This is a genomic window from Helicobacter bilis ATCC 51630, assembly GCF_000686565.1.
GTDB classification, from domain to species: Bacteria; Campylobacterota; Campylobacteria; order Campylobacterales; family Helicobacteraceae; genus Helicobacter_A; species Helicobacter_A bilis.
Genome location: NZ_KK365988.1, coordinates 1 through 45,753, shown reverse-complemented (window position 1 = coordinate 45,753; position 45,753 = coordinate 1). Strand labels below are relative to the sequence as shown.

Annotated in this window: 40 protein-coding genes and 2 pseudogenes; 16 read left to right on the top strand and 26 right to left on the bottom strand. The window is 35.6% G+C overall.

Annotated elements, in window-relative coordinates; translation table 11 throughout:
- Nucleotides 1-181: pseudogene (locus T368_RS14255) on the bottom strand (hypothetical protein); the annotation flags it as partial.
- A 131-nt stretch (nucleotides 182-312) separates the two neighbouring features.
- Nucleotides 313-1,383 (bottom strand): peptide chain release factor 1, encoded by a 1,071-nt coding sequence (prfA, locus tag T368_RS0111880; protein WP_004086744.1) that lies wholly within the window; start codon nucleotides 1,381-1,383, stop codon nucleotides 313-315.
- A gap of 381 nt (nucleotides 1,384-1,764) precedes the next feature.
- On the opposite strand from prfA, the gene T368_RS0111875 reads away from it, so the two are divergent.
- Genes T368_RS0111875 through T368_RS0111865 form a run of 3 tightly spaced genes read left to right on the top strand, consistent with a single transcriptional unit; the run spans nucleotide 1,765 to nucleotide 3,783 of the window.
- The gene (locus T368_RS0111875) at nucleotides 1,765-2,418 is read left to right on the top strand and encodes a MotA/TolQ/ExbB proton channel family protein (RefSeq protein ID WP_004086741.1); all 654 of its coding nucleotides are present in this window, start codon (nucleotides 1,765-1,767) and stop codon (nucleotides 2,416-2,418) included.
- Complete coding sequence (locus T368_RS0111870; protein ID WP_004086735.1) at nucleotides 2,411-2,803, top strand: biopolymer transporter ExbD; 393 nt, start codon at nucleotides 2,411-2,413, stop codon at nucleotides 2,801-2,803. Before T368_RS0111875 ends, T368_RS0111870 begins: the two co-directional genes overlap by 8 nt.
- Entirely contained in the window at nucleotides 2,800-3,783 is a 984-nt protein-coding gene (locus tag T368_RS0111865; protein WP_004086734.1) for a TonB C-terminal domain-containing protein, read from the top strand. The genes T368_RS0111870 and T368_RS0111865 overlap by 4 nt, the downstream gene beginning before the upstream one ends.
- 453 nt (nucleotides 3,784-4,236) lie before the next feature.
- Here the strand turns inward: T368_RS0111865 and T368_RS0111860 are convergent, their stop codons facing one another.
- Nucleotides 4,237-4,677 carry a GatB/YqeY domain-containing protein gene (locus tag T368_RS0111860; RefSeq protein ID WP_004086733.1) on the bottom strand — a complete coding sequence of 147 codons (441 nt, stop codon included), beginning with the start codon at nucleotides 4,675-4,677 and terminating at the stop codon, nucleotides 4,237-4,239.
- Between the two features lie 62 nt (nucleotides 4,678-4,739).
- Between T368_RS0111860 and flgH the strand changes: the two genes are divergently transcribed.
- Nucleotides 4,740-5,453 carry a flagellar basal body L-ring protein FlgH gene (gene flgH / locus T368_RS0111855; protein WP_004086732.1) on the top strand — a complete coding sequence of 238 codons (714 nt, stop codon included), beginning with the start codon at nucleotides 4,740-4,742 and terminating at the stop codon, nucleotides 5,451-5,453.
- A 79-nt stretch (nucleotides 5,454-5,532) separates the two neighbouring features.
- On the opposite strand, the gene T368_RS0111850 is transcribed toward flgH, so the two are convergent.
- The 6 genes and pseudogenes from T368_RS0111850 to tpx all read right to left on the bottom strand — a co-directional run bounded on the left by T368_RS0111850 (nucleotide 5,533) and on the right by tpx (nucleotide 12,055).
- Nucleotides 5,533-6,129 (bottom strand): hypothetical protein, encoded by a 597-nt coding sequence (locus T368_RS0111850; RefSeq protein WP_004086731.1) that lies wholly within the window; start codon nucleotides 6,127-6,129, stop codon nucleotides 5,533-5,535.
- A 91-nt stretch (nucleotides 6,130-6,220) separates the two neighbouring features.
- A pseudogene (locus tag T368_RS17435) lies at nucleotides 6,221-6,613 on the bottom strand (methyl-accepting chemotaxis protein); the annotation flags it as partial.
- A 544-nt stretch (nucleotides 6,614-7,157) separates the two neighbouring features.
- A complete protein-coding gene (locus T368_RS16235) occupies nucleotides 7,158-8,363 on the bottom strand; it encodes a cache domain-containing protein (protein ID WP_004086729.1) in 1,206 nt (401 codons plus the stop codon).
- A gap of 255 nt (nucleotides 8,364-8,618) precedes the next feature.
- On the bottom strand, nucleotides 8,619-10,064 hold the full coding sequence (gene xseA, locus T368_RS0111840) for an exodeoxyribonuclease VII large subunit (protein WP_004086727.1): 1,446 nt from the start codon (nucleotides 10,062-10,064) through the stop codon (nucleotides 8,619-8,621).
- Between the two features lie 18 nt (nucleotides 10,065-10,082).
- A complete protein-coding gene (locus T368_RS0111835) occupies nucleotides 10,083-11,240 on the bottom strand; it encodes an FtsW/RodA/SpoVE family cell cycle protein (protein WP_004086724.1) in 1,158 nt (385 codons plus the stop codon).
- 314 nt (nucleotides 11,241-11,554) lie between these two features.
- Complete coding sequence (gene tpx, locus T368_RS0111830; RefSeq protein WP_004086722.1) at nucleotides 11,555-12,055, bottom strand: thiol peroxidase; 501 nt, start codon at nucleotides 12,053-12,055, stop codon at nucleotides 11,555-11,557.
- A gap of 366 nt (nucleotides 12,056-12,421) precedes the next feature.
- Between tpx and T368_RS0111825 the strand changes: the two genes are divergently transcribed.
- On the top strand, nucleotides 12,422-13,195 hold the full coding sequence (locus T368_RS0111825; protein WP_004086720.1) for a thiazole synthase: 774 nt from the start codon (nucleotides 12,422-12,424) through the stop codon (nucleotides 13,193-13,195).
- A 48-nt stretch (nucleotides 13,196-13,243) separates the two neighbouring features.
- The gene (locus T368_RS14240) at nucleotides 13,244-14,371 is read left to right on the top strand and encodes a tyrosine-type recombinase/integrase (RefSeq protein WP_034595309.1); all 1,128 of its coding nucleotides are present in this window, start codon (nucleotides 13,244-13,246) and stop codon (nucleotides 14,369-14,371) included.
- Between the two features lie 483 nt (nucleotides 14,372-14,854).
- Here T368_RS14240 and T368_RS0111815 read toward each other — a convergent pair whose 3' ends face one another.
- Nucleotides 14,855-16,357 (bottom strand): outer membrane family protein, encoded by a 1,503-nt coding sequence (locus T368_RS0111815; protein ID WP_004086716.1) that lies wholly within the window; start codon nucleotides 16,355-16,357, stop codon nucleotides 14,855-14,857.
- 253 nt (nucleotides 16,358-16,610) lie between these two features.
- On the opposite strand from T368_RS0111815, the gene T368_RS0111805 reads away from it, so the two are divergent.
- Nucleotides 16,611-16,907, top strand: coding sequence for a hypothetical protein (locus tag T368_RS0111805; protein WP_004086714.1), 297 nt, complete (start codon nucleotides 16,611-16,613; stop codon nucleotides 16,905-16,907).
- 158 nt (nucleotides 16,908-17,065) lie between these two features.
- Entirely contained in the window at nucleotides 17,066-18,178 is a 1,113-nt protein-coding gene (locus T368_RS0111800) for a DUF2972 domain-containing protein (RefSeq protein WP_162164644.1), read from the top strand.
- Between the two features lie 250 nt (nucleotides 18,179-18,428).
- On the opposite strand, the gene T368_RS0111795 is transcribed toward T368_RS0111800, so the two are convergent.
- The 7 genes from T368_RS0111795 to topA all read right to left on the bottom strand — a co-directional run bounded on the left by T368_RS0111795 (nucleotide 18,429) and on the right by topA (nucleotide 27,125).
- The gene (locus T368_RS0111795; RefSeq protein ID WP_027338523.1) at nucleotides 18,429-20,099 is read right to left on the bottom strand and encodes a hypothetical protein; all 1,671 of its coding nucleotides are present in this window, start codon (nucleotides 20,097-20,099) and stop codon (nucleotides 18,429-18,431) included.
- 208 nt (nucleotides 20,100-20,307) lie between these two features.
- Complete coding sequence (locus T368_RS0111790; RefSeq protein WP_004086709.1) at nucleotides 20,308-21,030, bottom strand: carbonic anhydrase; 723 nt, start codon at nucleotides 21,028-21,030, stop codon at nucleotides 20,308-20,310.
- A gap of 156 nt (nucleotides 21,031-21,186) precedes the next feature.
- On the bottom strand, nucleotides 21,187-22,314 hold the full coding sequence (locus T368_RS0111785) for a sensor histidine kinase (protein ID WP_004086707.1): 1,128 nt from the start codon (nucleotides 22,312-22,314) through the stop codon (nucleotides 21,187-21,189).
- A 21-nt stretch (nucleotides 22,315-22,335) separates the two neighbouring features.
- A complete protein-coding gene (locus T368_RS14720; RefSeq protein WP_004086705.1) occupies nucleotides 22,336-24,012 on the bottom strand; it encodes a DUF7488 domain-containing protein in 1,677 nt (558 codons plus the stop codon).
- Nucleotides 24,013-24,022: 10 nt separating this feature from the next.
- On the bottom strand, nucleotides 24,023-24,325 hold the full coding sequence (locus tag T368_RS0111775; RefSeq protein WP_004086704.1) for a YbaB/EbfC family nucleoid-associated protein: 303 nt from the start codon (nucleotides 24,323-24,325) through the stop codon (nucleotides 24,023-24,025).
- Nucleotides 24,325-24,669 carry an aspartate 1-decarboxylase gene (panD, locus tag T368_RS0111770; RefSeq protein WP_034566910.1) on the bottom strand — a complete coding sequence of 115 codons (345 nt, stop codon included), beginning with the start codon at nucleotides 24,667-24,669 and terminating at the stop codon, nucleotides 24,325-24,327. The genes T368_RS0111775 and panD overlap by 1 nt, the downstream gene beginning before the upstream one ends.
- A 158-nt stretch (nucleotides 24,670-24,827) precedes the next feature.
- Nucleotides 24,828-27,125 carry a type I DNA topoisomerase gene (gene topA / locus T368_RS0111765; RefSeq protein ID WP_194146718.1) on the bottom strand — a complete coding sequence of 766 codons (2,298 nt, stop codon included), beginning with the start codon at nucleotides 27,123-27,125 and terminating at the stop codon, nucleotides 24,828-24,830.
- Between the two features lie 106 nt (nucleotides 27,126-27,231).
- Between topA and T368_RS0111760 the strand changes: the two genes are divergently transcribed.
- Nucleotides 27,232-28,377 carry an FtsW/RodA/SpoVE family cell cycle protein gene (locus T368_RS0111760; protein WP_004086698.1) on the top strand — a complete coding sequence of 382 codons (1,146 nt, stop codon included), beginning with the start codon at nucleotides 27,232-27,234 and terminating at the stop codon, nucleotides 28,375-28,377.
- Nucleotides 28,378-28,696: 319 nt separating this feature from the next.
- Here T368_RS0111760 and T368_RS0111755 read toward each other — a convergent pair whose 3' ends face one another.
- Nucleotides 28,697-29,212, bottom strand: a complete 516-nt coding sequence (locus T368_RS0111755) for a DUF2147 domain-containing protein (protein ID WP_004086696.1) — start codon at nucleotides 29,210-29,212, stop codon at nucleotides 28,697-28,699.
- An 8-nt stretch (nucleotides 29,213-29,220) separates the two neighbouring features.
- Nucleotides 29,221-29,736, bottom strand: a complete 516-nt coding sequence (locus tag T368_RS0111750; protein WP_004086694.1) for a NanQ anomerase/TabA/YiaL family protein — start codon at nucleotides 29,734-29,736, stop codon at nucleotides 29,221-29,223.
- A 364-nt stretch (nucleotides 29,737-30,100) separates the two neighbouring features.
- On the opposite strand from T368_RS0111750, the gene T368_RS0111745 reads away from it, so the two are divergent.
- From T368_RS0111745 to T368_RS16965, 7 genes are all read left to right on the top strand, one after another.
- Nucleotides 30,101-31,939 carry a saccharopine dehydrogenase family protein gene (locus T368_RS0111745; RefSeq protein WP_004086693.1) on the top strand — a complete coding sequence of 613 codons (1,839 nt, stop codon included), beginning with the start codon at nucleotides 30,101-30,103 and terminating at the stop codon, nucleotides 31,937-31,939.
- A 63-nt stretch (nucleotides 31,940-32,002) separates the two neighbouring features.
- Nucleotides 32,003-33,751: a DUF262 domain-containing protein gene (locus T368_RS0111740; RefSeq protein WP_004086691.1), complete on the top strand. Its 1,749-nt coding sequence runs from the start codon at nucleotides 32,003-32,005 to the stop codon at nucleotides 33,749-33,751.
- A gap of 38 nt (nucleotides 33,752-33,789) precedes the next feature.
- Nucleotides 33,790-34,272, top strand: a complete 483-nt coding sequence (locus T368_RS0111735) for a restriction endonuclease (RefSeq protein ID WP_004086688.1) — start codon at nucleotides 33,790-33,792, stop codon at nucleotides 34,270-34,272.
- A gap of 239 nt (nucleotides 34,273-34,511) precedes the next feature.
- A complete protein-coding gene (locus tag T368_RS16980) occupies nucleotides 34,512-34,706 on the top strand; it encodes a hypothetical protein (RefSeq protein ID WP_230455628.1) in 195 nt (64 codons plus the stop codon).
- A gap of 2 nt (nucleotides 34,707-34,708) precedes the next feature.
- Nucleotides 34,709-35,149 (top strand): type I restriction enzyme HsdR N-terminal domain-containing protein, encoded by a 441-nt coding sequence (locus tag T368_RS16975; RefSeq protein ID WP_004086684.1) that lies wholly within the window; start codon nucleotides 34,709-34,711, stop codon nucleotides 35,147-35,149.
- A complete protein-coding gene (locus T368_RS16970) occupies nucleotides 35,149-35,427 on the top strand; it encodes a hypothetical protein (RefSeq protein WP_004086682.1) in 279 nt (92 codons plus the stop codon). The genes T368_RS16975 and T368_RS16970 overlap by 1 nt, the downstream gene beginning before the upstream one ends.
- Nucleotides 35,411-35,602 (top strand): N-6 DNA methylase, encoded by a 192-nt coding sequence (locus T368_RS16965; protein WP_027338520.1) that lies wholly within the window; start codon nucleotides 35,411-35,413, stop codon nucleotides 35,600-35,602. Before T368_RS16970 ends, T368_RS16965 begins: the two co-directional genes overlap by 17 nt.
- Nucleotides 35,603-35,791: 189 nt before the next feature.
- On the opposite strand, the gene groL is transcribed toward T368_RS16965, so the two are convergent.
- The 7 genes from groL to T368_RS0111680 form a co-directional block, all read right to left on the bottom strand.
- Nucleotides 35,792-37,435, bottom strand: a complete 1,644-nt coding sequence (gene groL, locus T368_RS0111710) for a chaperonin GroEL (protein ID WP_004086677.1) — start codon at nucleotides 37,433-37,435, stop codon at nucleotides 35,792-35,794.
- Between the two features lie 18 nt (nucleotides 37,436-37,453).
- Nucleotides 37,454-37,723 (bottom strand): co-chaperone GroES, encoded by a 270-nt coding sequence (gene groES / locus T368_RS0111705; protein ID WP_004086675.1) that lies wholly within the window; start codon nucleotides 37,721-37,723, stop codon nucleotides 37,454-37,456.
- 139 nt (nucleotides 37,724-37,862) lie between these two features.
- A complete protein-coding gene (locus T368_RS0111700; protein ID WP_004086673.1) occupies nucleotides 37,863-38,966 on the bottom strand; it encodes an MraY family glycosyltransferase in 1,104 nt (367 codons plus the stop codon).
- Nucleotides 38,967-39,329: 363 nt separating this feature from the next.
- Nucleotides 39,330-41,303 (bottom strand): methyl-accepting chemotaxis protein, encoded by a 1,974-nt coding sequence (locus T368_RS0111695; RefSeq protein ID WP_004086671.1) that lies wholly within the window; start codon nucleotides 41,301-41,303, stop codon nucleotides 39,330-39,332.
- Nucleotides 41,304-41,787: 484 nt separating this feature from the next.
- On the bottom strand, nucleotides 41,788-43,335 hold the full coding sequence (gene purH, locus T368_RS0111690) for a bifunctional phosphoribosylaminoimidazolecarboxamide formyltransferase/IMP cyclohydrolase (protein ID WP_004086669.1): 1,548 nt from the start codon (nucleotides 43,333-43,335) through the stop codon (nucleotides 41,788-41,790).
- 74 nt (nucleotides 43,336-43,409) lie between these two features.
- Nucleotides 43,410-44,519 (bottom strand): tRNA lysidine(34) synthetase TilS, encoded by a 1,110-nt coding sequence (gene tilS, locus T368_RS0111685; protein WP_004086667.1) that lies wholly within the window; start codon nucleotides 44,517-44,519, stop codon nucleotides 43,410-43,412.
- 383 nt (nucleotides 44,520-44,902) lie between these two features.
- On the bottom strand, nucleotides 44,903-45,753 hold an 851-nt coding region (locus tag T368_RS0111680; protein WP_282705559.1), incomplete at its 5' end, for an ATP-grasp fold amidoligase family protein.

The window sequence follows — 45,753 nt, the reverse complement described above, 5'->3', positions numbered from 1 at the left end:
CAAATAAGATTCTATGAATGATTTTTTCATTAAAGGTTTGTGGATTTTTAAAGTCTGGTGTATAGCCAAAGATTTTTTTATGTCTGTATATGAAGTATTCTTCATCACTCATTTTTGATTCTTTCCTTGCTTGATAGTTTTTATACCAAGAAGTTTTTCTTATAAGTTTTCGTAATCCCATGTGTATCCTTTTGTGTTAATTTGTGGTCTTTTGTGAAGTGTGGGGTATTATAGCATAAATTACAAAAAACAATGGCATTAATGCTTAAAGACAACATTTCTTATGCTAAAGCAAGTTTGCTACCAAATCACCTACGCTTCATTTGCGTTCGATAAAGCAAGGCTTTGTGCATGTGCGATAAGTGGGTCTATCACTTTATCTAAATCGCCACTTAACATAATCTCTTCAAGGCTATATAATGTAAGGTTTATGCGATGATCACTCATGCGGTTTTGTGGATAGTTATAGGTGCGTATTCTTTCACTCCTATCGCCACTACCAACTTGACTTTTCCTTGATTCTCTATTTTGCGCATTTTGTGCTTCAAGCTCGGCTTCATACAACCTTGCCTGCAATATCTTTAGAGCTTTATCCTTATTTTTATGTTGGGACTTTTCGTCTTGCATAGACACACTGATACCCGTTGGAATATGCGTGATACGCACAGCAGAATCAGTTGTATTAACACTTTGTCCGCCATGTCCACCGCTGCGGAATACATCGATTTTTAAATCATTTGGATTAATGTTTATCTCTAGTGAATCGACTTCTGGCATGATGGCAACAGTTATTGCGGAAGTGTGGATTCTGCCTTGTGATTCTGTCTTTGGGACGCGCTGCACCCTATGTGTGCCACCCTCATATTTCAGCCTTGAGTATGCACCATCACCTTTCACTAAGGCAATCATCTCTTTATAGCCGCCAACTGAATTTTCACTGCTGCTAATAATCTCTACTTTCCACTGCTTAGAATCTGCGTAACGACAATACGCACTAAACAAATCGCCCACAAAAATCCCCGCTTCATCGCCGCCTGTCCCAGCCCGAATCTCAAGATAGATATTCTTTTTATCATTTGGATCTTTTGGGATTAATAGAATCTTAATTTCATCTTCAAGGTTTTTTTGTGCTATTTCAAGCTCTTTTAGCTCCTCTTTGGCTAATTCTCCTAGCTCTTTGTCCTCTAATAACGCCTTGTTGCTAGTAATGTCATTAAGGACTTTTAGATACTCTTTTGCCTTCGCGACTATCTCATCGCTTTCACTTTTTTCCTTACTTAATGCAGTGAGTTTCGCAATGTCATTTATGACTTCTTTAGTGCTTAACATGGCTGCTAATGCGTCATTTCGCTCAATAATTGGTTTTAATCTATCAACTAACATGAATGCCTTTGCTTGTAAATTATTGTATTATAAAAAATGGATTCTATCTTAAATCTAACAATTATTGCAACTTTAATGATTTTGGGGGTTTTAAATGAAAGATTAAATAAGATTTGTGCTTATATGTTTGAATGATTAAGATACAAAAGATTATTAAAAGTTTCTCGTATAGTGTTTTGCAATAAGACTAGATTCTTAAAAATCACACAAGAAGCCAGACAATGATACTTGGATACTCGCTTTGAATGTAAGATTAACTATAATCATTCGCTTTCAACTTCAATATTTTGTAAAGATTCTATAAATTCGCAATTTATGTATATAATTCCTAGATTATTAGTAAGGGACTTTGATTAATTCTAATTATTTTAAGGATAATGTATGGGTGCGTTGGTTAGCTTTTTTGAGACAAGTGGGGTTATTACTCTGCTTGTTATTTTTTGGCTATCGCTTTACGTGATTGCTACATTATGGATTTTTATCTATAAATGGTTTGTGATACGCGGTATTCAAGATAGGGAGACTTATTCACTTGATTTATTGTTATCAAAGGATATAAGCATTCCGCAAAGTGCGGTATTTGCACGCTCAAAAGGGCATAGGCTTTTATCAAAAGAAATGTTACAAGTTTGGAAAAGTCAGATTCTAAAAAATGCGAGTGGTGGGCTTACATTCTTAAGCATTGTTAGCTCTACTGCACCATTTATCGGCTTGTTTGGCACAGTTACAGAAATCCTTGATGCGTTTGCACATTTAGGTTCGCAAGGACAGGCGACTTTTGAGGTGATTGCCCCTATTATTTCAAAGGCGCTTGTGGCGACTGCATGGGGCATTTTATGTGCTATTCCTGCGTATTCTTTCTATCTTATATTGAAACGCAAGATTGCTGTGCTTGGCGTATGTTTGCAAGCACAAATTGATGTAGCCCTTGCTGCTACCACTGATATGGATAATAATGGCTTTGATAGGACTAAAGAGGCTTTCACACAAGAAAAAACTAACAATATTGTATGGGGCGGAAAAGTCAATGGATGATTTAGAGCTTGAAGAAAAACCAGAGTTAAACATTACCCCGCTTGTTGATATTATGCTTGTTTTACTTGCAATCCTTATGGTAACAACACCAGCGATAGTGTATCGAGAGGATATACAGCTACCAGATGGCTCAAAGAGTAAGCGTGCAGAAATAAATCCTATACTCTCTGTGCGTATCGATAAAGATAGGCAAATCCATGTGGATAAAGATGTGTTTGCCTATGAGAGTTTTAAAGAGAACTTTTCACTGTGTGCAAATAGATATGATAAATCGCAATCAGTCTATATTTATGCAGATAAGAATCTATATTATGGCGAAGTTTTACCTATATTTGCTGTGCTAAAACAAGCAGGATTTACTAAAGTATCGTTAGGAACGCAATGAAAGAAGATGTCGTTATGCATAAAAATAGCCCATCTTTGCATGTAGCAAGTGGGTTTGCAGCCTTTTTGATTTATGCGCTTATGCTGATTTTACTTATTGGCGGCTTTAGATTCTATAAAGAGCAGGTGCGATATGGTGAAGAAGAGGCGGTAATGGCAGAGATTCTAGCAAATGAAAGTATTGAGTTGGCTGATATTGCACCACAAGAAGATTCTGCCCTGCAAGAGTTGCAACAAGCAATGACACAAGAAAATACTCCACAAGAGCAAATAGAAGAAAAAATGACAGAATCCATTGCAAAACAAGAAGCAGAAACACCAAAAGAAATAACGCCACCAAAACAAACATTAGCAGAAAAAACACCAGAAAAATTAGTAGAAAAGCCAAAGGAAGCGCAAGAGAAACCAAAAGAAGTGAATCTTGCTGATGTGTTTGCAAATGTGTCATCAAAGACTTCACAAGATATACGCAAGGAAGAAGAAGCAAAGCGTCAAAAAGAGTTAGATGAGGCAAGGAAGCAAAGAGATGAAGCGCAAAAAGCAAAACAAGCACAACTCACACAAAATGCACTCGCCCTAGAGCAAAGCACAAAAGCCCTGCAGCAAGCCACGCAGAATCTTAAAACAAATATTAAACAAGCGATGACAACAAAAATCATGCTAGAAAAGCCCAAATTTTCTGGTAACGCTGAAGATAAAAAGAAATATGATAAGTGGTATGCCCAAATTGAGCAGATTCTAATGAGTGAATGGCAAAAAAGCGGAAGCTTTCACCAAGCAGCCACAAGTGCGAAAGTCCGCATTAGAATCGATGCAGGTGGAAAGCTTACCTATCTTTACATGGTCTCTCAATCGCCCTATGGCGACTATAATAGCTCTGTAATTGCCTTTTTACGCAAAATGGAGACAAGACTTTTTCCACCTCCACCAGCAGAAGGCGTTGATTTGTCTATGGAGCTAGAGAATACTTTGAGACATTGATTTTAGAGTATTGTAAAAAAGATTTAACGCAGCATTATTTAGCCGCATTAGTCTTAGATTGCATAGTTTCTCAAAATCCATTTTAATTTATATAAAAGATTGTTATTTTATGTGTATAGACTTAGAATAATGCTATATGGCATATAATCCAATAAGATTATTAGGTAAAAGCTGCTTAAAAAATTCGAATGCTTTTAGCTAAAAACAAGGGAACAAAAATGGGTAAGTGGGGGTAAAATAAACTCTATCAATGCAAGCTATCTTACATCAATACTCACAATACCAATATGACTTTACAGAAAAACCCACTGCTTTGCAGAATCTATGCAAGGCGGTATAAACCATATAGAATAGATTCTAAAAAACTATATCGTTAGGGATTGTAGCTTTGGTGTGGGATTTTATAACTATACCTTTAATGTAAATTTCCACTCAAACACAATCTAATCATATTTATTGCAACAGCTTTTTTGCCATATCTGATATTCTTTTACCAGTAGCGACTGCATTAAGGCTCTTTGCTGCACCCATGACTTTGCCTAAATCCTTAGAATCTTTTGCACCAACCTTCTCTATAATCTCTTTTATAGCATTTTCTAGCTCGTTATCATCAAGCTGTTTTGGTAGATATTGCAGAATAAGTGCGATTTCATAACTCTCTTTATCCGCTAAATCCTGTCTATTTGCATTCAAATAACTCTCTTTTGCATCCTCTCTTTGCTTCAGGGCAGTCTTTAGAATCCCTATGCAGTCCTCATCACTTAGCACAATCCTTTTATCGATTTCTACTTGTTTAAGTGCGGAATGCAGAGTTCTCAATGCATCTCGTTTTGCGTTATCACCGCTTTTCATTGCCTCTTTAATGTCTGCCATTATAGAATCTTTAATACTCATGTAAATCCTTTTTGGGAATGTAAATTGCTTTGAATTATACAATATTTTACTAAAGGATGAGTATGAGAAAAGCGAGTATAAGAAAAATAGGCTTAGCATTATTGCTTCCAGCATTGCTTTGTGCGTATGAGCCAGAAATTGATATGAATGCCCCAGATTATGTAAATGATATGCCATCAAAAGACTTTGTGCCGGAGTTTCAAAGACCGGGTTCTTTGTTTGGACAGGGGGAGAGACCGCTATTTGCAGATAGAAGGGCTATGCGTGTCGATGATTTAATCACGATTAAGATTAAGGAAAATATCACAAATGACTTTAAGATTGATAAGAAGTATAGCGGGAGTAGCGGGGGGAATGTTACCCCTGCACAAATGACCTATAATGGACAGGACGCACAGCAGCAGGCAAACACAGCTTATCTTAACGATCAAGTCAATTATACGCTAACAAAGCCAAACAATGCGACTAACTTTCAAGGTGGTGGGACATATTCGCAATCACAGAATCTTGCCCTAACGATTACGGCTAGAATCTTAAAGGTTATGGAAAATGGCAATTACTTTATCTATGGTAAGCAAGAAATGCTTGTAAATGGTGAAAAGCAGATTATCCAAATCAGCGGTGTTGTCCGCCCTTATGATATACAGCAAAATAACACGATTGAAAGTCAATATATCGCTGATAGTAAAATCTCTATTGTAAGTGTTGGCAAAATCTCTGAAACTCTTACTAAAAAGCCAACTACAGATGCAATAGAATCAAACTGGCCTTATTAATCCTTTATAAACCGCTCTTGCTAAAAAGTAGGGGTTTGGTTTTGCAGACAAATGTTATTAGCTATTGTTGTTTGGAATTTTAGAATCCCAAATCTTGAAATAGAACTTTTTTGTGATATGGTATCCCGTAGTTTCTACCGATGAAATCATATCTGTCAAAAACATAGACTTGAAATGCTATACAGCATATAAAAAATACAATACCAAGGCAAAAGCCAAAGATGATTTTACGGCTTGAGACTAATACAATAGACACATTAAGCTTAGGCATATTGCGGAAAAAGGCAACACACACAATGCTGACTACAACAAAGCTTTCCCATATCACAAACCAAGGAATCATAAAAATTTGATTGCTGAGAGTTAAGGTAGCAGGCAACCCCGTGAGAGAAAAGGCAACAACAAGAGCAAGGCATACACCAAAAACAACAAGGTTTTGTCGCAATAGGGGAATAAATGCAAGAAAAAATGCAGGAAGATTCACAACAAAAAGGTAAAAAACAAGGATAATTCCCCTTGATATAAGTTCTAAAAAAGTGTGGTCAAAAAGTGGCGTTTGTGTAATGAAATATCGGTAAGCTAAAATGCCAAGAATGCAAAGTATCACATAAAGCACAAAGAGAAAGGGCAAAGAGAGAAAGAAACTCTTTGTTTTTATATTATTATGAGAATCCATACATTATCCCTTAGAAATATCAGCACATGCAAAGTATAAACCACGCATTATATATGCTTTATTTTTATGCAATTAAAGATGATAAGCCAACTTAAAACTGCTTTTTCTCTGCGTCTTCAAGGATTTGTTCTGCGATTTCATGCACTGCCTGACTAATCTCTTGTGAATGTCTTGCAACATCTGCACTTTGATGTGTGCTATCTTCGAGTTGCGTAACAGCTTCATTGATTTGGGCTACACCTTGTGCTTGTTCGTTTATGGTCTCTGCTACTTCATTTATACCTTGTGATAGAATGTTGGCATTTGCTTCAATTTCACTTAAGCTTTTTTGTGTGCGTTCTGCTAGTTTCCTTACCTCATCAGCAACGACTGCAAAGCCTCTGCCATGCTCTCCAGCCCTTGCCGCTTCAATAGCAGCATTCAAAGCAAGCAAGTTTGTTTGATTTGCAATATCATTAATGATAGCTACGATATTTTTAATATCTTCACCTTGTTGCAACACTTCATTCATACGCCCACGCATACTTTGCATTGAAGCTGTGATTTGCTCCAGTGAAGCGGCAGTTTGCGTTAGGGCTTGGGCTTGTTGCGTTGTGCCTTCTGTGAGTTTATTGACATTGTCTTCAAGCGAATTTGACCTATCGTTAAGGCTTGTTGCAAAAGACTTAGAATCTTTTAGCATTCTTCTTATTTCGGCACCAAGTAGATTTGCAATGCTTTCGATATTGCCTTCTGCTTCAGGGATAGAATTGCGGAAGTCAAGGTTTTTATACTGCTCAAAAAGCTTTTGAATCTCATTCATGTTGCTACCGATTTTTGTTTGTAAAACCTCAAGTAAATTATTTAGAATCTCTTGCAACTTGACTAACTGCGGATTATATGGCTTTTCTGTTAGACGCACTCTTAGGTCGCCATGCTCTACCCTATCTACCACATCAATAGCATCAGTAATGGCAGCCTTATCTTGCAGACTATGATTCTCAATATCTTTTACAACGGCATTAATTTTCTGTGCCATTCGTCCAAATTCATCTTTTTTTATGAATTGCAATGCTATCAACTTTATTTGTTTTATAATCCAAAAATGCAAAGAAATTTTCCAAGCCAACATAGATTTTCTCAATATCGCTTTGCAAATAGAATTTTGCATAGCCAATAGTGATTAAGATAATAAAGATTGTAAGGACTAGCACGGTAACAATGATCGCATATCTTACCAAATATAGTTCTTCTAGCACTTCATCATAGGGTGCAAAACTCACCATAGTCCATACTACATTATCCCATATTTCAAATTTAAAGACACTTGCTAAACCTTTTGCACCACTCTTAGATTCTATCTCAATAACCTTTGTATTCTCTCTCGCTCCAGCATCTGGATCATACTGCAATGCCGTAATCTCTTGGGCTGCTTTAGAATCCATAACTGCTTCAAGGGATTCTCCAAGCTTTTTTGTATCAGGATAGAGCGTCAAGGCATTATAACGATTTATAAGAAAGCGTTCTGCATGTGCATATAAAGCGTGTTTTGGATTAAATACAACTTTTGAGAGACTATCCATGTCAATTAGCGTTCCAAGCACACCAACAACCTCATCATTATTTGAAACGATTGGAAAAATCACGCCCACAACTGATGTCTCCATATTATTGTAGAGAATGCGATAAGGCTTTGTCAGAATCATGTCCTTTTGTGTGTATGCTTCTTTAATGTCTGGCATACCCTCAAAAATACTGCGTCCATCAGGCATTTTTATAACACCTTGCTTTGCTATCTCAATGCCCGTGTCGTATTCATTATTATTCGTGTCTATGAGAGCAAATTCTAAATTGCCGTTTGCATTATATAAGTTTGCGTTTGCCCTTCTACTACGAGAAAAAGAAGGGTGTTTAATCTGTGCGAAAGTGGTTATCATGGCGGGATCGTAATCCACAATGTAGCCTAGAAAGTGCATAAGAGAGTTATCGCTAAGAGAGCTAGTCCCCTCCTCCCAGTCTGCATGGATTGCCTTTGTGATCGCCTCAAGATTCCCACCTGCAACATTGAAGTAGTTCTCTACATCTCTAGCATCTTGAATAGCATTTGCAATAAGTGTTTTTTGTGCTTCATATTGCATACTATTTTCTAGTTTGCTAGATACAACCATATAAAGCACACACATACCTAGCACTAAGGCTGTTGTTAAAAGGAAGCTGATTTTCTTGCCTATACTCATATCACGGATAAACTGCATTTATACTCCTTGTTTTTCCTTTGTTTTTGCAGTGTAAGGTTGTTATTGTAGCCAAAATTACAAAAAAAAAAAACATTTTTCATTATTTTTCATATTAAAGTTTAAAATTTTACATTTTTATATGCATGAATGCTTTGTGAGTGCTTTGATGGGTATCTGATAGGTGTTAGTTAGGCAGCTTTTAGTTTTTACAAACCCATATTAAATCCATTTTAGTATCGCCTAGATAAAAAACTTAGCTTCGAGTTTAACCCTCTAGCCTAAAATGCGTGCGTTTCTTATCCCACTAGAATCTATGATTTCAATAACATCATTTTCTTGCAGTTCGCTTACTTGTATTAGTTTGTCATCTTTTAATATTTGTGCAAATCCATATTGTGCTTTTTTGCTAGGGTCTAGGGCGTGTAGTATATCAATTAGATTATTTAGCATAAGTCTTTTTTGTCGCAGGGCATTCTGCATAGAATCATGAAGGTTAAAGTTTAGCATTGCCCTTTTTCTTGTCATCATTTGAAGCATGGCATTTTTTAGCTCAAGATCTATTTGCTTTGTTTGATTTATTTTTTGCTCGATAATATATGAAAACTCGCTATGAATCTTTTTGCTTAGAGATTGTATCTCTGTTTTCATTATGAGTAGTTTTTGTGTGGGTTTTGCAAGGTCTAGTCGCTCTTGTTGCTGCAATAGGGCATGTTTTTTTTGTGTGTAAAACCATTTTATAGAATCTTGCAGGTTTTGTGTGAGTGTTTGCAGTAGCAGTTTATATTGTGCTATCTTTTGTAGTGGATTTAGAATCTCAAGGCTTTGTGCTAAGTGATTTAATATTGATTTTTTTTGCGTAATATGTGTTTGCATTGTGTGTGTTAGCATAGATTCCATATCGCATAACTGCGTGATGAGATTATCCTTATCACATAGAATCATCTCCATAGCAGCACTTGGTGTCGGGGCTCTCACATCAGCAACATAATCGCTTAAAAGATAGTCTATCTCATGCCCGATTGCTGATACCACTGGGGTTTTACATGCAAAGATTGCCTCTAGCACCTCCATTTCATTAAAGCTCCATAAATCTTCAATACTCCCACCACCCCTTGCAAGCACTAAAATATCCGCACCAAGCCTATCCGCATAGGCAAGATTCTTAGCGATAGAGTGCTTTGCCTCACGCCCTTGTGTCAATGTATCAATAAGGATAAATTCACACAGACAATAACGTTTGCTTGCTACTTTTATCATATCTTGCAGGGCGGCACTTGTTTGACTTGTAAGCAGGATTATTCTTTTAGGAAATCGTGGTAATGATTTGTTTTTACAAAAATAATTTCGCTCTTCTAATCTTTTCTTTAGGGCTTCATATTGTGCTTTTAAATCGCCTATGCCACTATGCACACATTTTACAATATTGAGATTATAAGTCCCACGCGGTGGGAATACGCTAATGTTGCCTTTTGCGATAATCTTATCGCCATTTTGTAGTTTAATGGGATTATTTCGTGCGTTATGGCGGAAAAAGGTGCAAACAATTGTCGCATTTTCATCTTTTAGATTAAAATAGATATGTCCGCTATTATGGTGCGTAAAGCCACTTACCTCACCTTCCACCTCAACATAGCTAAAATCACTCTCAAGCAATGACTTTATTTGCATAGTTAGCTGACTGACTTGTAAAACTAGGGGAATGTGTGGTTGTGCCTGCATGTTATATCCTTATAGAATCTATTTACCCAAATCTACTTTTGTTGATAATGCCAACACTAAGCCAATGCCAATACATAAAGCAAGCAAACTACTCCCCCCATAGCTTAGAAATGGCACTGCCATGCCCTTAATAGGTATAATACCTGTTTCACCAAAGGCGTTAATAAGAAAGCTAATACCAATAAGGGCTGCTATACCAACACAAAAGAGTGAATAAAAGCTTTTTTGCAAACGAAATGCGATTTTAAAGATTCTAAAAACAATCATAAATACAAGCAAAACGCATACTAAAAGCCCAAATAGCCCAAGCTCTTCGCTAATCCCAGCAAGTATCATATCCGTATGCACTTCACCCAAAAAGCCAAGCTTTACAATACTCTCACCAATACCCACGCCAAAATGCCCACCATTATAAAAGGCATAAGTCGCATTCTGCACCTGCCCACCAGCATCAACACCATCGCTAAGTAATGAAAAGTTTGGAGCATACGAGCGGATAAGCGTTTCGATATTTATCCACCATTCACGCACTCTTTTTATCCTATGCGGACTTGTTACAATAAGGATTGTCCCCATGACAGACACAACGCCAAGTGCTAATGTAAAAAGTGAGAATCTCCCACCAGCACAAATCAGCATAACAATAAACACAAGGGATAATAAGATAATTTGCCCCAAATCATTTTGCAATGTAGAAATGAGAGCCGCAACACACATAAACAGGAATAAATGAGGTATCAAGATTCCGAGTTGCTCCAAAAATGGCAACGATCTTGGATTATTAAACTTGCGACTAAAACTCCACGCAACAAATATAATATAGCCGATTTTAAAAAACTCTAAAGGTGCAAGTGAAATATTTGGCAAACGCAACCACCGCTTCGCCCCACCCGCACTTGTCGCATAGCTATCAGGCAAAAATGGTAATACAATAATGACTATAAACGATAAAATGAGTAGCACCAACCCAAAGCCAAGCAAATGTTTTTCTACATTAAAATAAGATAAACCCCACATAAGCATAACGCCAAGACAACTTGCAAAAAGCTCACGATAGAGAAAATGAAACTGCCCATAACCATAATACAGCACCGCATAAGATGAGAGAGAATAGCTCATACATATAGCAATGCCAAGCAATGCGGTAACAAGAAAAAAGAGACGAGTATCTGCCAAACCAAAAACCTTGCAAAAGTGATTCTAAAAAATAAAGCGGTTATTATATCAAAAACTAATAAATTTTTAAGTTTATGAGACAGGTTGCTATAAAATAAAAGTAACATGAAATAGAAGATTGAAAGTTCATCTGCCAAATTAAATGTGAAGTGAAATTCCTCCGTCCAAAAGGCTATACTGGATATTTCGCCTTGCTCAACCATAGCACAATAGAAAAATCACAGCACTATTGTGGCGAGCCTCGGCAAAATCCTTGCCCGGGCGTCAGGATAAATTTTTTGCTTTGAAAAACTAGTTTCTATGAAGCTTAAAATTTACCCCTTCACTACTCCAAGTGCTTTTTGATAGTCTGGCTCATTTGTGATTTCTTCGCATACTTCTACATAGGCGACTTTGCCTTGTGGATCTACCACAATCACCGCGCGAGTGAGTAACCCTGCAAGTGGGGAAGATTCTAAAATCAACCCATACGCCCTGCCAAAGTCTTTTGCCTTAAAATCGCTAAGTGCTATTACATTTTCAATGCCTTCAGTGCTGCAAAACCGTCCTTGAGCGAAAGGTAAATCCAAAGATACCACATACACTTTTGCGTTTGTCAGTTTTGCCGCTTCTTCGTTGAATTTACGCGTTTGTGTCGCACATACACCTGTATCAAGGCTTGGCACGACATTGATGATTTGGTAGCCTCCACTTACACCACCTACTTCTACTTGTGATAAATCTTTAGCTACAAGAGCTACTTTTGGGGCGTTATCGCCAACTTTAATTGTATTGCTACTTAGTTTTGCTGGAGTGCCTTTAAATTTTACTTCCATGATTTGTCCTTTTAATATAATGTATATCCCCCAACTCTAGTTTTAGTCGCTAAGGGATATGTGGCATTCTATCAAAAAGATGTCAAGTTTTTTGTATATTATGATTTGTATTTATCATGAATATTAGCTTAAAAATTGGATTTTCCGTAGGTTATGTAGCACTATAATTCTATGACATGATTACTAATAATATAAGTTATATTTTATCTTATTATTATCTAATAAAAATTACAAATATCGATACTTAAAAATAAGGCAAATCGTTTTTTTTTTTTTTGTAGTTTGCGGCACTAGTTATTATTAATTCTGTGTTATAATACAATCACTTTATTCCAAAACTTTTATTGCATTCTTAAGGATTACAAAATGTCATTAGTTATTGCAGGGAAGAGCTTTCACTCCCGTTTGATTGTAGGTAGCGGAAAGTATGAGAGCTTTGAGATTACAAGAGAGGCGACACTTGCAAGTGGTGCTGAGATGATTACTGTTGCAGTTAGACGCGTGAATATCTTAGATAAAAATGCACCAAATCTCATGGACTATTTTAGGGATACCAATATTTCATTTTTGCCAAACTCTGCTGGTTGCACCACTGCAAGAGAAGCGGTGAGTATGTTTGAGCTTGTGAGAGAAGGCACTGGGATTGATTTTATCAAGCTAGAGATTATCGGTGATACACAAAAGACGCTTTATCCTGATGTGATAGAAACACTAGAAGCGACAAAGATTCTAGCAAATAAAGGCTTTAAGATTCTAGTCTATACAAATGATGATCCTATTATGGCAAAAAAGCTAGAGGACGCTGGGGCTGCAGCGATCATGCCACTTGCTGCACCTATTGGCAGTGGGCTTGGGGTGCAAAATCGCTTTAATGTTATGTTTATAAAAGAAGCGGTAAAAATCCCTGTGATTGTAGATGCTGGTGTGGGCTGTGCTAGTGATGCGGCTATCGCTATGGAGCTTGGGGCAGATGGTGTGCTAAGTAATACTGCCATAGCACAAGCAAAAGATCCCGTGAAAATGGCAAAAGCTATGAAACTTGCAGTTGAAGGCGGTAGATTAAGCTATGAAGCTGGACGCATAGCAAAGAAGCCATTTGCCACCGCGAGTTCGCCAACAGATTATATGCCGGCTCTTTAGTTGTTTTGTTTTAAAAGTTTTAAAGATAATTGTTATAAGGAATTCATTATGTCTTATCCACTCAATCGAGAATCATTTGATGTTTCATTGCGATTTTGGTTGGAGCGATTTTTTTATACAAAGCTTGTGGGATTGACTGCGCATAGAGTAAAGGATAAGGCGGTATTCGCACAAGTTATTCAAGATATACAAAGTGGGGGACTAAACTCAATTGATGAGATTCGATCCATTTGCAAAAGAGCAAGAAAGATAGGTTTGCTAGGCATCAATACTTATGCAAATCCACTTTTTACATTTTATGAGTATTGTATGCGGCTTGGATTCTCTGATATGCGTGAGATACATGTTGAGAATGTGCAAGAGTTTTTAAGCATTTATACAGCAAATCTAAGTCTTACAACAATACGCAATTATCAGTTTGCCTTGACAAACTTTTTTGATTTTATACAAAGACAAAATACCTTAGAAAATGGTGCAGCCCATGTCTATAATATGGACATCGTGCTATCTAAGCGATCGGTATCTCATGATTTACCCGAGTTTTTAACGGAAGCGGAGTTAAATGCATTTTTAAACGCATTAAAAAGCTATGACATTAAGCAAAAACATATAAATTCAGTTGTGCGACTTAGAAATCAGCTCATCATTCTAATGATTGTGTATAGCGGTGCGCGTGTGAGTGAGATACTTGAGATTGGTTATAAAGATGTGTCTTTGGAGGGAGATTATTATGTATTGCGTTTGCGTGGTAAGGGTAATAAAATGCGTATTGTCTTTATCGCAAAAACGCTGATAGAAGAGTATTATAATAACTGGGTAGCCCTGCGTGCGACTTTTCCACATGTAGCTGATGATATGCCATTATTTGTTAATAAAAAGTTTCATGTCCCTGCACAATCTTATATTTATGTGGTTATTGAGAACTTGCTTTTAAGTGCGGGTATCCGTAAGGCAAAAAATGGAGCGCATTTATTACGACATAGCTTTGCAACTATGCTTTATAATAAAAGTAAAGATCTCATTTTAGTGCAAGAAAGCTTAGGACATAGTAGCGTTGAGACAAGCAGAATCTATACACATTTTGATAATCAACGATTAAAACATGCAGCAAATGTAATCTCAAATATTGAGAATAGCATTAACAATGGGGGGGGGGGGGGTAAGTCTTTGAGTTAGCATATATGTTGTAGTAAAACTACAACATATATGCTCTTTTATTCTACAATCCCACTATTATAAACACCACGCAACTAGTCTAACTTATTTATACCTGTTCTCTTTATATCATAGGGTTATATTTATAGCACATTGTATTTACATAAACAAACCTAGTCATTAATTTTAGATATAGTGTGTATTACGACAAGTTTGGCAACAAGATAGGTTTTTACAAGCGATATATAACTTTAAATTAAAAAGGAAACTTTAGCGAGACTTTTTTGAGTTCATAAGACATTTAAACATTAATTATAAAATCAAAATGAACCAATAATTTATAGCGACAAAGAAAGATTTCCTACTTTTCCATAACAATTTTTATCTAACTGCATGGAAAGTATGAGAAGTGATAAAATTCTATATATGCTGATTACATGGAATGTAAGCTAAAAATAGCAAACATGTAATAATCCAAAACTCACCATTAATTCCTATAATACATTAGAATCTATAATCAAGTGTGAAAAACGCATGGCTTCTATCATCTGTTTGTGCTTTAGCTAATGTGGTAGCCCCATTCAATTGAGCACCAGGATTATACCCAGCCTTTGTAGTATCTCTAAACCACTCTAGTTTAATACCCACTGCTAAACCATTTTTGAAAGCATGATTTACAGACAGGGCAATGCTCTCTTCATCACTTCTAGGGCTTCTTGTGATTCTGCCAAGCAAATCCCATGAGAGTGTGCCATACTCTAAGTCATAATGACCGCCACCAGAGAGATACCCAGTCCTTGCATTTCTGTTGATTGTATCACTAATGCTTGCACCTATATCATATACACTCGCAGTCCAAAAGTCTAGTCCCATTGGATTCCCATAAGTCCCAAAGTGTGAGTTTGCACTACCAAAGTTTTCATAGTAGCCTATACGCACATTATAGTTATAGATATTACCTTGTGCGATTAGGTTTAGATTCCCACTCCATTCATCGACATATTCATCGTATCTCAATTTTGCTCCAGTAAAAGCCTTATGCACATGAAGCCCAAAACCTTGCGCTGTAACCTTAAACCCAAGTCCATTACCAAACTGATATTCATACACCGCTTTTAAGCCCGGTGCTTCATAAAGTCCGGGATAAAAATAAAGGAATGGGCGAACAAGCAAAGTATCACCATAAGCAAAGCCATTATCTGTATCAGAAATCCCACCATGCGTAATATCAGCACCAACTGAGTGGATACCATAACTTGCTTTTCCATCGGTTGTTTTTACCGCATAGTAGTCTAAGAACCATTGCGAGTAAGCAAATGCCCGACCAAATGAGCTAAACCACCACACTTTCACTTCGTTTGCAGGTTTAGATTCTGTATCGCCATATTCAGTATGCCAATCAAAGTTAAAACCTTGTGTATAACCACTAAAATAATCCATGCCAGATTCATATCTACCAAGCTTTAGGTTAAAAGATTTCGCCTGTAAATCAACATAGGCATTATGCACGAAAATTTGGCGATTGTTGGTATAAGATGTAGTTTCATTGCCAAGATAACCACCCCATGAACCTATATATTGATTGTTTAAACCACTACCACCGCTTAAACCTGAGTTGCCTTTAATTTGACCGCCATCATACTTCGTAGTATCCCAAGCAAACCCAGCCGCCGCTACACCAATGCCTACTTCAAACTTTGAGAAATAATCATTTTCATACACTTCGTTAATGTTAAACTTACCATTAACCTCACCAAACATACTTGTAAAGCTTTCAGTTGGATAAAAGTTTTTTGCAGTATCAACCTTGCCACCATTAAAACCAGCTTTAGTAAAAGTCCCTACATTCCCAGTGAGTGTAAAGAATTTACTATCCTCATTAGCACATCTCTCATAGCCAAAAAGATTCCCTTCGGTTTCATCGCCACAATCTGCCATCGCAAAAGAGTTACCAACAAGCAGGGCAATGCTTGTGTATTTTGTCAAATTTCTCAAGTTTCCTATCATACATTTCCTTTCAGTTTCGTTTTAGGTTCAATATTATTGCATAAAAAATAAATAATTTTCCAAAAAAATGGCTTATATGGGGATTTTTTGTAGTTTGTAAAAAATATTTTAAATCTTTTTCTTTCAAAATGTGTATTATTTACCACATAACATGCCTTTATCACTTGTAATTGCTTTATATATGTCAATGCAATATATTAAAAATTGTGTTAAAATTACACTTTTTGAGATTTTAAAATGCAAGGTTAATTGTATGGGACTTAAAGATTCTAAGAAAGTAAAACGCATATTAGCAAAGTGTAGAAAAACATTTTTTCCACTCAATATACACTTATTTTTGTCGCTTTATCCAAAAATAATGCTGAATAAGAAAGAGTTAAGACAATTTAAGCTTATGTCTAATGATTTGGAGGAAACCTACAAGAATGTCTTGCTAGATTCTCCATTCTTTTTTGCAAAAACACTAAAAGCCCATATCGCATGGTTAAATTCATCTGAGTTTAAAAGTAAATATGGAGAGAATCCGTATATTACCCCCCCCCCCCCATAAGTGATTACAATCCCAAAACGCAATATTTTCCACTCTTAAATCCCACACTTTTTGACTACGAAAAAACCCAATCTAGCATAGCTTATCACTACAATATGCCCTTGCCGCATTATTACAATTTTATCTATATGGCAACTTATGGTGCGGGCTATCAGGCTATGAAGAAATTTTTTGAATATTGCGGTGTTTGCGTAGCAGAGCTATGGACGGGTAATATAGAACCACAGCTTGAATACGAGCATTTTTATAATACGCTTGTGAATAATCGCGAAAAATACTGCATTATCTATCTTAGCGGTAGAAATCTCTATGGGAGAGAAAAGCTATTTTCCTTAATAGATTCTCATGTCCCTTTGCTTATCATTGCTCGAGACCCCATATCTATTTATCGACCTATAGTCAATCACTTAGGTGAGAGAGAATATCAATATGAATGCACTTTAAAAACAGATTATAGAATATTTCTTGATAGCATTAGATACTGGATTAATCTCACAGCCCCAAGCCTTGATGCGTTAGAAAGCGAAGAATCTTGCGATGAAAATGGTGTAACAGCCTTATCGATACAACGCAGAGCAAAAGCACTAAAACATGTAAGCAAGATACAATATATCGCGTTTAATGAGATTTTGGAAACACAAGCCTTTGAGACTTTTCAAAAGCTTGCAAAAGAATATGGCTTTATGCCACCAAAAGAGAGGGATATATTTGAAGCAAAAGTGAATGGCGGTATGCTTTTGGGTTTATTGCCGCGTGTTTTAATAGTTAGAGAATGCGATATGCCCTTTATGTTTAGAGGGCAAGAAAATGAGAATCTTGCCATAAAAGATTCTAAAGATTCTTATATGGATAATGAGGTGGAATACAGAATTATTATTACTACACCACAGATTCAAAGCCTTGATAATTATGTGGATATAAGCAAAAATCTTAATATTGCTATTCCGTTTCAAAACTTATATTTACTTATGACTAAAGATTCATTTGCAAAATTGCAAACAAAACAAGAATTATTTAAGGCTACAAGAGAATATTTACAAGGTTTCCTAAAAGAGTTGGAAAATCGCGCAAACATAGAAAATAACAAGCGGCTAGATGAAAATGATATACTAGAAAGATTTAGACAAGATTCAATACTAGCTATGAAATATAAAAAAATCTTTGACAAAGAATTAGCACATATCAAGGAAAACCGACCTGATATTGTAGCAAGTTGGGACTACTACCAAGGATTTGAAAGGATATGCGAAAATATAGAATCAAATATATAATGCATAATGATAGATATAAACCCTAAGAAGTGGTTGCTACATAGCCCTATATCTTCTTGTGCGATCATTTCATCATTTTTTTTGCAACATAGCATTGTTTTAAAGGTTTTTGTAACGATAATTCCAACATAAGTTTATATATCGTTGAAGCGTAAGATGCACATTGTAACAAATATTAACATTCAGTCAGCTGATGAAAAACTCACTATAGCGTCTAGGTTGGGTTTAAAGAACACTTACGCTTCTTACCCTAGCGTGTTTGTGTGGATTGCTTTGCATGCTCTTCATATTTTTTTACTTGAGAGTCAAAGGCTTTTATCATATTGGGTAGATTTTTTTGAATCTTATATAATGCAGCTAAATGTATTTTTAGTGGATTTGCCCAGATTGGATTTGGCTTTGATACTGCATCAATTTGCTTTCTACATGCATCAACGGCTTTGTTGAGATTTACAGGCAGTGCCCTTAGTTGCGTAAGATACTCTCTCCCCTCTTTTATCCTTACATCCATATTACCTTTGCGGTTTGTAAGCTTTTGGTTTAATCTATCTTGAGCTTCCTTTAAGTCAAGTTCTTTTGCTTTTACTTCTTGCAGCTTTTCTTCTAGAATCTCTTTTGTCTGTTTGAGTTTATCTTCAAGCGTATTTTTTGCATCTTGTAGTTGTGCTTCAAGATTTAGTCTAATTTCTTTAAATTGATCTTCTTTTGCTTGCACTTCAGCGATTTGAGATTCTAATCCCTCTCTTCTGTCTGTTGTCTTTGCGTCCTTATATTTACTCTCCAAAATCTCTCTTTGCTCTCTAAACTCACTCTCTTTGGCATTTGCGATTTTTAGCCGCTCATCAAGAGCATCTTTTACGGATTTAAATGCAGATCTTTTAAGCTGCACTTGTGCGAGTTGCGTCTCTTTTAGTTCCATTTCTTTTAATTGTGCGTCTTTTAGGATATTCTCTTTCGTTGCCACTTCCTGCATATCCTTTGCTATATCATCGCTTGTTTCTTCGCATACAAGGTTTTGAAACTGCGTATAAAAGCTATCTAGTCGCACAAATATCTCATTTGTTGGGATACTTGGCGATGAAGAGTAAGGCACATACACCATGTATTCAAGATTTGGGATCAAAAACGCATACTGCTCGTAGCTTTTAAAGAAAGTCTCTTTACATGTCTTTTCATACTCTTCATCATGGAATACAAAGGTTGGTAGCTCATCATTTGACAAACTCGCACAAATCGTTGTTTCAAGATAACGCACACCATCAGACCAATCTCGCAAACAATAATAAAACATACCAAAGTCAATGGGTGTAATCTCTTTTCTATTGTTAATAATAAGATTTACTGCAAGTAAGTGTAAAAAGTCTTTGAATCTTTTATCAGAGATATTTGAAAGCTGTTTGACTAGATTTTGTTCTGCATCATCTAGCATTGCAATATCACCTGCAAGTTCACCCGTTGGGTTTGCATGAGAGGCAAGAGATTCTATAAAATTAATTGCTTTTGCTCTATTCTCTTCGTCCCAAAACTGCGTAAAATTATAATCTTGGAAAAATGTTTTCAGTTTATTTGCTTCTGGGGCTAACTGCTTTAGCTTTTCTATTACATTTGTATTTTTTGGTGCGAAAAGATAATCATAGAGATGCTCTGTATTATTATGATTGCCTAAGCAACAATAGGCGGTATATTTGCTTAATTTATCCTTATTTTTTGAGAGATTTGAGCCTGCAGTAATCTTTGCTTTAATGGGCGTTTCCCCAAACAACGCTTCAAAACGCATTTGTATATCTTTAGCATCATCATGTCCATAAAGCAAAAGTGGCTTATTACTCAAGGTGCATAAAAGTGCTAGTCTCACTTCTTCATCTCGCCCATATAAGCCTTGATTGAGAATAATTTCTAGTTTTTCAATAACATCTTTCACAACTACTCCTCAATGCGAAATTCTAGATTCTGTAACTACACAATCATATGTCAAAAACTTAAAAATACTTGAAAATATAGCAAAAATGCACTTATAAATTACTGAATCCAATAGAATCTAAAACCTTAAACCATACCTTATAACACAACTATAAAAAGCATAAAAACATCTATGTTGTTTAAAGTAGGGCATATAGAATAGCCATAAATCAAGGCGCAGATAGAATCACCCTATCATGTAATGGCTGCACATTCCTTGCATTATCTTTAAGGATTGCATGCATTGCATCAATCTGAGCTTGTGAGGCTTCAACACTCTCTTTTAATACTATCCATTGCACTCCTTCATTGCAGGGCGGTGTCGTAAGGCTACCACTAAAGGCATAATAGCCCTGATTTTTAGGCAATAGCTGTGAGATATATATCATATCCATTTGATGGGCTTTATCTATATCAATGGGAGCATAAGATAAGACATTATTTAACATTATATTATTTTGTCCTTTTCTAAATAGCACGGCAAGGATTAGATAATTATTCTTTTCATCTTTATGCACCATGTGCATTTCCATAGGGTAGGATTTCCCCTCGATTTGCGTTTCTGAAGGTGTGTGAAAGTGTAGCTGGACTAGATTATATTTTCTATTTTGATAGACTAAGCCACCCGCCTCATTAAAATGCAGGGCGATAGTGTGTCCATTATTTATAATATCCTTTGAGTTTGTGCCATAAAGCAGGTGCAACTCATTCTTAGATTCTGTTGTTTTTTTACTCTCAATATTAATTGATGATTGCTTTAAGCCAGAACTACACAGCTTAAATTTAGGATCAAGCTTCGCCCACATATCCGGTCCATTATGCTTATCATAACCCCAATGGGCTGCATATACACTTCCTATACTAAAAACCAATGATAAACAAATCTTTTTCATACTCTATCCTCAAATAATAATTATGAAACAAATACATTCATTTTGCATGTGCTTAAAAATAGCGGTAATTTTACAATAAAAACACAAGAAAGGCAACTTGATTTTTATATAAGCTACATTGGAAGATTCTAAAAAATCTTAAAATGTTACCGCACATCACTCACCACTGCAAAGTGGGGTAAGTGGCACTCGTATTTCAAAAAATTTGCCCTCTGTGTTATTCGCACAAAGTTCGCCATCATGTGCCAAAGCGATTTGTCTGCTTAGGGCTAGTCCTAGTCCATGTCCTTTTAGCTTTGTTGTTTTAAAGGCTTCAAAAAGTGAAGTAATATCTTCAATCTCTTTTCCATTATCATAGATCCTGCATAGAATCATATCATCATCTTTAAAAAAGCAAATGCGGATTTTACCACTCTCACACTCACCCTCTTCAATCGCATCAATGGCATTGCAAAGCATGTTATGCAAAGCGATTTCATAAAGGGAGAAATCTACATGAAAAGCATCATTATGCTCAATCTCAAATATAACTTCAATTTCCTTTGTATAGCCATATTCGCTTATGACTTGCTCTAAACTCTGTTTAAAATCAGCAAAAAAGTGCTGCTGTTTATTTGCCTGCACGCCTTTTGAAAAAAGCAAGGTGCTTTTAATGATTCGCTCAACTCGCCAAATGGATTTTTTCATCTCATCTACAATTTCCATGCTTTTTTCATCTACGCGTTTGCTTAATACCCCTGCAAGTAGAGAGAGTGAGCCGATTGGATTGCGGATTTCATGTGCTAGATGTGCGCTTACTTGTCCCATACTAGCAAGTCTTTCTTGCCTTTTTTGTTCTGTGATATTTGTGGCGGTTATGATTTGTTTATGTGAGATTTTTGAGCTTTGCATAAGATAGACATTATTATCAATCTTTACTTCAAATTCACTGCTAAAATTAAGATCAATATCAAGCAAACCTTTGAGATTACTTGCCTTTTTATTTTGATAAAACAGACTGCCATTTTCATTGAAGACAATTACTGCTTGCGGAATCATCTCTAAAACAGATTCTATTAATACCTTAAAATCTTTAAATTCCTTCTCAATCTTATAGCTTTGCAAAATAAGCTCATGCAAGAGATTAAGCAAAGATTGCGTATCCTCTAAGCCCAAAGTGCTTTGCAACGCAGCATTATCATAGGCTACATCTTCTAGCATAATGCTATTTTTTGTGAGATGTTCTTGCTTATAGGCTTCTTTTTTTTTCGCATTATGTTTGTTTTTTTTATGCACTTTTTTCATATATAACCCCTTGTTTTAAGACTATTCAAGTGGCACTCTAAATTGAAATCCTTGCCTATCAACAAGGAAATTCATCTGCCCACCATACTCCACAAGGGCTTCATACTCTTTTATTCTCTCTTTTTTAGGCTTATTTGTGCTTTTACCACCAGAGTTATACATATCATATATTGTTCTCATGCTTTGCGTGTCAGAATCTCGCAAGATTCCATCGCCACTGAATGAATGCAAATCGCCCTTTTTACTTGTTCTCTCCCCTGTGATATTTGTGCCTATGGCTATATCACTACTTGCAAAGTTACGCATATTATCTGCCATTTTGTAGTAAAAGTCGTTATGTCGCTCTTTTTTTACTTCTTTACTTTGGAATTGCTCTAGTATATCTGCATTTCTTCTTTTTGTGGCTTCTTTCTCTGCATCATAGGCGATTTTTTGCTCTAAGAAATCCACTTGATTATCCTGTATCCTTGTGAAAAGCTCTCGCAATAAATGATTTCTCTCTGTTGTATTACGCGGTTTAAAATGTCGCATATCAATATCGTTTATAAAAAGGATTCTATCGCCTTTTTTTAGCTTTGAAAAAGGACCTTTACTTGGGACTTTCTGCACGACTAAATCATTTGAGATAACAAGATTAAATCTCTCTAAAAAGCTATCTGCAAGTAGCATTCCCCCATATCTCTTCTTTGCTTTTACCTTTATATTCTTTACATTTTCGCCGCGTTTAATCTTTATTTGTGCGACTTCATCGGGCATAAGATTTGAAATGATTAGCTCTAATTCAGCCCAATCTTTTGGTGCGATATCATTAATTGAGATTAAAATATCACCTCTTTTAAAAGGATTTGATGGAAAGAATGGATCTGAAAACTGCACTACAAAAGTTGCATTCTCCGCACTTGCTACATCAAAACGCACACCAATATCGCCATGATAGGGCTGCTGTTGATTAAGGAATCTATCAATATAAGACTTTTCAATAAAGCCATTGCCACCTACGCTTAATCCATAGATTTTATAGCATATATTGCTTATAACGCCATTTTTCTGTGTTGGAGCAGAAAACTCGGCATATTTCAAAAATCCTGCTTGGTGCGTCTGGAATCTGCCCGTCTTTGCTCCATTAATACCTGTGCTTACTAACTCTCTACTTAAAGCATAATCATCAATGGCAGATAACTCATAAGCATATTTAGAATCTACTCTGCCACTTACTTGAAATAAGCCTGTGAAAGGGTCATATTTTACAAGGTTTTTTAACTGCGGACGAGTTGGATTATAGCCGATAATCTCGCCACTTTTAAGCTTTATGGCATATAAGCCTTTGCCTAGATTAAGACTTGCTTGTTTATAGTAAGTGGCACAATGGGCGTAATCTATCTTTTCTTCAGTTTTACTTTTGCCATACAAATCGATTACTTCTAGCTCATTGCTTTCTAAGATTCCATTCTTTTCTCGCACCTGCACTTCTTTAGTATTTACGATACTTTCATCTGGTGTGCTAACTTGTGATGGGGTTTTGGGCTTACTTAGGCTATTAAACTCGCTTTCAAGCACATTTGCATAAAGACTTGTGCTAACACAAAGGCTAAAAACGCTTGAAACAAAAAGTGATTTTATCAAAAAGCCCTGCTTTGTTTTTGGTACAGAATCTCGCTGAAGACTATTTGCATTGGGTAAAAATCTAAAAGATTGCATAAGCACTCCTTTAAAATTTAAAAGGATTCATATTTTTTATTTGCTCAAATACATCATCTTGTCTAGACTCTTGCATTTGCTTATAACCTTCATTAATAGCACTAATAAGTAGAATCTGCAATGACTGCTTATCTTGCAGTAATTCATCATCAATCTCAATGTCAATGAGTTCTCCAGCCCCATTAAACTGCACATTAATAAGCCCACCACCGCTTTTTGATTCTATAATCTTTTCTTTTGCTTTCGCATCCATTTCTTTTAACTGCTCTTGCACACTGCCAAGCATATTTTGCAAATCTTTAGGGTCAAACATTAACGCTCCTCTACAATACGATTTTTAGAATCTACTAGCACAACTTGTGGTTTAAAATCTTTTGCATGCTTCATTTTCATACTAGCATACGCGATAATTATCACAATATCACCTTTTTGCACCTTGCGTGCCGCTGCACCATTAAGGCATATAGTGCCACTTTTTGCCTTTGCTTTTATCGCATAAGTGCTAAATCTCTCTCCATTATTGACATTTACAATATCAACTTTCATGCCTTCAATTATACCGCTAGATTCCATAATGCTTTCATCTATGCTAATAGAACCTACATAATTAAGATTTGCATCAGTAACGACTGCTCGATGAATCTTTGCATACATCATTTCGACATAGCAGCCTTTTTTAATTTTATCTGGTTTGATCTTATCTTGTAATAGATTCTTATCTTCTCTTTTCTCTTTTGCCATCTCTATCCCTAAGTTTATGCTTATAATATGGAATCTTTTGTGTAAATAATCTTGCTATTGTAACACATTTTATTTTAAGTTACCACATTTTTACATTCAACACATACTTTTGTATTCTCTTTTGTCTTATGCCAGCATAGCATACCGCCGCATTTATCGCATTTCTCATTTGTTGGTTCTGCATTTGTGATAAATTTACATTTTGGATAGTTCCCACAGCCATAAAAGATTCCGCGTTTAGACTTTCTCTCTAGTAGCTTTCCGCCACATTTAGGACAGGCTACACTTAATTCTTTTGGCTTTTCAAGCGGTTGTGCGTTTTTACACTCTGGATAGCCACTGCATACTAGAAATTTACCCCTTTTACTCATCTTTACTACCATAGGGCGACCGCATTTTTCACATATCTCATCGCTTGTTTCTACTTCTTGCTTTTCTTTTTTTATGAATTTACATTGCGGATAGTTAGAGCATGATACAAACTCGCCATATCGTCCATTGCGTATAACAAGCTCGTTGCCACACTCTGGGCATAACTCACCTGTTGGCTTCATAACCTTTTGAGATTCTATGCTTGTTTTACCTTTTGTGATTTTCTCAATAAAAGGTTCATAAAATTCCCATAAAACCTCTTCCCATTCTAGTTTATTTTCCGCAATATCATCAAGCTTAGATTCTAAAGCTGCACTAAAACCGCTATCAACGATTTCTTCAAAATTTGCTTCAAGCATAGCAATTACATTAAATGCAATATCTTGGACTATAAGCTGCTTTTTCTCTAACTCTACATATTTTCTATCTATTAAGATTCTAATCGTTGGAGCATAAGTGCTTGGACGACCTATACCTAAACTCTCAAGCGTTTTAATAAGTCCTGCTTCTGAATAATGCGGTGGTGGCTCTGTTGTCTTTTGTATGCTTTGAATGTCTTTAAAATCTATTGCTTGACCCTCTTTAAATTGTGGTAATAATTTATCTTTATCCGCATTGCCTAAGATTTTATAGAATCCATCAAAGACTAACCTTCTGCCTGTAATCTTAAACTCGCTCAATTCTCCCATAACACTCACACTAAGGCTTTCAAAAATGGCATCTTTCATTTGTGAGGCTATAAAGCGATTAAAAATGAGTGTGTAAAGCTTTAACTCATCATTGCTAAGATAGCTTGCTGCAATCTGTGGTGTGAAAGAGAGATTTGTAGGGCGTATCGCTTCATGTGCTTCTTGTGCGCCTTTTTGTGTCGCGGTATAGATTTTTGCCTTACTTGGTAGATAGTCTTTTCCCATATTTGTGTTAATAAACTCTCTAGCGTTATCTAGGGCTTCTTTTGCGATATTTAAGCTATCTGTTCGCATATAGGTTATAACCCCGGCTAGTCCATCTTTTGTCTTTACACCCTCATATAACTTCTGTGCGATACTCATCGTTTTTGTAGGGGAGAATCCAAGTAGATTTGAGCTTGTTTGCTGCAGGGTTGAAGTCATAAAAGGTGGTGGAGACTTTGTAACTCTTTCTTTTTGCTGGATAGATTCTACGCGAAATTTTTCTTTTTGCAATATCGCTAATATCTCTTCTACTTCTTTTTTATCTTGCAATACTAGCTTTTCAATCTTTTTATCTTTAAAGCGGGCTAAATCAAAGACTAGCCTTTCTTCTTCTTTTGCTTTAGAATCTGCTACAAAGTAGGCTTCAATAAGAAAATAATCCTGTGGATTAAAAGCCCTTATCTCTTTTTCTCTATCTACTAGAATCTTTAATGCACTAGATTGAACTCTCCCTGCACTCAAACCCCTGCCAATCTTTTGTGATAATAAGCCACTAAGCTTAAAACCTACAATCCTATCTAAAAGTCTTCTTGCCTGTTGCGCATTCACTCTATCCATATCGATTAGTCTAGGATTATCTAAAGAATGTGTAATAGCTGATTTTGTAATCTCATGGAATACAATGCGTGGAAATTGTGATATATCCCCATTTAATGCTTCCACAATGTGATAACCAATAGCCTCACCCTCTCTATCCTCATCGGTTGCGATATAGGTAACTTCTGCACTCTTGTGTAAATCCTGCATTTCTTTTACTAATAACGCATGATCCTTTGAAATATCATAGGTTGGTATGAAATGCTTGTCTTTAATCGTTATTCCAAAGCGGTGTTGCGGTAAATCTCTAATATGCCCTTTTGAAGCAATCACTTCATAATCTTTACCTAAGAAAGTCTTAATTGTTCTTGCTTTTGCGGGAGATTCTACTATGATTAGATTTTTAGTACCACTTGATTTTTTACTAGTTGCTGTTTTGCTAGTTGCTTTTTTATTGCTTGTTTTTGTATTTTCTTTTGTAGTCGTTTTCTTTGCTTTAGCGGTAGCCATAAATACACTTGCCTTTATCTTGGTTGTGAAAATAACTTGCAATTCTAGCATATATTTCAAATATTTTTTATTATAATACGAAAAAGATTCTGTTCAAGGAAAAAACTTGCTATTTGGCTCACGCATTACAACTCATTTTGATTATGTCTTAATTCTTTTAATTTTGCCACTTGTTTTTACAAGTTTGTATCTCTTAAGTGAGACTTCACAAACACTTCTCATACGACAATCAAGCTATGCGTTTTTGGGAATCTTTATATTTTTATTTATCTTTTTTATCCCTTTTCGCTATCTATATAAAGGTGTCGTGGTATTTTATATCATTTGTATCTTGCTTTTACTTGCTGTGGAAGTCATAGGGACTACAAAGCTTGGGGCGCAAAGATGGATAAATATCGGTGGATTCTCACTGCAACCAAGTGAGCCTGTAAAGATTGCTGTTGTGCTATTTTTAGCACATTATGTGCAGAAAAACCCACCACCACAAGATGGATATGGCTGGATTGAGTTTTTTAAAATTAGCGTATTTATCCTTATCCCTTTTTTTCTTATCTTAATTGAGCCAGATTTAGGGAGTGCTATCATTGTGCTTGTTATGGGCTATGGTATGCTTTTTATTATTGGAGTGCATAAGAAAGTATGGCTTACTTGCATTATTGCTGGTTTGCTTTTCTCGCCTATTGCGTTTAAGTTTGTATTAAAGCCCTATCAAGTAGATAGAATCATGAAACTTGTAAGCGGTAATACAAGCTCTCAAGTGCAGCAAAGCCTTATTGCCGTAGGTAGCGGTGGTTTAACTGGAAGAAATTATGAAGATGCAACACAGGCAAATTTGAAATTTTTACCCGTTGCTACAAGTGATTTTATATTCGCACATTTTGCGGAGCGTTTTGGCTTTCTTGGATCATGTGCTTTGATTGCTTTGTATTTATTTATTGTGCTGCATTTGCTTTCTTTTTGCTTTTTAGATTCACAAGATTATTTTTTAAAGGTTATTGCAAGCTGTCTTGCTATGCTATTTTTTGTCTATACTTCTGTAAATATTGCTATGACTATTGAGTTAGCCCCAGTCGTTGGGATACCACTGCCTTTATTTAGCTATGGTGGAAGCAGTTTTATTACTTTTGTAATACTCATTGCTATGTTTGAAAATGCTACAACTTTTCGCTTTAGCTTCAGCAACTTTAAAGAGACTACACCATTTGGTAACTTCATGCGTATTCCTAAGAGACGAGCAAGGCGTAATATATAACAAATCCTATGGAATTCTGCAGAGATAAGTTCCATGCAAATAAGCAACCATTTATCTATTATGATAATATGTTCAAAAACTCCAAAAAGCAGATTCAAAATAGGTGTAGAGGTGTAGAAAAATTTTGGTTGGTATTTTGATTCAATAATAGCCATTAACTTGCATTTTACCAAACAACCATCTAGAAAAATAACAGCTAGTTTCCAAAAACCTCAAGGCTTCATTAGTAGAAAGTCAAAAAGATTATCAGAATCTCCAAAAATTAAAACATAACATAATGTGCCACCACACTTTTGCTAGATTTGTCAAAACGCAGATATTACTTCCTGCTACGAATAGTATCATCAATCGTTGGCGCGATTTTTTCCAGTGGTAGTCTGTATTGTTGATATTGTTTGCTTTGCTCTGTGCTTAATTTTTGCCATTCAAATGCTTTACTTAATACATAATAGGAATCTAGAGCGCCTACAAAATCGATTTTATCATTTCCTTTTGGCACGATTTTGCCATGATATGTTTTACAATTATAAAAATTATAAATTGCCCCATCTACAAATTGCCCTTTCTTATTTTCTGTGTAGCCATATCCAAATACAACGCCCACACTCTTTCTTTCGCGTAGCTCGACATTTTTATTGCATGAATCACTTACTGGTTCTGCCTCAAGATTCTTTAGTCCATAGACATAATATTTACCATTATGCTTAAAAATCTCAACGATAGCCTGACCCCCTTCAGTGCCTTTATGCGTTAAATAGATACCAGAAATATCCCCTGCATACACAGCACCAAAAAGTCCCCATAATACGCACACTCCATAGCGTAATAGACGCATATTTCCTCCTAATTACAAGATTTTACAATATAAGATTCTAATAATGTTTTTGGGACTTTTGCTACTATTTTATAAACTTTATTATCCGTAATGTTCTTGTGTTTTAGCCCACCAGCATGCACATCATTTGGGAAAAATACGCAAAGACACGCATTGCTTGAAATGATTCTATGAGTAGATTTTTTTGATTTATATACAATCAAGTCCTTTTCTGCATTATATGATTCTATAATCTTAAAATCTTTAGAATCACCTATCATAAAGCATTCACTACCATGGATTGTAAGCTGAAAATCAACATATTCTTTATGTGTCTCAAAAAATGCGCGTTTATATGGTTTTAGCTTGTAGGTTTGCAACATAGCAAAAATGCCAGAATCCAAATCAATGCGAATCCCATTTTCATAGTCTCTTTTTTTATACTTGCCCTGCAAACAAGTCTCAAAAAACCTATAAAGCTGCTTTAGTGCTTCATGCTGACAAAAAAGCCACCCACAATTATCAAGTTTTGAAATAATAGCCATTCAATCACTCTCCCATTCCCATTAAAACCGAAACTCTATAATAAACTCTCTTAAAAATCGCTTTAAAATAAAAACTAATAAGAAAATATCACCACGCATTTCTATTTTTACACATTGGATATAAATGTATTGTCATTTTATGATTATAAAACTCATCGTGCCTTTAAATGTATCCAAGGGCAAGTAACAAGCTTTATATTTTTAAGTTATAATCCTTACAGAATATGTTTCTTGCTTCACAAAAAAGTTAGTGTTATTTACTCTACCATATCATTACAAAATGTCAAGTTGTTTTATTGTAGTGTAGTTTAGACTAATAGCAACCAAGCAAAGAATATGTTTTCATTTTATTCAAGGAGCAATTATGGCTTGTGTTTTACAAATCGGGGCTGGTGGAGTTGGCGGCGTAGTAGCGCATAAAATGGCGATGAATAGGGAGAGTTTTACTCGCATTATCTTAGCTTCTCGCACCCTTAGCAAATGCCAAGCGATAGCAGATTCTATCCGCCAAAAAGGCTTAGGTGAGATTGAGATAGATTCTGTCGATGCCGATAGCGTAGAATCTGTGGTGGCTTTGATTGAAAAATACCGCCCAAAACTCGTGGTAAATGTCGCATTGCCTTACCAAGACTTGAGCATTATGGAAGCCTGTCTTTGCACAAAAACGCATTATTTAGATACGGCAAATTACGAGCATCCAGACTCCGCACATTTTGAGTATAAAGAGCAGTGGGCGTATGATACACGCTATAAACAAGCAGGGATTTTTGCTTTGCTTGGCAGTGGGTTTGATCCGGGTGTTACTAATGTATTTTGTGCTTACGCGCAGAAGCATTATTTTGATGAGATTCATAGCATTGATATTTTGGACTGCAATGCGGGGGACCACGGCTATGCGTTTGCTACAAACTTTAACCCTGAAATTAACTTAAGGGAAGTGAGTTCAAAGGCGCGTTATTGGGTTAAAGAGGGGCATTCAGCTTGCACTGCTATTTCGGCGGAGTCTGCGAAAATCGCTCAATCACTTGCCCCTAGTAAGCTCAATCGCGATTTTCTTGACAACCCCCAAACTAGCAGCACAATCTTAGAATGCCAAGATTCTAGCAATATGGAATCTCAAAAAGTGGGTTCTAATACAGAATCTAACAGCCTTGTTTCACAAGCTGACTTAGCCTTAAACCCTGATTTAAAGCAAGACACCATTTATCGCAAGTTTGAGCGAGAAGAAAAGCATTTTACGCTAGATTCTAATACGCAGGGTTTGAAAGTAGAATCTTACTTTAACGGACAATGGCGAGATATTGCACCCCTAGCTTTGATGAAAGAGTGGGATTACCCAGAAGTTGGCGTGAAAAATAGCTATTTACTCTACCACGAAGAGCTAGAATCGCTTATCCGCAATATCAAAGGTTTGCGAAAAATCCGCTTTTTTATGACTTTTGGCGAGAGCTATCTCACACATATGAAATGCCTAGAAAACATCGGCTTTTTACGCATTGATGAAGTAGCACATAAGGGCGGCAAAATCGTGCCTATTGAAGTGCTAAAGACGCTTCTGCCAGATCCTGCAAGTCTAGCTTCTCGCACAAAGGGGCAAACGCACATTGGCTGCTATATGAAGGGCGTGAAAGACGGCAAAGAACGCACAATTTATATCTATAATATTTGCAATCACGAGACTTGTTATAAAGAAGTCAATGCGCAAGGCGTGAGCTATACGACAGGTGTGCCAGCGATGATTGGAGCGAAGCTGATATGTGAAGATAAATGGGGGCTAAATGCGCCTAAGGAGCATTCAGCTTGCACTGCTATTTTGGCGGAGTCTGCGAAAATCGCTCAATCACTTGCCCCTAGTAAGCTCAATCGCGATTTTCTTGACAACCCCCAAACTAGCAGCACAATCTTAGAATGCCAAGATTCTAGCAATATGGAATCTCAAAAAGTGGATTCTATCTCTTGCCATAGCAGTGAAGCTTCTAGCATAGAATCCTACAACGCAGAGCGACTAAAACTCAACGCCGATATGCCAAAGGGTGGAGAGCATCAGGGGATAGATTCTAGTAGTGGTAGTGGTGTGTGGAATATGGAGCAAAACGACCCCGACCCCTTTATGTGCGAACTCAACAAACAAGGACTCCCATACATCGTCTGCGAGATAGAATCTAATGGCAGTCTAAAAGTGCTAGAAGATGGGAGAGGGTAGAATCCCAAAAATACAAATAAAAACATTGTGAAAAGCAACAAGCCACGATAAAAAGGAGTGGAAATGGCAGAAATGAGAGCAGAGCGCAAAACAATATTTGATTATCTTTCAAAAAATAAATTTTTGATTCCAATGTATCAAAGAAATTATGTCTGGAGTGAAGATGAATGTTTGCAGCTTTGGGAAGATGTATGTAACTTTTTTGAAAATAAAAAAGAGGACGAGGAGTATTTCTTAGGTTGTGTAGTGGTATATAAGGAAAATTATAGACAAAACATCATCGATGGACAGCAAAGAACCACAACGCTCAATCTCTTAATCCGCGCATTGTATGAGAAAGCAAGGGGGCAAAATGGTATAGATAAGCTTAAAAGTGATTTAGCGGCGTGCTTATGGGATAGCAATGCACTTACAGGACAGATTGATTTTGATAAAGTGCATTTAAAAAGTGAGGTGGCAACAGATTTTGATAACCAATCTTTAGAAAATCTTTTTAAAGATACTTTAGATATTAAGAGCAACATAAAGCTTTCTTTATATGAGAAAAACTTTTTGTTTTTTCAAGGAAAAATTGACGAATTAGCAAGAGAAAAGCCTGTAGAGTGGTTTGATTTTTGCTTATGCCTTTTACGCTCTTGCGTGCTTTTACCCATTGAATGTGATAACAGAGATAAAGCCTTGCGCATTTTCAATACACTCAATAATCGCGGTGTAACTTTAAGCCCTGCGGATATTTTTAAGGGTCTTATTTTTGAGAAAAAGAATGAAGAAGAGAAAAAGATTTTTGCTAGAGAGTGGAAAGAACTAGAGAGCAAGATACAAAGCTCTTCCCATCTAAAAAAGGAGGATATTAGCTTTCTTTTCACGCAGTATGAGCATATTATCCGTGCGGAATATAATGATGTAGATACCGCGATACCAAGCACGCTAGATTTTTGGACACAAAAGCATAAGAAAAACACAAAAGGTCGTGATGTCAATTACGCGGCAAATGATGATATGTTGAGCAAGGAATCTACTTTTATTTTTATCCAAAAATTAGGTGATTTTTGGTGTAACCCTTATGAATATTTAAGCCAAGATTCTAAAAAATATTTTGCACTTTTAGGCATATATCAAAATAAATTGTGGCAAATGGTTGTAAGCGTGTGCTTTTATAAACACCATCAAAACAAAGAAGCATTACAAGAAGTGCTAGACATTATCTTGCCACAGGTTGCAGCGTATTGTGCGATTGGATTATTGTATGGTAAAGGTGGAGCTTCAGGCTTGCTTTGGGGCTTTATGAAGGCAAATATCCATATCCACAATAACAATATACAAAAGATTTTTGAAACATCTACAAATATTCCCAATTTAGTTATGCCAAGTTTGGAGAGTTTTATCCATTTTTCCAAAAAGGCTTTACCTAGACATATACGCTACATCTTAGCTCTCTACGCACTTATGCTAGATTCCAAACAAGAGCTAGAATGGAATCTAAATGGCAAAAACTACACGCTAATGAGTGCAGAGATTGAGCATATTTTGCCTAGAAAATGGCTGGAAGCTAACTATAACGGCTGGGACAAAAAGGATGCACAAGAATTTTTAGAACATATTGGCAATAAAATGTTGCTAGAAAAGAAAGTCAATATAGAAGCAGGAAATGGTTATTTCCACCGCAAAAAAGAGAGCTACAAAAACTCTCACTTCAAAGAAGCACAGCTCCTAGCACAAAATGAGCAAAAAGATTGGGCTAAGACTGATATTGAAAAAAGAAATAGGCACATATATGAGAAATTTAGAGATCTTTTTACAAGAGTGTTTTAGACTTGATGTGTGAAAAATTCAGTAAACAAGGATAAACAATGGAATTTTTATTTATCATTTTTGTTGTTAGTATTGCTTTTTTGTTACTATATAAACCAAAGCGAAAAAAGCTTGCAAAATCTAGAAGTTATGTTGTAGATTATGCTGCTATAAATAAACAAAAAGGCGATGATTATGAACGACAGATTGGCAGATTCTACCAACAGCAAGGCTATAAGGTGTATTTTAAGGGAATCAAAGAAGGGCGGAGAGATCAGGGAATTGATCTAATAGCATATAAAGGCAGGGAAGCGATTTTGATTCAATGTAAAAATTGGGAAAACACACAGGTAAAACAGGAGCATTTAAGAATCTTTTTAGGGGATTGCACTGCATATTTGGAGCAGAATCAAAAGATTTTTGCAAAAAAGAATGTTAGCCGCGTATTTGTAACAAGCTGTGAAAACCTAGATTATGGCGTGAAAAAATTTTTAGAAGAAAATAGTATGGAGTATAGGATTATCCCCTACGAAAGAGTGTAAAAGCACAACACAAAATATAACTCCAAAAAATAATACAATAGCATAAGGGCAACAAATACAATGTATTTTTTTACACAACAATCTCGTTGTCAGCCATACCTTAATGGTAGATTTTCCACAAACTTATGAATTTGACGATTTTAAAAATACGCTAAAATTACCCTGTCGAAAAAATATGGAAAGAAAATAAATTTTGATAAACAATACAAAGATTAGAAGTTAAAATACAATAAAGCGAGGTGAAAACATTGCATAGCGACATCATTGAAAAAGCACTAAAGCAAGGCTATCTTAGTTTTGAAAGGGATAGTATCATCTATCACACTAAGAATCCAAGTAAGCAAAACTACACAAATCCAGAGGAAAAAGTGTGCGCAGAAGTATTTGCAAGGCTTATTATTGAAAAAGAGTTCCACTCTCTCACATTGTCATAGAAGTGCGTGTTACACGAGGTAGCAATAAAAGTAACACAAGAGCGGATATTGTTGTTTATAAGAATGCCAAACATCAAAAAGCCTTCATTGCCATAGAACTTAAAAAGTCAAGTCAAAAAGATTTGCGAGAGGCAAAAGAGCAGGTTTTAAGCTATGCAAATTTTTTGGGAGTAGATTACGCGCAAGTAACTAATGGCAGAGAAAAAATCACGCTCTACATTAAAGAGAATGGTAACGATTTAATTGATGATATTCCGTCCTATGGTGGTAATGCACCCTTATGGAAATACTTGCGAGATTCTAAGAATAACAACATTTCAAAAATAACAACCGATGAGCTAAAGCCCTTTTGCAAAAAATCCATAATTATCTTTGGAATGGTGGCAAAAGAAATCCAGCCGAAGCTTTTAGCGAATTTAGCAAAATCATCTTTACAAAGATAATGGACGAAAAAATCGCCGAATACGACGCAGATTATAAACTTAAACATTACGAATTTCAAAAAAATCGCGATGAAGATAAATTTGCCCTAGAAAAGCGTATTAAAGGGCTATATCAAAAATACAAGGAAAAAGATAGCAATGTTTTTGATAATGCTCTGATTTTAGATGCAGATGAGATTAAATTTTTAGTAAAGAATCTCGAGAGCATTAGCCTAAGTGAAACAGACTTGGATATTAAAGGAAAGGTATTTCAAAAGTTTTTTGCAGATTTTTTTTAAAGGCACAGCTGGGCAGTATTTTACACCACTTAATATTGTGCGTTTTATGGTTGAGTGCTTTGACATTACGCAAGATGATTTAGTGCTAGACCCAAGTTGCGGAAGTGGTGGATTTTTACTCCAAACCTTGCAATATATGCAAGAAAAAAAGAAAATAAAGCCAAAGAACTTTTAGATTTTATTGACAGCTATCTTTTAGAAGTATCCTACCAACAAAGGCGAATACACTTTAATAAGTCTTTTTGGTGGTGATTGTATTTGAGTATTGGTTAGAGTTTTAGCTTGTAGCAAAATTCTTATTCAAGCTATATAGTTTGTTCTATATAGCCTTTAAATAAAGAGTATTTGAGTAAATAGGGCTTTATTACATCATGCCGCCCATACCACCCATTCCGCCCATATCAGGCATAGCTGGGGCTGGTTTGTCTTCTTTAATATCAGTGATAGCTGCTTCTGTTGTTAAAAGTAGGCTAGAGATAGAAACCGCATTTTGAAGTGCCACACGAGTAACTTTCAATGGATCAATAATACCTTCTTTAAACATATCTACATATTCGCCATTACTTGCATTAAAGCCTGTTTTGCCATCTTTTGCTTTGCTTACTTCATTGATAACAACACCAGAATCATAACCCGCATTTGTAGCGATTTGTGCTAAAGGTGCTTTTACTGCTCTATGGATAATGTCAAATCCTATATTTTCATCACCTTTTAGTGAAGCATTTTTCGCATTTATCTTACTTGCTGCATGAATAAGGGCTGCACCACCACCGATAACAATGCCTTCTTCAACCGCAGCTTTTGTCGCAGATAGTGCATCATCTACTCTGTCTTTTTTCTCTTTCATCTCTACTTCGCTTGGCGCACCAACTTTGATAACTGCTACACCGCCAGAGAGTTTTGCAAGTCTTTCTTGCAATTTCTCTTTGTCATAATCGCTTGTTGTAGATTCTATTTGAGTGCGGATTTGTGCTACTCTTTCTTCTACTGCTTTTTTCTTGCCTTTGCCATCAACGATTGTTGTATTGTCTTTGTCAAGCACGATTCTTGCTGCTTGTCCTAAATGACTCATATCAATGCTTTCAAGCATAAGTCCTACTTCCTCGCTAATCACATCGCCACCTGTAAGGATAGCAATATCTCTTAGCATTTCCTTTCTTCTATCACCAAAGCCCGGAGCTTTTACAGCAGCCACATTTAATACACCGCGAAGTTTATTGACTACAAGCGTCGTTAGGGCTTCACCCTCTAAATCTTCTGCGATGATGAGTAAAGGGCGACCACTTTTCATTGTAGCTTCTAAGATAGGCAGAATGTCTTTCATTGAAGTGATTTTTTTATCAGTGATTAGGATATATGGATTCTCAAGTTCTGCACTCATTTTATCCGCATTTGTAACAAAATAAGGACTTAGATATCCTCTATCAAACTGCATACCTTCAACTACGCTTAATTCATCATTGATACCTTTTGCCTCTTCAACGGTTATAACACCATCTTTGCCGACTTTCTCCATAGCATCAGCGATAAGCTTACCTATGTTTTCATCAGAGTTTGCAGAGATTGTTGCTACTTGCGTAATCTCTGCTTTTCCACCGACTTTTTTACTTCCTTTTTTAAGCTCTTCAATGATTAAAGCACTCGCTTTATCCATACCTCTTTTTACTTCGATAGGATTAGCCCCAGCTGTAATATTTCTTAAACCTTCTTTAAAAATGCTATGTGCTAAAACAGTCGCTGTTGTAGTGCCATCACCTGCTGCATCAGCAGTTTTACTTGCCACTTCTTTTACAAGCTGTGCTCCCATATTTGCAAGTGTGTCTTTAAGCTCAATTTCTTTTGCCACACTTACACCATCTTTTGTAATTGTAGGCGCACCATAGCTTTTTTGAATCAAAACATTACGCCCTTTTGGACCCATCGTAACTTTTACCGCGTTGCTTAACGCACTTACACCTTCATAGATTTTATTTCTTGCTTCATCGCTAAATTTAATATCTTTTGCCATAGTTGCTCCTTATTTCTATTATTTTAAAACGCCAAGAATGTCTTCAGATTCTAATACGATAAAATCTTTATTATCGATTTTAACCTCATTGCCCTTATACTTACCAAATAGGACTTTGTCACCCTTTTTGACTTCACCATCTTTCTCAACTTCTTTGCTTACTTCTTTGATAACACCAATACTTGGTTTTTCAGTCGCATTATCAGGAATTATAAGTCCAGAAGCTGTCTTTTTTTCCTCTTCAATTCTTTCAACCAATACTCTTTTTCCTAGTGGTTTAAAAGCCATTGTCATTCTCCTTATACAAAAAGTTCATAATTAGCACTTAAAAATTTTAAGTGATAGAATCATACTCATTTTTTGGTTAATAAGTCAAGATTTTATAGTGATATATTAAATAATATTTAGTGTATTAGACTAAATATTATTAAGCTTTATTGTATAAATTAGCCCTTTTTCTCCATAAAATAGCAAAGCAAAGCACATAAAATAGGCAAAAACAAGCACTAGCAAGTAAAATCATAGGAGTATCCATATAATAATATGTTACAACAATAACAAAACATGCAAAAAAAGTGTTAATGATAAGTGCCGCTGCATTTCCAACATATCTTTGTAATATATGGTGTAAATGCAAATCATGTCGTTGCCACACGATATCAACCAATATAGCTATATTTTGTTTTCTAGTAGAACACAACTGCATAATGAGACTTGCAAATACACTTGATAGTATAGAGCATATAGGATAAAGCATTAAAGCCATGCAATACCACATATTGATTCCATAATATAGCACACATAAAAGTAGTAACGCCCCAATGCAAAATCCAAGCAAAAATGCTCCACTATCACCTAAAAACATCTTGCCAAACGGATAGTTAAAAAGCAAAAAAACAAATAAGATTCCAAGCAATACGCTCGCAGCAAAACCAATAAAATTACTCTGTGTTTGATACGCAATATAACATAAAGCACACAATACGATCATACTATATAATGCCGCATTGCCATGTATGCCATCTATTGTATTCATGCCATTTGTAGTCAAAAAAAGTGCTATATAACATGGCAGCAATAGAAAAATTAAACTATAATCGCGATTCATATCTAGTGAATAAAAAAGTAAATGAAGCACACAGAATCCACATATTTGTATGCAAAACATGAGCCATAGAATCATTTTGCCATAAATGTCCTTTATAATGCCACTGCAAAGCACAATAGAGCATGCAATATAAAAATGAAGTCCAGCATATTCGTAAAAATCGCCAACATTTGTGCTTGATATATGATTGCCATGAGAATTAAAAGGTATTTCAATCCCACCCAAAACTACAACTACATAAGCAATAAAAATGCTAATGCCACCACAAAGCGGCGTAGTTTTTGTGTGAAGTTTAAAGCTTTTTATATCAGGTTTATCTTGCATAACATTCATGGTTTGTGCGAGAATGTATGAAATACCCATAGTGATACAACCGCAAAATATCCCAAGATTTGCAAAATATAAAAGCGTAGAAAACTCCATAAACTTACTCCAAATATGTCTTTATAGGGATAAATTATAGTAAATCTTATAAGTATATTAAAAGCTAGGCTAATTAAAGATTTATGCTAGCAAGAATTATAAAGAATAACTATAAATCTTTCAATCCCATTTAAACACATAGATATTCTAGGATTCTCATGTTGAAGTTGTAAAAATCTGATCTCATATGGATTTTAGTCTCTTCCAAGATATGATGATAAAATAGCATCTATAGACCATTAACCTATATCATTTTTTAAGTGAAAACGAAAGAATCACAAACATATTGCAATAATACCATTGCTTAATGATACTAAATCTTTAATATAGTTTTCTTGCAAAAACTACACACAACAAAACATTTTAAAAACTCTTTTTATTCACATCTTCTAGAATCTCTGTTGCAAGATTTGCGACATTGTGGCTAATCTCTTGTGCTTCATTGCTGACTTGAAGATTATCTTTTGTGAGAATCTCAAGTTGTGAAACTTGTTCGTTAATTTGATTCATACCGCAAGATTGCTCTTCAATAGAGTTTGTCATCTCATGTATTGATTGTGTGAGAACATTGGCATTAGATTCTATCTCACTGAGTGATTTTTGCGTTCTTTCCGCTAGCTTTCTCACCTCATCGGCTACGACTGCAAAGCCTCTGCCATGCTCTCCAGCCCTTGCTGCTTCAATCGCTGCATTTAATGCAAGTAAGTTTGTTTGCTCAGCAATTTCTTTAATCACAACAACGATATTTTTAATATCTTCACTTTGACTTATCACTTCATCACTACGCGCACTGACACTTGCCATAGAGCTTGTAATCTCTTCAATAGCACTTGCAATTTGATGCAATGCACTTGCTTGATTCTGTGTGCTTTCCTGCAATCGTATCACTGAAGTATTCAATAAATCGCTTTGCGTATTTAGCGTATTTGCTAATTTTTGAGAAGTTTGCAACATTTTTGAGATATTTAGAATAAGCATATTGACACTAACTTCCATGCCGATAGGATCTATGATTTGATTTTTGAAATTACCCTCATTTGCTTCCTTAAATACACCGAGAATGCGTGATAAATCCATAGTGATCGTCTCGCATAACGCCGCACTCATTTCATTTATAGAATTACGCAAGGAAATCATATTAGGATTTTTAGAATCTATTATAAGTTGTTTGCCAAACTTACCCTCTTTAACCTCCTGTATTACTTCATGAAAACCATCTTGCAATAATTTTTCTTGCTTATGTAGTTTTGTGATAAATTCCACATTTTCATTTATTTCGCTTGACATTTGACCAAACTCATCATTATTTTTTATATATGTTGGCGTATAAGTTGGAATCTTATATTGCAAATACTCAAAAAACTGCCTTAAATTCTTCCTTATAATATCCAAAGGACTTAATCTATAACGGATAATAAAAGTCATAATAGCTAATGCGATTATGATAAAGCCTAGCGACCACAATAATGTATCAATAGCTATGTTTTTCAGTGCTTCATCATAGTCTTTTGTCGAGTTGGTGATACAAGTATTCCAGCCTATTTGAGTTTTACCACATGCTGCTAATCTTTCTTCATTGTCTAAAAGAGAGATGTAGCGAAATGGGCTTATCCCATGCTTTGCAATCCCTTCTTTCAATGTCGCAACAAAAGGTTTCCCAGAATCATCCATAATATATTTTCCGGGTGTAACGTAAAATAGATCTTCAAATATCAATGTGCGTCCTGTCGGCGATGTCTTAAGAGACTGCACATCTTTAGAAAATTGGGACAGATATAAATCCCCTACAATCTCTGCTACAATCTTACCATTTACTCGTATAGGTGCAAAAAATGTAATAGCCAATTCCCCTGTTACAAAATCCACATACGGCGTAGAAACTCCAGCTTTTCCTAGAGATAGCGCATTTTTAAACCAATCTCTAGTATTTGCATCATATTTGCCACCATCACTCCCCATGAGAATCTTAGGAAAGCTATATTGCTCATCTTTTCTACTCATAATCGCTTCACCATCACTCACATAAGCGATATAAAATGCATCAAAGCCAGACATTCTCGTGGTTTTATTTAAAAAATCATAGATTTCATCGCGATTTAAAAACTTTGGATTCTGCTCTAGCGTTGTGGCAACACTCGCTAATTTATCGCTTTTTTCTTGTATATAGTCATCTATGTAGAGTAAAACTACTTTTAATAGAATTTCTTTTTGCGTATTGGAGGCTTTCATAAAATTCGCTTTTGAATCAAGCCATTTATACACCCCAAATATACCAAGTATAGCAATAAGCATAGCTATTGTTGATAATTGCAATTTTTGTGTAACGCTTAACTTCATATATAATCCTTTTCATTTGCAAATATCAAGCATTGTAATAAAAAATCAAAAACAAAGCAATATAAAATTAAATATAAATGTCGGCTTAAATCAATAAAAAGCAACCAAGTAGCTATCAAACAATATATTCTATTGTATTGGAATTATGGTGTGTAGCAGAAAATAATGTTAATCCCAATGTAATGTTGCGGTAATTTTAAAATTAATACGGCGGTGTATTTTATGCATTAAGATTCCCAACAGATATTTGAAAACATGCTTGTAATGTGGGAAATATGGAAGTTGTAGATGATTTATAAATCTACAAATATTGCATTACAAAACATGCATTTACTTGAAATAAAGTTTAAACAGGGCGTTCTGGTAGTGCGTTAAGAAAATTTACAATACAAGGTTTTCTCAATACTGCAAATCTTACTACTTGCATGACACACAAAAATGATACAAAATTGCCATAAGCAATACATCTCTACAATTACTATTTCTAATGCAAAAAATGTCTTTTGCCAGAAAAGTATAATGCGATATTATGTTTATCTGCTTCTTGTATCACCTCATCATCTCTTATGCTTCCACCCGGCTCAATAACTGCACTTACGCCCACACTTGCGGCGAGTTCTATGCTATCTTTAAAAGGGAAAAATGCTTCGCTTGCAAGCACACAGCCCTTTAAATCTAGCCCCATTTCCCCTGCTTTTTTGATAGCTGCATGACTTGCATCAACTCGGCTTGTCATACCCATGCCAATGGCGACAAGGCTGCCATCTTTTACATAAGTTACGCAGTTTGACTTTGTAAGACTTGCGATTTTATAGGCGATTTCTAAATCAAGCATTTGGGCTTGTGTAGCCTTAGTTTTACTCACGCATTTAGAATCTCTCACTTCATTTGCTGTGATAAAATCGCTATTTTGATACACAAAACCACCCTCAATATGTTTAAAATCCCATGTATCTCGCGGAAAATAAAGGCGATTACTCCCTTCACTACTACAAGTAAAGATTTTAATCCGCTTTTTATGACTAAAAGATTCTAAGGCTTCAGGGGTTACATGACTTGCTACAACAACTTCAATATAGCTTTTTAGAATCTCTTTAGAAAGATCTACATCTAGCACACCATTAATCGCTACAACACCACCATACGCACTCACACTATCACACTGCAGGGCATAGCGATAAGATTCTATAAGATTTTCTTTGAGACTAAAACCACAAGGATTCCCATGTTTTACAACACACACACAATCTTTATCTCCAAACGCACTAGCGATTTTTATAGCCGCATTCATATCGGTGAGATTATTAAAACTTGCTATACCTTTTAAGCTTTTAAAATGCTTTGAGTAAAACTCGTTGTATTCATAGAGACTGCCTTTTTGATGCGGATTCTCCCCGTAGTTTGTATCCATGACTTTTTTACCAGTGATAAATACAGAATCTCCAAAGCCATCACGAAAGCGACTAGACATATAGTTTGCTATCATGCAGTCATACTCGGCGGTATGGCTAAAGGCTTTCATCATTAAATTTCTGCGAAACTCTAGCGTATTATTATCCTTTAGATTCTCTAAAATATAGCTATAATCTTTAGAATCTACAACGACTACTACATGCTGAAAGTTCTTAGCTGCTGCGCGTATCATGCTAGGACCGCCAATGTCTATATTCTCAATGATTGTATCAAAGCAATCTGTCTTTTCTATCGTCGCCTTAAATGGATAGAGATTCACACATACAAGGGATATATTAAAGATTCCATGTTTTTCTGCGGTTAGTTTGTCTTCTTTATTATCTCGTCTATGCAGTATTCCGCCATGAATCTTTGGGTGCAGTGTCTTTACTCTGCCATCAAACATTTCCTCACTCTGTGTATAGCTACTCACCTCGATAGATTCAATACTATTTTCTTGTAAGACTTTTAGAGTCCCACCTGTGCTTAGAATCTTATAATCTAGCTCTACTAGCCCCTTAGCAAAAGAGATAATATCAGTCTTATCACTCACACTCAAAAGTGCGTATTTTTGTGTCATTGCTTTTCCTTACATAAAATAATGAAAGCGTATTGTAGCCAAGTAACAATAAGGTTTAAATAATAGCCCATAAATTACTCCCAAATATCAAGGCTGTTTATATAAAGCAATGGGCGTATTTTAGGAGGGATATTTTGGATTCTATATTTCTCTCTCACTTCTTTTGGAATCTTTATAGAATCTTTTTGTATTAAATTATATAAATGCTTTATATCGCAAGGTAGTTGTATATATTTTTCTCTTCTTTTCTCTAAAAATGCCTTTATAAGCCATCTCATCTCAATGCCTACAAATATAAAAGATTCATTCTTTGCGATTACAATTTTGCCACCCATGACACACGCCCCATTTTTTAAAAGTGTGTGTTGCAATTCATCTTTTTGTTTGCTACTCATAATGTAGCCAAGTCGCTTTGTAAGCATATCTATCGTGTGAATCTCGTGTATATGACTTTTACATATAAAAAGATTATAATCTACACATACCATCACATGCGGATAAAGCCTAGCCCTCTCTTTCTCTAAATACACAAAGCTTTTTTTGATACCATTTACAAAATCCCTATTCATTAGCCCAGAAAGCTGCTGTCTAAACAGATTGCGTTTATAGCTTGTATCACTATTACTTGTATCGATGAAGTATTTGATATTATTTGTGTGATTGTAGTTTAGAATCTCTTGCTTTGTGTAAGTGATAAATGGTCGCACAAGATAATATGTCTTGTTTTTTATCATGCGTTCTGTTATATCATTGAAACCTAGCAAGGTATTTAGCCCAGCACCACATGAAAGCTGCATGAAAAACCACTCAAGTCTATCATCAAAATGGTGTGCTGTAATGAGATTGTGATAATTATGTGTGATTATAAGCTTATGAAAAAAGTCATAGCGAATGTTTCTTGCATTATGTTCAAAATCTTTTGTAATAGATTCTGAAATGAGTGTGTAGCATTGCTTTTTATACTGCTTTGCAAGGCTTTTAGCATATAGCACTTCATCTTTACTTTGAGATCTTTTGCCATAATCAATGATTGCGATATCAAACTCTATTTTATACTCCATTAACACAAAAAAAAGTGCAGTGGAATCTACTCCACCAGAAAAAGCAAGTAAGTTTTTATTTTTACTTAAAATGGCATATATATGCGGCGAAATTGTAAGTGTGTGTGTATTTTTGTGTTTCATTGGTGTTCTTTGTAATATATTTGATATTAAATGATTTTTTAGGCTTTAATTTGTTTTTAGAATCTCTGCATACTTATCAAGGAATATCCCCTTAAGTCTTTTCAGATTATAAAAATTCCATTTATGATTTCTATGGTATAGAAATTCTCAAACAATTTAAAATAAATTTGAAACAATAAACATAAAAACTTAAGAACCATATACAAAAAATTATAACACAAGTTTGCTTGTAATATGTTTTTGTTTGCATGGCATGAACGGGTTGCTTTCAAATTTTCTAAACTTACCTTTATATTCTCTTTTACATTTTAAAAGAAAACTTAAACTTATCGTAATAATCCAAATCTAACCTAAACAAAACTCCCATCATTAAGAAAACTATTTTATGAAAGTTTCCACAAATCCCCGAGTTTTCTATCCCATTCGTTCGGGGTGAATCTCTCTGTTCCCCCGCCGTGTGTAAAGGTAAGCTCCCCAACTATGATTTTGCCTTGAATATTATACAAATCAACTCTTAGCATCGCAAATGGCATAGAAAGTCTTGTAGCTATCATAAGCATTGTCATCAAATTGAGTGGCTTACTAGGTGGCATTGTTGATTGTGGATAGCAAAGAGAGAAAGGCATAACATTCCAATTCTCATCAAAAACACTTCTTGTATGCTCCACAAATCTATCGGTATCCACTTGTATGTATTGTGTTTTACCAAAGCAGTGGATTTTATAATCACTTGGCACTTTAGCTTCCCCATTTGCGTTAGTCTCAAGCAACATCTCCTCCACAAAGATTCTAGGCTCTATATCTTTGTAATGCCATTCTCTATAAAGTGTGTAAAAGTTTGTGTTTAAATGTTGCGTGAGTTTAGTCATAGCTTCATTAAAAGTTTTAGAATCTTTTAGAAAAGATTCTTTGTCTTTCACTAAGACTACACCACCACAATCGTGATTTGTCTTTAACACAAAGCTTTGTGGAAGTTTAGAGAAATCAATCTCATCTACACTTTTATAGATTCCATAGAGTTTTGGTAAGTATTGACATTCATTTGTATTAAAGAGTTCTTGTGTGAGTGTGTCTATGGGTTGGAAAAGTAGGGAATCTTTAGTAAGAAGTGAGTTTAGATTCTTGTCATTTTGAGCCTTTGAAAAAGGCGAAAAATCTTTATTTAAATCTTGTTTGGATTCTAAAGTTTTAGATACTTCACCTAAAGGTTCGGTATGACAAATGGAAGTAGAGT

Excerpts from the sequence above, each read along its gene's own strand:
- prfA (WP_004086744.1), bottom strand. The coding sequence starts at position 1,383 with ATGTTAGTTGATAGATTAAAACCAATTATTGAGCGAAATGACGCATTA.
- T368_RS0111875 (WP_004086741.1), top strand. The coding sequence starts at position 1,765 with ATGGGTGCGTTGGTTAGCTTTTTTGAGACAAGTGGGGTTATTACTCTG.
- T368_RS0111870 (WP_004086735.1), top strand. The coding sequence starts at position 2,411 with ATGGATGATTTAGAGCTTGAAGAAAAACCAGAGTTAAACATTACCCCG.
- T368_RS0111865 (WP_004086734.1), top strand. The coding sequence starts at position 2,800 with ATGAAAGAAGATGTCGTTATGCATAAAAATAGCCCATCTTTGCATGTA.
- T368_RS0111860 (WP_004086733.1), bottom strand. The coding sequence starts at position 4,677 with ATGAGTATTAAAGATTCTATAATGGCAGACATTAAAGAGGCAATGAAA.
- flgH (WP_004086732.1), top strand. The coding sequence starts at position 4,740 with ATGAGAAAAGCGAGTATAAGAAAAATAGGCTTAGCATTATTGCTTCCA.
- T368_RS0111850 (WP_004086731.1), bottom strand. The coding sequence starts at position 6,129 with ATGGATTCTCATAATAATATAAAAACAAAGAGTTTCTTTCTCTCTTTG.
- T368_RS16235 (WP_004086729.1), bottom strand. The coding sequence starts at position 8,363 with ATGCAGTTTATCCGTGATATGAGTATAGGCAAGAAAATCAGCTTCCTT.
- xseA (WP_004086727.1), bottom strand. The coding sequence starts at position 10,064 with ATGCAGGCACAACCACACATTCCCCTAGTTTTACAAGTCAGTCAGCTA.
- tpx (WP_004086722.1), bottom strand. The coding sequence starts at position 12,055 with ATGGAAGTAAAATTTAAAGGCACTCCAGCAAAACTAAGTAGCAATACA.
- T368_RS0111825 (WP_004086720.1), top strand. The coding sequence starts at position 12,422 with ATGTCATTAGTTATTGCAGGGAAGAGCTTTCACTCCCGTTTGATTGTA.
- T368_RS14240 (WP_034595309.1), top strand. The coding sequence starts at position 13,244 with ATGTCTTATCCACTCAATCGAGAATCATTTGATGTTTCATTGCGATTT.
- T368_RS0111815 (WP_004086716.1), bottom strand. The coding sequence starts at position 16,357 with ATGATAGGAAACTTGAGAAATTTGACAAAATACACAAGCATTGCCCTG.
- T368_RS0111805 (WP_004086714.1), top strand. The coding sequence starts at position 16,611 with ATGGGACTTAAAGATTCTAAGAAAGTAAAACGCATATTAGCAAAGTGT.
- T368_RS0111800 (WP_162164644.1), top strand. The coding sequence starts at position 17,066 with ATGAAGAAATTTTTTGAATATTGCGGTGTTTGCGTAGCAGAGCTATGG.
- T368_RS0111790 (WP_004086709.1), bottom strand. The coding sequence starts at position 21,030 with ATGAAAAAGATTTGTTTATCATTGGTTTTTAGTATAGGAAGTGTATAT.
- T368_RS0111785 (WP_004086707.1), bottom strand. The coding sequence starts at position 22,314 with ATGAAAAAAGTGCATAAAAAAAACAAACATAATGCGAAAAAAAAAGAA.
- T368_RS14720 (WP_004086705.1), bottom strand. The coding sequence starts at position 24,012 with ATGCAATCTTTTAGATTTTTACCCAATGCAAATAGTCTTCAGCGAGAT.
- T368_RS0111775 (WP_004086704.1), bottom strand. The coding sequence starts at position 24,325 with ATGTTTGACCCTAAAGATTTGCAAAATATGCTTGGCAGTGTGCAAGAG.
- panD (WP_034566910.1), bottom strand. The coding sequence starts at position 24,669 with ATGATGTATGCAAAGATTCATCGAGCAGTCGTTACTGATGCAAATCTT.
- topA (WP_194146718.1), bottom strand. The coding sequence starts at position 27,125 with ATGGCTACCGCTAAAGCAAAGAAAACGACTACAAAAGAAAATACAAAA.
- T368_RS0111755 (WP_004086696.1), bottom strand. The coding sequence starts at position 29,212 with ATGCGTCTATTACGCTATGGAGTGTGCGTATTATGGGGACTTTTTGGT.
- T368_RS0111750 (WP_004086694.1), bottom strand. The coding sequence starts at position 29,736 with ATGGCTATTATTTCAAAACTTGATAATTGTGGGTGGCTTTTTTGTCAG.
- T368_RS0111745 (WP_004086693.1), top strand. The coding sequence starts at position 30,101 with ATGGCTTGTGTTTTACAAATCGGGGCTGGTGGAGTTGGCGGCGTAGTA.
- T368_RS0111740 (WP_004086691.1), top strand. The coding sequence starts at position 32,003 with ATGGCAGAAATGAGAGCAGAGCGCAAAACAATATTTGATTATCTTTCA.
- T368_RS0111735 (WP_004086688.1), top strand. The coding sequence starts at position 33,790 with ATGGAATTTTTATTTATCATTTTTGTTGTTAGTATTGCTTTTTTGTTA.
- T368_RS16970 (WP_004086682.1), top strand. The coding sequence starts at position 35,149 with ATGGACGAAAAAATCGCCGAATACGACGCAGATTATAAACTTAAACAT.
- groL (WP_004086677.1), bottom strand. The coding sequence starts at position 37,435 with ATGGCAAAAGATATTAAATTTAGCGATGAAGCAAGAAATAAAATCTAT.
- groES (WP_004086675.1), bottom strand. The coding sequence starts at position 37,723 with ATGGCTTTTAAACCACTAGGAAAAAGAGTATTGGTTGAAAGAATTGAA.
- T368_RS0111700 (WP_004086673.1), bottom strand. The coding sequence starts at position 38,966 with ATGGAGTTTTCTACGCTTTTATATTTTGCAAATCTTGGGATATTTTGC.
- T368_RS0111695 (WP_004086671.1), bottom strand. The coding sequence starts at position 41,303 with ATGAAGTTAAGCGTTACACAAAAATTGCAATTATCAACAATAGCTATG.
- purH (WP_004086669.1), bottom strand. The coding sequence starts at position 43,335 with ATGACACAAAAATACGCACTTTTGAGTGTGAGTGATAAGACTGATATT.
- tilS (WP_004086667.1), bottom strand. The coding sequence starts at position 44,519 with ATGAAACACAAAAATACACACACACTTACAATTTCGCCGCATATATAT.